Raw genomic sequence first — 54,520 nt, 5'->3', positions numbered from 1 at the left:
GTCCGGGGACCCGAGCAGATCGAGAAGATGCTCGCGCAGTGGGCCCCGGTCGCCGCCAGGGATCGAGTCCCGCTCGGGCATCGTCGACGACGTCACGCCGGCCTGTTGGGTGTTCGCCCTGCTCGAATCACCTGAGCGGCTCCGGCCTCGTCCGCACGGGCGCGAGTACACGGACCAGGAGGACCGCGGTGATCGATCCGGCCGCCATGATCGACGCCAGCACGACGATCTGGAAGCGACCGGCCTCGAGCGGCGAGACGCCTCCGAAGATCGCTCCGACGAACGCGCCCGGCAGGGTCACGAGCCCGGTCGTCTTCGTCTGGTCGGTCGATGGGATCAGCGCGGCGCGGATCGCCGCCCGTGCGAGATCGCGCGTCGCTTCCCGCGGCGTCGCTCCGATCGCCAGCCATCCCTCGACCTCGTCCCACCGACGATGTGCCGCCTCCGAGAACCAGCGGCCGGCGAGCGTTGCGATCGACATCGAGTTGCCGATCACGATGCCACCGATCGCGAGCGCGTATCGGGCGGTCGGTGCCAGCGCACCGCTGCCGAGCACGACGATCAGGGTCACGAGGATGCCCGCCGCCATCGTGAGCGCCACGGCGACGTAGCGGCGCCCGCTCCATCCCAATCGCCGGGCGGCCGTCACCGAGGCGACCGTGAACATCACGAGCAGCGCGATCGCGACCCACACCGCGCTGTGGATGACGCCGCCCAGGATCAGGCTGATGACGACCAGCTGGAGCGCTCCGCGCAGGACCGCGACCGCGGGCGCGAACGGGAACGGCGCTCGCGCGGCCCCGAGGATCGACGCCGTCACGGCACAGAGAACCACGACGCCGAGCACCGTGGGCAGAAGCTCCGGGATCACGCTCACATCCTGCTCTGCCCGGCCGCTACGACCCCCTCATCGACGTGCAGGCCTCGCCATCTCGAATCGGCAGGGAGGCGTTATGCAGTCGCTCGCCGCAGCAGCGCGGTGCGGACGGAGAGCCAGATCGCGAGCCCGAGGACCACCGCCGCCACGACCACGTGCACGGGGGTGAGCCAGTCCATGCCGAGGGTGCTGATCGCGTGGCCGAGCAGCCACTGCACGACGGTCGCGGCGAAGTAGACCGCAGCGCCGAGCGCCAGGCCGCGGATCGTGCGGAGGCGGTTGAACGCGACGATCGCGGCGATCAGGGCGAACACCATCACCGGGTAGGCGCCGAAGCCGTGGACGGTCGTCCATGCCTCACGGGTCGCCTTCGGGATGCCGTCGGTGATGAACTCGCCGGAGGTGAAGTACTGGAACACCACGAACAGGGCGCTCAGCCCGATGAGGATCGCGAAGGCGCGGTGCGCTCCGGCAGGGACGGCGGTCGTCGTGGTGGGCGAGCGAGGGGCTGTGGCGGTCACTGATTCCTCCAGGTGGTCGCTCGAAGGATCACAGCGCGCCGCTCAGAACCGTCGAAGAATCCGGCCGATGCGACCGCGACGTCGCAGTGCGCGGGCAGCGACCACCCGGCGATCACCCCGCAGCGATTGCCGCAGCGGTCGACTGGTTCCACGAGGTGGACCGCCGCCTCAGGCCCTACCGTGCGGACAGAGAGGGGGTGATTGCTGGCAATCGGTGGGTGTCGGGCGCAACACTGCGAGCAATGGCGACGGCCTGTTGCTCGGTGAGGTGCTGAGTCGGAGTCCCGAAGGTGGTGAGCCGGTAAATGAGTGATCCTCGATGCCATTCGATGAGCGTGTTGACGTTGTACATGTCGGAGTGCCGCCACACGGTTGCCGCTGCTCCACGGACAGCGGTCGTCGGGCCCTTGGTCCAGTAGGGGTGGTCGAGTGCGTCGAAGATGCCGTCGAAACCGATTTCGAGCGTGAAGTGCTCGGTGCCCGATCCCGTCGCCGGCCTCGACGCGTAGGTGCGGGTGACACCTGGGAACCTGTCGTCCCAGGTCGCGCCGAGATCGACGTATCCGGCAGGGACGTAGCCCGCCTTGGGTACGTCGGCGTCGGTGAGTACCGAGTGCTTCGTCCGGTTCGACATGTCGACGATGGCTCGTGCTCCCACTGGCGCTTTGAGATGCACCGTATGTGCGGTCGTCGCGTGTCCTACCCCGATGCAGTCGCCTGCCTCGAACTCCTTCGGCGCTGCGTAGCCGAGTACCAGGATCTCGATGCTCGTCGCCGTTTCGTGCACCTGCACCCGTTGAGCATCCGTCCCGCCACAGACGAATTCCCGACCGTGAACTGCGTCGCCGTCGCCTGCGATGGTGAGCTCGCGGGAGTCCTCGGTCGCCCGAACGGCATTGCGCCACGGCACGACACCGGCGTACCGAAGAGCGGCACCGCCCGCGGTGATCGTCGGCGCAGGCGTCGAGACGGGACCTGGTAGGGCCTTCGAGCCCCCGGTTGACGATCGACGTTGAGCCACCTGCAGCACCGCGACAGCCGCGATCAGGACCGTGATTGCGACGAATGCCGTCGCCACTCGGCGCACGACGACGTCGCGGTGTGGTCGCAGACCGCGTTGTGCGACCCCGTGGCGAACGCCGGATCGCCGCGGCAGCTCCTCGAACGCCTGCTCGAGCGCTTTCGCGCGCACCGGATCGAACTCATCCTCGCTCACTCGTCCGCTCCTTCCGTTCGAAGCGCGGCGGCCGGCAGTACCGGAACTGCGCCGTCCAGCACGGCACGCATTCGCTGCCTACTCCGGTACAGCCGCGTCCGAGCGTTCCCCGGACTGAGTCCCAGGACCAACGCCGCAGCCGATACCGACATACCTTCGATCCCGGCAAGCGATACCAACGCCGCATCCACCGGCTTCAGTTGCCGGAAGGCTGCGCCGAGTTCCGATAGCGCTCGTCGCTCCTGCATCGTGTCCGCAGGATCGTTCGCGGAACGCGAGTGCGGCAGGGAGTCGAGCACGCTGCGGTACCGACGCACGCTGCGATTCGCGTTGCGAGACAAATTCTGCGCCGCGACCAGCAACCAGGGCAGGACGGAACCGTCGACGAGCACAATGTGCTCCCGCTTGCGCCACAACTCGAAGAAGCCCGCCGCAGCAACGTCCTCCGCATCCGTCGGACTCACCACCAACCTCCGCGCCGCGCGCAGGACACGCTCCCGGTGTAAGGCGAAGAGCGATGCGAACGCACGACCGTCGCCATCAAGCGCGCGTTCCCACGCGCCCGCCTCCTCGGACGTCACCACATCCATACCCAAGAATGTCCGCCCGAACCGAAACGTCACACCGACCGCGCATCGCAGCCTGACGGCGTCGTCGCCCAACTCGCCTCGCGTCGTTACTCGACGCAGCGTCTGGCTACCGTGCGAGGCATCAACCCATGTCTCGGGTTCCTGCTCACGACACGCGACCGAAACGCTCGGACGCTGCGGGGATGGACTCCTGCGTCAGCAACAACCGACTTCAACGAAGACGGCAAGAAGGGCTCGGCGCCACCCGACACATCCGTTCGTGACTCACGCTTCCCGGCGCCGACAGGTGGCGGTCCCGAACGGTTGTGGCAGCGGGTCGGTCAGGGCTCCGTCAGGGCCCTGCGGAGTCGTGGGCCGCGTCGTCGTGGTCCGACGTACTCACGGAGGAGGTGGCTCGGGCGGCGTCCAGGTCGTCCAGATCCCAGGCCGGGTCGACGTGGGTATGCAGGTGCGGTACCTCGAAGCCGGGTGGGGCGCGAGGACGCGCTGGCTATGGCACTGCCGAGCGGGCTCCGGTCACGGCACCCGCAGGATGAGCGCGTCGCCCTGGCCGCCGCCGCCGCAGAGGGCCGCGGCACCGTAGCCGCCGCCGCGACGACGCAGTTCGAGGGCGAGCGACAGCACGAGGCGGGCGCCGCTCATGCCGACCGGATGTCCGATCGCGATCGCGCCGCCGTTCGGGTTGACCCGGGCGAGGTCGAGTCCGAGCTGCCGGGCGGAGGCGATCGGCACGCCCGCGAAGGCCTCGTTGATCTCGACCACGCTCAGGTCGCCGAGCTCGACGCCGTCGGCGCGACGGAGCGCGTCCGTGATCGCCCCGGCCGGCTGATGGAGGAGCGACGGGTCAGGACCGGCGGTCGTGCCGTACGAGACGATCTCCGCGATCCAGTCGAGACCCAAGGATTCGGCCTCGCTCTTCGCCATGATCACCATCGCCGCAGCACCGTCGGACAGCTGGGACGCGGAGCCCGCGGTGATCGTGCCGCCGAATGCCGGCTTCAGGTGGCCGAGCACCTCGACCGTGGTACCGGGACGCACGCCCTCGTCGGTGTCGACGACGACGTCACCGCCACGGGCGCGCACGGTCACCGGCACGATCTCCTCCGCCGACCGGCCCTCGGCGATCGCCGCGGCGGCCTTCGCGTGCGAATGGGCGGCGAAGACGTCCTGGTCCTCCCGCGTGATGCCGAGCGGACGCTGGTGCCGTTCGGTCGCCGCGCCCATCACCTCGTTCTCCAGCGAGCAGATCAGCGCATCCTGATCCAACGAGTCGAGCATCGCCGTGGCCCCGTACTTGAACCCTCGACGAGCGCCGGGAAGGAGGAACGGAGCGTTCGTCATCGACTCGATACCGCCGGCGAGCGCGATGCGCCACTGACCGGCGCGGATCGCCAGGTCCGCCTGGCCGATCGCGGTCAACCCGGAGAGGCACAGCTTGTTGATCGTGGTCGCGGGCACCGTCAGCGGCACACCCCCGGCCGCTGCCGCCTGCCGCGCCGGGTTCGCACCGACGCCCGCCTGCACGACGTTGCCGAGGACGACGGCATCGAGCTGCTCGGCCGAGACACCCGCTCGCTCGAGCGCGGCACGGATCGCGACTGCACCGAGCTCGGGCGCCCGCAGCGTGCCGAGCGCGCCGAGCAGCTTTCCGACCGGGGTGCGCGCACCGGCGACCAGCACTGATGTCTCCATGAATGGCTCCTCTTTCACGTGGCACAAATCTCGATCGACGATAGGCGCGACGGCTGTCCGTGAGCGCCGCGGCGGTGGCATGACTCGCACCGCAGTGCCGGAGTGCAGCGCAACGACGCTCTGCAACGACGCATTGCAACCGACAGAGAGCGGTAGGAAGCAGCCTTGGGGCGGCATACGGTGCTGCAATGGTGATCGTCTCCGAACTGTTCGATCCGTCGCGCTGGTCGGAGGTGCCGGGGTTCGAGTCGATGGCGGACATCACCTACCACCGGTCGACCGATGGGCGCGTCGCACGCATCGCATTCGACCGGCCGGAGGTGCGGAACGCGTTCCGCCCGCAGACCGTGGACGAGCTGTACCGCTCCATCGACCACGCCCGGCTGGACACGCGGATCGGTGTCGTGCTGCTGACCGGCAACGGGCCGAGCCCGAAGGACGGCGGTTGGGCCTTCTGCTCCGGCGGCGACCAGCGCATTCGCGGGCGCGGCGGCTACGAGTACGCGGACGGGACCACGGGCGTCGGACGGCTGCACATCCTGGAGGTGCAGCGCCTCATCCGCACCATGCCGAAAGTCGTCATCGCGGTCGTGCCAGGGTGGGCGGCCGGCGGCGGCCACTCCCTCTACGTCACCTGCGATCTCGCACTCGCGAGCGCCGAGCACGCCCGCTTCAAGCAGACCGACGCCGACGTGGGCTCGTTCGACGGCGGCTACGGCAGCGCCTACCTGGCACGGCAGGTCGGCCAGAAGTTCGCACGGGAGATCTTCTTCCTCGGAGCCGAGTACAGCGCACAGCGCGGCTACGAGATGGGCGCCGTCAACGCCGTCGTCCCGCACGACGAACTGGAGTCGACCGCGCTGGACTGGGCGGCGCAGATCCTGGGCAAGTCGCCGACGTCGATCCGCATGCTGAAGTTCTCGATGAACGCGATCGACGACGGCCTGATGGGCCAGCAGGTGCTCGTCGGCGAGGCCACCCGACTCGCCTACGGCACCGACGAGGCCGTGGAGGGCCGCGACGCGTTCCTCGAAAAACGCCCACCGGACTGGTCGCCCTACCCCTGGCCGGTGTGATCGCTGCGGGAGGGCGCGGGCGTGTCGGATGGACCCGCCCGCGCAATGGCAGCTGCCACTCCGCACCCGTGTTCGAGGCTCGGACGGTGCGGCGCCGCGAGGTGGCAGTGCCCACGGGATGTGGCGCGCGAGTGGTCAGCTCAGGAAGCCGTAGTTCGGCAGGGCGTAGACCTTGCCGGTGTTGCCGCCCATGAAGTCCGTCGACCGGTTGCCGACGGCCGCGACGATCGTGTACCCGGATTTCGCCCAGTTCGCTCGGCACCGCGCCTTCGACACCTGCAACTTGACCTTGGTGCTGGGACGCTTGCAGAGGGCGTCGACGCGGTAGCCCGCCTTCGTCAGCGCGGCGACCGAGCCGGTGGTCGACGCCGGGCGCCCCGTGGCGAAGAGCACCGAGTAGCCCGCGCGGACCGCGGCCTGCTCGAAGGCGAGTACCGGCGGGGTAGCCGCCCCGCCGAAGTAGTAGCTCTGCAGCGCGGTGTTGTCGATGTCCAGCACGATCGCCGGCCGGCGGACGTTCCGGTGCGCCTCCAGGTACTGCGGTCCACCGCGGAGCACGTCGCTCACATCGGCTAGCCAACGACTCCGGCTCGGTCGATCGGAGCCTGACGGGGAGGGCTGCGGAGTGCGGGAGCCCGTCGGCCGCGGCGAGGCCGGCGTCGTGGCCGATGTCGTCGAGGACCCCGCGCTCGTGGTGGACGACACCGGTGCGGGGGTCGGAGCGTCGCACCCGACGAGCGCACCGACTCCTGCCACCGCCACGAGGCCTGCGGCGACGCGCAGGCGCAGCCGGAACCCCGACCGTGCTCGGGCCGTCACCGCTGCGCCACCGGCTCGTCCGCCGCTGTGGCGGTCGGTGATGGTTCGCTGCACGGGCCGAGCCTGGCGGGCGGCGTCACAGGAATCATGGAGAAACGGAGAACGCGCGGCGAGGAGCAGCACTGCGACGCTGTGCACTCAGGTGAGCAGAAGGACGCCGGCGACCAGCGACGCGGCCGCGAGCACCAACGCGATCACGGTGAGGACGGCGTGCACCCGCAGGAAGGCCGTCGCGCGTCCGGCCGCATCGCGGGCGCGGGGATCGCGCAGGATCCGGCGCAGGAAGGTCGGCCAGGCGACGGCGTTGAAGACGGCGTTCAGCAGCAGGACGACGCCGCCGAACAGGATCATGCTGCGAGCGTAGTTCGCCGTCTCCGCCCCGGATCGCTCCGGGACCGCCGAGGATCGACCCGGTTCGACCGGGTTCGACCGGCGATCGGAGGGGGCACGAGGGGCCGTCGGACCCCCTGTCTAGACTTCGAGGCATGTCTGCGGCCACCGATCGTCTCGTCTGGATCGACTGCGAGATGACCGGTCTCGACCTCAGTACCGACGAACTGGTCGAGGTCGCGGTCGTCGTCACCGACTACGACCTGAAGCCGGTGGACCCCGGGTTCGACATCGTCATCCGCCCCTCCGACTCCGCGCTGCTGCAGATGAACCAGGTCGTGCGCGAGATGCACACCGCCTCCGGTCTGCTCGAGGCGCTGCCCGGCGGCGTCACGCTGGGCGACGCGGAGGCGCAGCTGCTGGAGTACCTGCAGCGGTTCACCACCGCGGGTCAGGCGCCCATCGCCGGCAACACGATCGGGACGGACCGCAGCTTCCTGGCCCGGTTCATGCCGCGGCTCGACGCGCACCTGCACTACCGCAGCGTCGACGTCTCCAGCGTGAAAGAGCTCGCCAAGCGCTGGTATCCGCGGGTCTACTACAACGCCCCGGCCAAGCACGGCGGCCACCGCGCACTGGCCGACATCTTGGAATCCATCCGCGAGCTGGACTACTACCGCCGCACCGTGTTCGTCGGCCTGCCGGGTCCGTCCTCCGACCAGGCGCAGGCCGCCGCATCCTCCACGGTCGAGGCATTCGCCCTGTAGCGCCCCGTCGCCTGCGTGCGATCTTCCCGTGACCGTGACCGTGACCGTGACCGTGGCCGGTCGGAGCGGCTGCGCTACACTCGACGCCGGTCCGGCGCGAGTCGCCGGCCGCGTGGTGGGCGTAGCTCAGTTGGTAGAGCGCTGGCTTGTGGTGCCGGAAGTCGCGGGTTCAAGTCCCGTCGTCCACCCCACTCGAAGCAGGTCGTGTTCCGCCCGATGGCGACCGACGGAGGCCCGGGTGACGGACGCGAACGACGGTGAGCGGCTCGACGCCGCCACCTTCGAGCGGCTCGTCGTCGAGGAGCTGGATCGGCTGCCCGACGAGATGGTCGACGGGCTGGAGAACGTGGCGTTCGTCACAGACGACGAGGCCGAGGACGGCGAATACCTGCTGGGGCGGTACGACGGGGTCGACCTGACCCGGCGTGAGCGGTACGGGTTCGGCGAGTTACCGGATCGCATCGTGCTGTACCGGCTGCCGCTGCTCGCCGCGACCGCGGACGAGGCCGAGCTGCGCGCCGAGGTGCGGACGACGCTGATCCACGAGATCGGCCACTACTTCGGCCTGGACGACGACCGTCTGCACGAACTCGGCTGGGCCTGAGCCACTGCCTGCAGTCCGCAGGAATTCAGGCTAGATCGACGTTAATGGCCGGATCCGGTCGGATTCGCCTTCATTTCTCGATTTCGCCTGAATTCCTCGGCGGTATCGGCGGAGCACGAGGGCACCCGGCAGCCCGGGGTCAGAGGCGGTGCGACTCCGCGTCGTGGTCGGCCTGATCGCCGCGGGGGTCGCTGTCGCCCTGGTCGAAGGAGTAGAGGACCAGCGGTTGGCCGTTCACCTCGCGCTGCTCGCCGGCGATGTACTGGAACAGGGCATCGGTGCCCTCGACCAGCCCCATCTGCGTGATGCGGGCCTCCGGAGCGCCGTCGGACAAGTACCGGTGCTCGGTGGTGCCGGCCAGCGGACCGTCGGTGTACTCGGCCACGTACTGGCCGGACTCGCCCTGGTCGGCGACGGTCGGGGACGAATCGCTCATGTCGGAACGCTACCGCGGCGAGCGCTGACCGTACCCTGACCGCGTGAACCGGCGGGGGCGCGCGGGGCGTGAGCAGGCCGGATCGAGCAGGCAGGCGTGAAGAGGCGAGCGTGAAGAGGCGGGCGTGAGTAGGCGGAGCGCACTGCGGACGGTCGGCAGCACGCTGCTCGGCCTGCTCGTCGTCGCGCTCGCGGTCGTGATCGCCGCGTCGGTGCTGGCTCCGCCGCCGGATGCCACGGTCGCGGCCCTGGCCCTGCCGCTCCGGGTCGAGCAGCCCGCCCCGGCCCTGCCGAGCCGTGGTGCCGCCGCGGCGGCCACCGGGGACGAGCGTCCGATGCTCGCGGGCTCGACGACGGCCGTGCCGCTGGTCGCGGTCGCCAAGCTCGTCACCGTGCTGACGGTGCTGGGCGCCCGGCCGCTGACCCCCGGCCGCAGCGGTCCGATCATCCCGGTGACGGCGGACGACGTCGCCTACCACCGGTCGGAGGCGACGCTCGGCCAGCGCACGCAGCCGCTGCTGATCGGCGACACCTGGACGGAGTCGGACGCGATCGCCGCCACCGTCGTCGCGTCGAGCAACGACACCGCCGTGATGCTCGCCTCCTGGGCCTTCGGCTCCCCCGACGGGTACCTGACCGCGGCCCGCAGCTGGCTGCAGCGCCACGGCCTGCGCTCGGTGCGGGTGCTCGACCCCACCGGGCTGAACGACGGGGACGTCGGCAGCGCGGCAGACGTCGCGAGGATCGGGGTGCTGGCCGCAGCGGACCCCGCGCTCAGTGCGCTGACCGGCCGCGGCTCCTTCCACACCGTGCACGACCTGGCGGTCACCGACGACATCGCATTGGCCGACTCAGGCGACATGACGATGCTGACGCGCAGCTACAGCGACGCGGGCGGCGTCTGCGCCGTCGCGCTCTGGCACGGCACGGTGTCCGGCGCGCGCCGCACGGTCGCGGTGGCGCTGCTCGGCGAACCGGACTGGGCGACGCTGGCAGCAGACCTGCGCGCCTTCGCCGCCTCCGCGGATCGGCTGCACGGCACGGTGCTGCCGGCGAGGACGCCGGCACTGCGGCTGACGACGGCGTGGGGCGGATCGGCCGATGCCGTGACGACGACCGCCGTCAGCGCGTTCGCGCTGCGGCCGGGCTCGGTGACCTCGACGGTGTCGGCACCCATCACGGCGGCAGCGACGGCCGGGACGCGGAGCGGGATCGTGACGCTGAGGTCACCGTCCGGCCGCGACCGGGTTCCCCTGGTGCTGGCGTCGACCCTGACCGGGCCCGATCTGCTCTGGCGGATCACCCATCCGGCGCAACTCGTCCCCCGCTTCATGGGCGCCGTCCGCTGAGCGATATGCACTGAGGGGACCTCCATCGAGGGGACATGCACTCAGTCGATGCCCACCGAGGCCACGCCGCCCCGCAGCAGCAGATCGGCGACCGGAGGCCGGCGGGCCTGCACGCGCCGCTCGTCGTCGCGCCAGGCCGCAAGGCGTCCCTGACGGGTGTGCGGGTCGCGCCGCTCGGCGCGGCGGGCGCGGAGCCCGTCGTCCACCTGCAGCAGCAGCGCGACGGTCGCGAACGGTCGGCTGCGGGGAGTGAGCGCTCCGCAGCCCTCCACGATCAGGGGGCGACCGGGGTGCAGCAGCACCGGGCGACCCGGTGCCCGAGCCGCCCAATCCCACTCGCGCCAGGCCACGACCCGACCGGCGGCTCGGGCGGGGAGCACGCGGGTCGCGAGCAGGTCGGCGGCGGCGGCCAGTCCGCTCCACCCGGGGTAGAGCACCTCCATCGCCAGGACCTCGGCCTGCAACCGGGGCGCGAGCCAGGCGGCCAGCGTCGTCTTGCCACTGCCGGAGCCGCCGTCGATCAGCAGCGTCCACGCCGGACCGGTCAGTTGGGGCCGGAGGGCCGCCAGCAGGGCCGCCCGAGACGGCAGGACGAGCTCGGTTCGCATCGGCAGCGCGTCAGACACCGGCGACCCCGCCCGGATTCCACGTGCCGAGCGCGACCGCCGCGGCGATCGCGACGCCGAGCACGCCCGCGGTGACGACGACGAGCACCAGGTCCGGCAACCCGAGCACCGAGGGCCTCGCCCAGGTCCGACCGCCCGGGCCGCCGAACCCGCGAGCCTCCATCGCCGTCGCCAGCACTCCGCCCCGGCGCACGGACAGCACCAGCAGGGCGAAGGCCTGCCCGGCGAAGCGGCGGAGCCGGCCCCGGTCCGCGACACCGCGCGCGCGCCGGGCGAGCGCGAGTGCCCGCCAGTCCTCGCCGAGCAGCCCGAACAGCCGGAAGGCCGCGAGCGCGCCGAGCACGAAGCGGGAGGGAAGGTGCAGCACCTGCGCCAGGCCGTCCGCGAGCCGGGTCGCGTCGATGCCGGCGAGCAGGCCGACGCCGCAGACGCCGATCGCGAGGATGCGCAGGAACGTCGCCGCAGCGAGGGCGAGCGACCCCGCCGTCACGTGGACGAATCCCCACTCGGCGAGCACGGCTCCGCTCGGCGCGCCGTACAGGGCGATCGTCAGCGCGGCCAGCGGCGCGGCGAGCAGCAGCGGCACGATGCGGATCCCGAGGGCACGTGGCCGGACCCCGGCGATCGTGAGCAGGACGGCCCCGAGCAGGAGCGCGGTCCCGGCCGAGACCACGTCGACGCTGATCACGAGGATCACGGCGAAGGCGAGGGCGGCGAGCAGCCGGACGACGGGGTTGACGCGGTCGAGCGCGGCGGTCACGCGGCGACCGCGAAGTGCAGGTGCTGTGCCCCGAGCGCCGCGGCGAAGTCCTCGTCGTGGGTGACCGCCATGACGGCCCTCCCCTCGGCCAGCAGGTCGCGGACGAGGTCCACGAGCGATGCCCAGGTGAGCGCGTCCTGCCCGAACGTCGGCTCGTCGACGACGAGCACGCGCGGCGCGGTCGCGAGCGCGGTCGCCACCGACAGCCGGCGCTGCTCCCCGCCGGAGAGGGTGAAGGGGTTCGAGTCGGCGAGGGCATCCAGCCGCAGCCGCGCGAGCAGCTCGTCCACACGGCGGCGCACCTGCGCCTCGGGCAGCCGCAGCGCCCTCGGCCCGACCGCGAGCTCGGCCCCCACGGACGCGGTGAGGAACTCGTGCTCCGGCTGCTGGAACACGAAGCCGATGCGGGGCAGCAGCTCCCGGGACCGCCAGCGGAGCGGGTTCGGGCCGAGTCGATCTGCAAGAGCATGCGACGCGCGCACCTCGCCCGCGACAGGCGGCAGCAGCCCGGCCGCGGTCAGCGCGAAGGTCGACTTGCCGGAGCCGTTGGGGCCGGTCACCGCGAGCGCCGCGCCGCCCTGCACCGCGGCGACGATGCCAGAGCGGACGGCGGCACCGTCGCGGCCGACCGCGAGATCGGCCGCGGTGAGCAGGGTCTCGCCTGCTCCGATCGGCGCGGCCGGCGAGCGCGGCACCAGGCCCGGGATCCAGATGCCGGCGGCGGCGAGCGCCGTCCCACGGCCGTCGAGCACCGCGGCCGGCGACCCCTCGGCCAGCACCCCGCCGCCCGGCTCGAGCACGACGATGCGGTCCACGACGTCGCGCCAGGCTGCCACCCGGTGCTCGACGACCACGAGCGTCATCCCGGTCGCGCGGACTGCGGCGAGCACGGCTTCGCGCACCTCCATCACTCCGGCGGGATCGAGGTTGGCGGTCGGCTCGTCGAGCAGCATCGCGCCGGGCTGCATCGCGAGCACTCCGGCCAGGGCCAGGCGTTGCTGCTGCCCGCCGGAGAGCGCGCCGGTCGACCGGTCGAGCGGCACCCGCAGCCCGACGGCGTCGAGCGCGCCCGCGACGCGGCCGGGGATCTGGTCAGCCGGGACGCGCAGGTTCTCGCAGCCGAAGGCGACATCGTCGCCGACCCGTTCGAGCACGATGTTGGCGTCGGGCGCCTGCTGCACCAGCCCGACCCGGCCGCGGGCCGATCGGGCGTCCAGGCCGTCGACCAGGAGCATCCCTGCGTCCTCGCCCTCGTCGTCGCCGAGCACGCCGGCGAACGCGCGGAGGAGTGTCGACTTGCCGGCCCCGGAGGCGCCGAGCAGCAGCACCCGCTCCCCCGGTTCGACGCCCAAGTCGAGGTCACGCAGGGCCCAGGCCGAGCGGCCCGCGTGCTGCCAGCCCCAGCCGCGCGCCGTCAGCGCGGCGGCGGTCATCGCGCGGTGCGCGCCCGTCCCACGGGGAACCGCGCAAGCGCGCCGGTCGCCGCGAGCGCCCGCACCACGAGCCACGCGAGCAGCCCCGCGAGCACCGCACCCGAGATCGCCTGCGAGACGAGGTAGACGCCCTCGAACGCCGGGCTCGACCCCGCGTACGAGCCGGCGAGGCCCGGGATGAGCCCGAGGTCGTAGACGGAGGCGCCGACGCCGGCCAGCGCGCCCGCGAGCAGGGCGGTCCACCAGGTCCAGACCCGGTACGCGAAGACCGCGAAGAGCAGCTCCGCCCCGAGTCCCTGCACGAGTCCGGAGATGATGACCGTGGGTCCCCACTGATTGCCCACCAGCGCCGAGATGACGGCCGCGACGAGCTCGCCGAACAGCGCCGCTCCGGGCTTGCGGATCACGAGTGCGACCAGCGGGCCGGCGATGAACCATGGGCCGTTGACCAGGCCCTGCACCCCGGGCAGCAGCGGGGTCAGCGCGTTGCTCGGCCCGGCGTAGGCGACGTTCCACACGAGGAAGACGAACGAGCAGGCGACGGCGAGCACCGCCGCCACGACGATGTCCACCACCCGCCAGCGCCGGGTTCGTGGCCGGCGCCCGCCGGACGGTGCGGGCCCCGCGGAAGCAGGCCCGCGGGATGTGGATGCGGTCATGGAACGTGCCCTCTCTGCCCATTGCAGATCTGCCCATTGCAGATCCCTGATCCGGAAGGGCACGGGAGCGAGAAGGCGACGTCCCTTGCGCCGGCATGATCCGGATCAGGTTCGCTCGGTCGAAGCTTGGAGCAGCTTCCTCTCAGCCCGGCTCACCGGACTCCCGTGTCAGCCGCGAGCCTACGCTGGCTCGCGTGGAACTGTGCATCTTCACCGAGCCCCAGCAGGGCGCCTCCTACGACACCCAGCTGCGTCACGCGCAGGCGACCGAGCGGCTGGAGTTCACCGGCTGGTTCCGCAGCGACCACTACCTCGCGATGCACGGCGCGGACGGCCTGCCCGGTCCGACGGATGCGTGGACGACGCTGGCGGGGCTGGCGCGGGAGACGAGCAGGGTCCGGCTCGGCACGCTGGTCTCCAGCGTCACCTACCGCGTGCCCGGCCTGCTGGCGATCCAGGTGGCGCAGGTCGACGCGATGAGCGGCGGGCGAGCGGAGCTGGGACTCGGCACCGGCTGGTACGGGGCCGAACATGCCGCGTACGGCATACCGTTTCCGGCCAAGCGGTTCGGGCTGCTCGAGGAGGCGCTGCAGGTGGTGACCGGCCTCTGGGGCACGCCGGTCGGCGAGCGCTTCTCGTTCGCGGGCGAGTTCTTCACGCTGACCGACTCCCCCGCGCTGCCGAAGTCGGTGCAGGAACGCATTCCGGTGATCGTCGGCGGGATGGGACCGCGCCGCACGCCGGCGATCGCCGCCGCCTACGCGACCGAGTACAACGCGAACTTCGGCTCCGAGGACGAGTTGGCCGCCGCGATCGACCGGGTGCGGGCCGCCGCCGCCGCGATCGGACGCGATCCTGGGACGATCAAGTTCTCCACGGCGCAGCACACGATCCTGGGGCGCACCGAGGCGCAGTACCGACAGCGCGCGGACCATGACGGCGTCGAGCCCGATGCGCACCGGGCGGGGGCGTTGGGCGGCTCCGTCGACGAGGCGCGGGAGCGCATCGCGAAGTATGCCGAACTCGGCATCGACCGGGTCTACCTGCAGGTGTTCGACATGGCCGACCTGGACCACCTGGAGCTGCTGGCCGAGCTGCTCGACTGAGCGACATGGCTCGGATCAGGACCGGAGACCCGGGCGGTCACGCCGCCGTCACCTGCACGGTGTGCAGACCGGTCGCGCCGTTCGGCACCACTCCGACCACGCGCGAGGTCTGCAGCAGGCCCGTCGCATCCGTCGCCCGCACGCGCAGGGTGTGGCTGCCGGGTGCGGCGATCCAGCGGAACGACCACTGGCGCCAGGTGTCGAGCGAGAGCGCCTCGGCCAGCACGGCGTCCCGCCACGGGTCGCCGTCCACCTGCACCTGCACGCGACGGATGCCGATGTGGGGTGCCCACGCGACCCCGGCGGCCACCACCGGACCGGCGGGCACTGTGCGGCCGGACGCCGGCACGTCGATGCGGCTGGAGAGCTTGACGGGCGCCTTCGCCGTGTAGCCGCGGTCGGTCCAGTACGCGGTCGCCCGGTCGAACCGCGTCACCTGCAGCCGGGTCAGCCACTTGGTCGCCGAGACGTACCCGTACAAACCCGGCACCACCATCCGCGCCGGGAAGCCGTGCACCTGCGGCAGGACGTGGCCGTTCATGCCGACCGCCAGCACCGCGATCCGCGCGTCGGTCAGCACCGACAGCGGCGTGCTGGCGGTGAAGCCGTCCGCCCCCGAGGAGAGCACCATGTCCGCACCTGCGCGGGGCGCCGCCCGCGCGAGCAGGTCGCGCAGCGGCACGCCGAGCCAGGCGGCGGTGCCGACCAGGTCGCCGCCCACCTCGTTGGAGACGCAGAGCAGCGTGGTGCGGTGCTCGACCATCGGCAGGGCGAGCAGCTCGCGGTACCGCACCCGGATCGGGCGGGCCACCATCCCGGTGATCTCCAGCGCCCACGAGTCGGGATCGATCGCCGGTGGCGCCAGGGCGATGTCGACCCGGTAGAAGTCGGCGTTCGGAGTGACGAGCGGTGCGAGACCGGGCACGGACAGCGTGGCGGCCGCCGGCACGGGTGGCAGCGGCCGCACCGGCCGCGGCAGCCGGATGCGGGCGACGGCGGCGGCCGCCCTGCGGGTCGAGGCCGTGACCGCATCCGCACCCAGGGCCGCGAGGCCGCCCGCCAGCGCGATCGTGCCCGCGACGATCACGAAGCCGCGCCGCGACCGCGCACCGGACGGCGCCCGCCCGGCGATCCGCGCACCTCGGGTGAGCACACCGAGCAGCAGCCAGCCGAGCGCCAGCACCGTCAGTGACGGCGCGACATCGACCGCGCTGTTGCCGGTGCGGGTTGCGGCAGCGCCGGCCGCCACGACGCCGAAGACGACGACCACCCACCGACCCGCCGGCGGCCGACGGACTTCCAGCACTCCCGCCGCCGCAGCGGCCACGAGCAGCAGCACCCCCAGCAGGGTCAGCAGCACGGCCTTGTCACCGCTGCCGAACGACTCGATGACCGCGTTCTTCAGCCACCCGGGCGTCAGATCGATGACGAGGGAGCCGACCGCGAGCAGCGGGCTGGCACTCGGGTGCAGCACGGCCGCGGTGAGTTCGCCGGCACCGAGGGCGGCGGCGGCCGCGGCGACTCCGGCTGCAACCGGTCGCGCATCCCGCCGACTCGGCCGACTCTGTCGCTGCACCGACCGAGCGTACGCGCGCCCGGTGCGGAGGGACTCCGCGCGGCTACTTCTTGAGCGCGCGGATGACGCGGGACAACGCCTCGCCGGCGACCCAGACGAACGGGATACCGACCGCGAGCAGGGCGACACTGTTGGGCTGGAACCGCACGCCCAGGCTGTCGCCGATGTAGGCGCCGATCGGCAGGGTGTAGCCGCCACCGCCGCCGCCCTCGTCGCCGTTGTCGCTGCTGCCGCCGCCGAAGCCGTAGGCGAGCAGCGCGACGGGCACGACGGTGGTGCCCTCCACATCGAGCGGTTCGCCGTAGACGGCGTGCACGCCGAACGACTTGATGGACTCGGCCAGTTGCTGCGGAAGCGAGGTCATGGCAGGAACCTAGCCCCGCCACCCGACCGCCGCCCCTCTGCCCTCATCCGCGACATCTGCGCATGCGTGCCCGTGGTCGTATGTCGCGGATCCGGGCAGACGCACGTGGTGTGGGGTGCACCTGCCGTCCCCGGCGGGCGCTCGGCATCGTCCCAGTACGGTGAGCGGTCGGCTGTTCACGAGGAGCCGACACAAGGAGCCCACATGCAGACCTGGCCCGGTACCCCGTATCCGCTCGGGGCGACCTTCGACGGCAGCGGCACCAACTTCGCCCTCTTCTCCGAGGTCGCCGACAAGGTGGAGCTCTGCCTGTTCGACGACGACGGGACCGAGACACGCATCGACCTCATCGACGTCGACGCGTACGTCTGGCACTGCTACCTGCCGCAGATCCAGCCCGGCCAGCAGTACGGCTACCGCGTGCACGGCCCCTACGACCCCACATCGGGCGTGCGCTGCAACCCGAACAAGCTGCTGATGGACCCCTACGCCAAAGCGACGGCCGGCGACTTCGACTGGGACCAGTCCCTGTTCTCCTACACGTTCGGCGACCCCGACTCCACGAACGATCAGGACTCCGCGGGTCACGTGCAGCTCTCGGTGGTCGTCAACCCGTTCTTCGACTGGTCCGGCGACCGCATCCCCCGCACGCCGTACCGCGAGACCGTCATCTACGAGGCGCACGTGAAGGGCCTCACCGAGCTGCACCCCGGTATCCCCGAGGTGGAGCGCGGCACCTACGCCGCGATCGGCCACCCGGTCGTGATCGACCACCTGCAGAAGCTGGGCGTCACCGCGATCGAATTGATGCCCGTGCACCAGTTCGTGCAGGACTCGACCCTGCTCGACAAGGGGCTGCGCAACTACTGGGGCTACAACACGATCGGCTTCTTCGCGCCCCACAACGAGTACGCCGCGACCGGCCAACGCGGCCAGCAGGTGCAGGAGTTCAAGTCGATGGTGCGCTCGCTGCACACCGCCGGCATCGAGGTGATCCTGGACGTGGTCTACAACCACACCGCCGAGGGCAACCACATGGGGCCGACCCTGTCGTTCCGGGGCATCGACAACGCGGCCTACTACCGCCTGGTCGAGGACGACCAGCGCTACTACATGGACTACACCGGCACCGGCAACTCGCTGAACGTGCGGCATCCGCACGCGCTGCAGCTGATCATGGACTCGCTGCGCTACTGGGTGACCGAGATGCACGTAGACGGCTTCCGCTTCGACCTGGCCGCGACGCTCGCCCGCGAGTTCTACGAGGTCGACCGGCTGTCCACCTTCTTCGAGCTGGTGCAGCAGGACCCGATCGTCAGCCAGGTGAAGCTGATCGCCGAGCCCTGGGACGTGGGTCCTGGCGGCTACCAGGTGGGCAACTTCCCTCCGCAGTGGACGGAGTGGAACGGCAAGTACCGCGACACGGTGCGCGACTTCTGGCGCGGGGAGCCCTCCACGCTCGGCGAGTTCGCTTCGCGGCTGACCGGCTCCGCCGACCTGTACGAGAACGACGGCCGGCGCCCGGTCGCCTCCATCAACTTCGTCACGGCGCACGACGGCTTCACGATCCGCGACCTGGTGTCGTACAACGAGAAGCACAACGATGCGAACGGGGAGGGCGGCAACGACGGCGAGTCGACCAACCGCTCCTGGAACTCCGGAGTCGAGGGCGACACGGACGATCCGCAGGTACTGACCCTGCGGGCCAAGCAGCAGCGCAATTTCATCGCCACCCTGCTGCTGAGCCAGGGTGTGCCGATGATCCTGCACGGCGACGAACTGGGCCGCACCCAGGGCGGCAACAACAACTCCTACGCCCAGGACAGCGAGATCAGCTGGGTGCACTGGGATCAGGCGGACGAGCCGCTGATCGAGTTCACCGCCGCGGTGGCGCGCCTGCGCAAGGAGCATCCCACCTTCCGCCGAGGCCGCTTCTTCGACGGCCGACCGACCGACCGCGACGAGGGGGCGCCGAAGGCGGACATCATCTGGCTGCGTCCCGACGGCACCGAGATGCGTCCGGACGACTGGGGCAGCGCGTTCGGCCGTGCGGTGGGCGTGTTCCTGAACGGCGAGGGCATCAAGGAGCGAGACAGCCGTGGCGAAGAGGTCACGGATGTCGACTTCCTGCTCTACTTCAGTGCCGCCGACGACGTGGTGCGCTTCAAACTGCCCCCCAAGTCGTTCGGCGTCGCGTGGGACGTGGTGGTCGACACCGCCGGCAAGGCGGCAGACCGCAAGCCGGTGCGGGCCGGCAATCTGCTGGCGGTCGAGGGCCGGTCGCTGGTCGTACTGCGCCAGCACCACGAGACCGAGGCGGAGCCGGATCACTCCGTCGCCGCATCGCTGGCGGTGCTGGCCGGCACCCAGGCGACCACCGGCCAGTCGGCACCCACGACCCGATGAAGACTCCGATGTCGACCTACCGCATCCAGGTGCGCGAGGCGTTCGACCTGCATTCAGTGGCCCGACTGGCGGACTACCTGGCCGACCTCGGGGCCGACTGGGCGTACCTGTCGCCGCTACTCGAGGCGGAGGCGGGATCCGACCACGGGTACGACGTGATCCGGCACGACCGCATCGATCCCGCCCGCGGCGGCGATGCAGGGCTGGTCGAGGCGTCCGCCGCCCTGCGCGCGGCCGGGCTCGGCGTGCTGATCGACGTGGTGCCCAACCACGTGGGCGTCGCCACACCGTCCACGAATCCCTGGTGGTGGGACGTGCTGCAGTTCGGCCGCGAGTCGCACCACGCTGCGGCGTTCGACATCGACTGGGACTTCGGCGGCGGCAAGCTGCGCATCCCCGTGCTGGGCGACGGCGACGAGGACCTCGCAGCGCTGACCGTCGAGCAAGTCCCCGGTCCGGATGGGGCCGTGGTCCCACAGCTCGCCTACTACGACAACCGGTACCCGATCGCTCCCGGCACCGCACCGGCGGGCGCGACGCCGCAGCAGGTGCACGCCGCGCAGCACTACGAGCTGGTGTCGTGGCGTCGCGCGGACGCGGAGCTGAACTACCGGCGATTCTTCGCAGTGAACACCCTCGCCGCCATTCGCGTCGAGCTGCCCGAGGTGTTCGACGCGAGCCATGCGACGATCCGCTCCTGGATCGAGCAGGGCCTGGCCGACGGCCTGCGCATCGACCATCCCGACGGGCTGCTCGACCCCGGCGCGTACCTCGATCGGCTGGCGGAGGCGACTGGCGGCGCCTACGTCCTCGTGGAGAAGATCCTGGAGGGCGACGAGCTGCCGCCGGACGGCTGGGCCACGGCCGGCACGACGGGGTACGACGCGCTCGGCGAGTTCGACCGCGTGCTGATCGACCCCGCCGGCGAAGGCCCGCTGGCCGCGCTGGCCGACCGGCTGCACGGCGGGCACGTCGACTGGCACGCGCTGATCCACGACACGAAGCGCGCGGTCGCCGACGGCATCCTGCACTCCGAGGTGCTGCGCATCGTGCGGACCGGCGCCTGGGAGACCGCGACCGACCCCGGTCTGCTGGCCGACGGGGTTGCCGAGCTGCTGGCCTGCTTCCCGGTGTACCGCAGCTACCTGCCGCAGGGCGCCGACCGGCTCGCCGAAGCGGCGGCCCTCGCGCGACAGCACCGACCCGACCTCATCGCCGTGCTCGACGAACTGGTCCCCCTGCTCGGCGATGCCGCGGATCCGGCGGCGCAGCGGTTCCAGCAGACCTCGGGGATGATCATGGCGAAGGGCGTGGAGGACAACGCCTTCTACCGCTACAGCCCGCTGACCAGCCTGACCGAGGTCGGCGCGGATCCGGCCGAGTTCGCGATCGACCTGACGCGGTTCCACGAGCGCCAGGCGCGCCGCCAGGACCGCTGGCCGCTGTCGATGACCACGCTGTCGACCCACGACACCAAGCGGGGCGAGGACGTGCGCGCCCGCATCGACGCCCTGGCGGAGGTGCCGGAGGAGTGGGCCGAGACGGTCGACGCGCTGGAGGACATCGTCCCGATCGGCGACGGCACCTTCTCGAATCTGCTCTGGCAGGCAGCGGTCGGCGCCTGGCCGATCGAGCGGGAGCGCCTGCACGCGTACGCCGAGAAGGCCTCGCGCGAGGCTGGTGTCTCGACCACGTGGACGGCGCCGGACACCGCCTTCGAGGACCGCCTGCACGCCGCAGTCGACGCCGCGTACGACGACGAGCGGGTCGCGGCCATCGTGCAGCGCGTGGCGACCAGCCTCGCCGCCGCCGGCTGGTCCAACGGACTCGCGGCGAAGCTGCTGCAGCTTGCCGGGCCGGGCGTGCCCGACGTCTACCAGGGCAGCGAGCTGTGGGAGACCTCGCTCGTCGACCCCGACAACCGCCGGAGTGTCGACTTCGCCGTGCGGCGCGCGCTGCTGGCGCAGGTGAACGCCGGCGCCCTGCCGCCGATCGATGCGACCGGAGCCGCCAAGCTGCTCGTCACCGCGCGGACGCTGCGCCTGCGCCGCGATCGACCCGAACTGTTCACCGGCTACACACCGCTCTTCGCCCGCGGTCCGGCCGCCGACCACGCCGTCGCGTTCGACCGCGGCGGCGCGATCGCCGTGGCGACGCGACTGCCGATCTCGCTCGCCGAGCACGGCGGCTGGGCCGACACCGTGATCGAGATCGGCAGCTCGCCCGTCGTGGACGTGCTGACCGGAACGCCGTATCAGGGTGGCACGATCCCGCTGACGCGGCTGCTGGAGCGCTATCCGGTGGCCCTGCTGGTGGAAGAAGGGGGAAAACCATGACGCACGCCGTGACCCGGCATCCGTTCGCAGTGTGGGCGCCCAAGCCGGCCCGGGTGCGGGTGGTGAGCGGGGAGACGACCACCGAGCTGGTCCGTGCGGAGGACGGCTGGTGGTCGCCGGCGCCCGGCGAGCTGCCCGACGTGGCACCGGATGCGCGCTACGGCTACCTGCTGGACGACGCGGACACGCCCATCCCAGATCCCCGCTCGCGCCGCCAGCCCGACGGCGTGCACACGTCGTCGCAGCGGTTCGAACCGGCCGATTACGACTGGCAGGACGCGGCCTGGACCGGCCGGCCGCTGGCGGGCGGACTGATCTACGAACTGCACATCGGCACCTTCACCCCCGACGGCACCCTCGACTCCGCCGTCGAACGCCTCGACCACCTGGTCGGGCTCGGTGTCACCCACGTGGAGGTGCTGCCGGTCAACGCGTTCAACGGAACGCACAACTGGGGCTACGACGGCGTGCTCTGGTACGCGGTGCAGGAGACGTACGGGGGTCCGATCGCCTACCAGCGCTTCGTCGACGCCTGCCATGCCCGCGGGCTGGCCGTGATCCAGGACGTCGTCTACAACCACCTGGGTGCCTCGGGCAACTACCTGCCGCAGTTCGGGCCCTACCTGTCGGAGCAGGGCGGCAACACCTGGGGCGATTCGGTCAACTTGGACGGGCCGCAGTCGGACGAGGTGCGCCGCTACATCCTGGACAACGCCCTGATGTGGCTGGGCGACCTGCACGTCGACGGCCTGCGCCTGGACGCCGTGCACGCCCTGACCGACACCCGGGCGGTGCACCTGCTGGAGCAGTTGGCGATCGAGGTGGCCGCCCTGTCGGCGCACGTCCGCCGGCCGCTGACCCTGATCGCGGAGTCGGATCTGAACGACCCGGCGCTGATCACCTCGCGAGAGGCCCATGGCTACGGGCTGGACGCGCAGTGGAGCGACGACTTCCACCACGCGCTGCACGTGGCGCTGACGGGCGAGACGACCGGGTACTACAGCGACTTCGCAGGCCTCGACGTGCTGGCCAAGGTATTGACCCACGGGTTCTTCCACGACGGCACGCGCTCCAGTTTCCGTGAGCGGCACCACGGGCGCGCGATCGACCGGCTGAGCATGCCGACCTCGCGGCTCGTGACGTTCGCACAGGACCATGACCAGATCGGCAACCGGGCGACCGGGGACCGGCTCTCGGCGACCCTCTCCCCCGACCGGCTCGCCGTCGGCGCCGTGCTGACACTGCTGACACCGTTCACGCCGATGCTCTTCATGGGCGAGGAATGGGGCGCGAGCACCCCATGGCAGTTCTTCACCTCGCATCCCGAGCCGGAGCTGGGCGAGGCGACCGCGAAGGGCCGCATCGCGGAATTCGCCTCGATGGGCTGGGATCCCTCCGTCGTCCCCGACCCGCAGGACCCCCGGACGTTCCTGCGCTCCAAGCTCGACTGGGCGGAGACCGAACAGGGTGACCACGCGCGCCTGCTCGGGGTCTATCGGCGGCTGGGTGCACTGCGCCGGCAGCTGCCGGCGATCACCGATCCGAGCTTCCTCGCAACCGAGGTGCAGTTCGACGCGGTCGCGGGGTGGCTGGTGCTGCGACGCGGCCCCGTCACGGTAGCGGTGAACCTGGGCGACAACCCCGCGACCCTGCCGGTCGTCGGCACTCTGCTGCTGGCGACGAACGACACCGTGCACGCCGACGACGAGTCCCTGCTGCTGCCCCCCGACACCGCCGCCGTGCTGGGCTGAGCTCGAAAGCGGGGGCGAACGCCGTCAGATCAGCGTGGCGAAGACGACCAGGTTGTCGTCGTAGTGGCCGATCGACCGGTTGAACGTGCCGCCGCAGGTGATCAGGCGCAACTGTGCATCCGGGGTCGGGCCGTAGACGGCCGCAGTGGGGAAGAGCGCATCGCTCACCAGTGCCGTCCGGGTGACCTTGAACCGCGCCGTCGTTCCGTCGGATCGGGGGACATCGATCTGCGCGCCGGGCCGGAGCAGTCGCAGCGAGTCGAAGACGGCCGGGCCGACGACCGCGTCGAAGTGGCCGGCGATCACGGCGGGGCCGATGTTGCCGGGCCGGACACCGGAGCTGAACCAGCCGGCGTCCGTGAAATTCGTCGGAGGCTGCAGCACGCCGGCGACGTCGGTCTTCAACGATTGCAGGCCTGCGTCCACACCGATGCTCGGGATCGTGATCCGCGTCGGCGTCGCGGCGGAGGCGGCTGCCGCGGACGGGTGCGGGTCCTGAAACGACGTCGTCCCGGTGCGGGCGAGCCGCACCCCGGCGATCGGCGCGGCGGCGACCGGCGAATGCAGCGACGCATGCGTGGTCCCGCGATCGGCGGCCACCCGGACCACGACCACCGCGGCGACGAGGATCACGATCACCACCCCCGTGATGCCACTCGTCACCAGCTTCCGACCGGGCCTCTCGCTGCGGGCGGGCTCTATCGCCGGTGCCTCGCGGTCGAGGTGGCGTCCGCGCGGCCGGGTGGTCGAGACGGACACCGGAGGTCAGGCCGCGACTCGGCGCCGCAGCAGCAGGAACAGCCCGAGAGCGGCGATCGCGGCCGCACCCGCGAGTCCTCCGGCCACGACGGTGGTCGACGCCTGATCCGCCCGGCCGACCGCACCTGCTCCGGTTGCGACCGAACCGATCGGGGCGACCGTGGTCGCGGAACTGTCGAGCGCCGAGCTGACCGACAGGCCGCCCTTGGCGTTGTCCAGCACGAAGACGGTGTGCACGGTGCCGGGCTGCAACTGTACCGACGCCGCGGCCGTGGTGGACGAGGCATCGAGGTCGAGCTCGGCGGTACCGGCTCCGATGGTGCGGTACGCCGTCGCATTCCCGAAGCTCACCCCGTCGGCGATGGTCGTGGAGCCGGCATCGACACCGATCGTCGAATGCTTGACGGAGGCGTTCACCACGCGGATACGGGCGGCATCGCCGGCGGACTGCGTCAAGTCGTCGCTGAAGACCTTGGTCGTCAGGTCCTTGTTCAGCCCGATCGCCGCCACGGTCTCGGCCTTCGAGCTGGAGACGGTCACCTGGCCGCTGACGACCGCGGGGCTACCCGCGGGCGCACCGGCCGCCACCATCGCGAGGGCGTAGGTGCCCTCCTGCAATTTCATGTACTGCGACACGGCGCCGTACCCGACGTTCGACAGCTTGAACAGCGGCGCCTTGGCTCCGGACAGGCTGCTGAGGGTGATGTCGACGGCCTTCGTATCGGGCGAGAGGTGCGCGACCCGCACCCACCCCGTGGACGTGGCACTCGCCGCGGCGGCGGGGGCGACAGCCAGGACCGCGGCGGCGACGACGGTCGTCAGGGCCGCGATCATTCGGCTTCTGCGTGCCACGGAGGTGTCCTCACTGCTGGTTGGGCTTGCCTGCTGTCGGGCGGCGTCAGCCGGCGCGCGGTTCAGGGCGATCGGCCGGCGTCGAAGGTTGCGAGGACGCCGTCGGGTGTGGCGTCGATTGTCGAGGTGCTGAAGCTGCCGCGCAAGCTCGACAAGTAGTTGAGTACTATCCCAGTCCGCTGGACATCGGCTGGAACGGCCCGACCGTCCAGGCCGCTGATCAGCACCTGGCGTCGCGGGCCGGCCGGGTCGCCGTCGACCGCCGGGAATGCGGCAACGGTGACGCTGTGCGTCGCCAGCAGCTGTCCGAGGACGAGCACCACGCGCTGGTCGACCCGGCCGGTCTGCAGCAGCATGCGGTCAGGCCCGCGGAGGACGATCCGGGGATTGCGGGCGAGTTCGGCCCCTGTCCTGGCCCGCGCGGCGGCCGCCGACTTCTGCGCCGCGGTCTGATTGGACGCCGTCGACGCGGGAGACGTCGACAGCGTCGACGGGTCGGCGCGCACCTGCAAGGCGGCCGATCCGGAGCCGAAGGCGACGACGGGGACGGACCGCCGCAGCACCGCCGCCGCGACACCGGCCGCGTGTGCGCGCAGCTCCGCATCGGCGACGACGTAGTCCGCGGTCGTCCAGGGTGCCGAGCTGCGCACACCGGCTACCTGTGCCGGGTCGGCGGCGTACCAGCCCACCGACGCAGGAGCACCGCGGGCGACGTCCGGCCACACCGCGAGTCCCACCAGTACGACCTGGCCGGCGGGCACGCTCCTGCCCACCCACTGTCGCACCCGCTCCGCCGGCCGGCCGGGCGCCTGCGCGAGACCGCCGACGCCGAGGCTCCACTGCACGGCGGCGACCAGGAGCAGCGCGACGATACCCATCAGCCATCCGGCACCGATCACGCTGACCGCCAGGGCGGGTCGGCCGAGTAGGACGACGGCACGGTCGACCGCGACACCCGTCAGGATCGCGAGCAGGGGCAGCAGCAGCACGGGCGGCGTGACCGCGTCGCGACCGAGGGGCACGAACGCCGCGACGACGACAAGAAGGCAGCTGACGACGACGGGGCTCAGGCGCCGCCGCGGCACGGCCACGACCAGCGCGATCGCGCCGACCAGCAGCCCGAGCGGGTCGACGGTCGCCCAGAGGCGCCACGCAGCAGTGCCGACAGCGGCTGGTGGCGCGAGGGCCGAGGCCGCGTCGGCGAGCCGGCCGAGGTCCGTCGATCCTGCTCCCGCCGGCGCCTGCTGCAGCGCGGCGCCGATCGCGACCGCCGCGGCGAGCACGACGAACGCGGCAACGACCCCGGCCGCGACCGCCCGGGCCGCGGCCGTGCGGGAGCCGGCGGGCCGGGAGCCGGCAGAGCGGGCGCCGGCAGAGCGGGCCAGGAGAAGAAGGGGCGCGATCGCACCGAGCGCGGCCCACGGCGCGGTCAGCACGGCGACGGCGGTGCAGGCACCCACCGCCACTGCGCGGCCCAACCGGAGACCGTCCGGGGATGGAGAGACCGGGGAAGAACCGGCCGGGGAGGTACCGGTCGGGAAGGAACAGCACTGGGCGATCGCGCAGGCCCCGAGCAGCCAGACGACGGCGAGGCCGATCGGCAACGGCTCGGTGTGCACGGCGACCGCCATCGGGGTGACACCGCTCGTCGCGGCGGCGGCGAACGAGGCCAGGGCGCTCGACGGCGATCGGCGGACGATCAGCCAGACGAGCGCCACGCCGATCAGGGCGAGGATCAGCTGCATCGCCCGGGTCGCTACGAGCGGTGAGACGCCCGCGACCTCCGCCAACGCGGATGTGACGACGCCGGTCTGCAGCCACGCGAGCGGCGGCGCATCCACGACGCGGTCATCGAAGAAGTGGTAGCCGGCCAGCGCGCCGGGCTGCAGTACCGCGAACGCACCGGCGGAACCGAACCGGGCGGCGCCGGTCGGCAGCCGGCTTGCCGCGATATTCCACCACTGCGCGACGGCGGTCAGCGCGAGTGCCGGCAGCAAGGAGACCAGCCAGGCGCCGCGTCGGCCCGACCAGCGCGCGAGTCGGGAGGCCGGTACAGCGCGGCTGCGCGCGTGCCGCGACAGCGCACGCCGCCGACCGCGGGCGATCGCGAGTTCGCCGGTCGTCGGCGCCGGCGTGCGCTCCTCCGGCGCGGGCGCAGCAGCCGGCGGGGGTGGGGGTGGGGGTGGGATATCGAGCGGCCCCGTGGAGTGGCGTGGACCGGCCGGTCCGGGCACGACGTCGTCGACGCCCTCATCGTCGTCCTCGCCGTCGACCCCAGCCACCCGCGCCTGCACCGGCACACCGGGTACGGGACCGGTTCGCACGGGAACCCCGCCGGTCGCGGGCACCGGCGGGTCCTGCGCCGGGGGCACGTCGACCGATCGGATCGGGCCGGTGGAGCGGGCGTTCGACGGGGCAGCCCGTCGCCGCCCGGCAACGAGTGGCCGGCGGATGAACCGGATGGAGTCCAGGGACCCGGACGAGTCGCCGGAGTCGGCACCGGTCACAGCATCCCGCGGTGGATCCGGAGCGTCGTCGGTCGTCACGGCGACCTCCTCGCTCCTCGCGTCCGCGACGGAGCAGGATCAGCGCGTCGTGCCGCTCCCGCCGCGAACCGTGGGGATTCACCCTCGCGCGGCCCCATTGTTCCGGGGTGAAGCCCGGCCCGCCACCGCCGGTCGTGGATTCAGCTCAGCCCTCTCCGTCGACCAGCCGCTCCCGGTCGGTGCTCCGCCGCTGCAGCAGGGCCGCCGGCCGGACGACGCCGCGGCCGAAGCGAGCGGTGGCGGAGTCGATCGCTCCCTCCGCCTCCCGCCAGCGTTCCTCATCGCTCCAGAGGCCCGCCTGGTCGGCCCAGGCGGGCAACAGCTGCTCCGCTCGGGTGCCCAGCAGGCGCACCGCCCGCCCGGCGAGCGGCACGGCGGCGAGCAGCGCCACCGTCTCCTCGTGGATGCGGCGGGCGGTGTCGGTGGGTTCGGCCAGGGTGTGCGCGCGGGTGATGGTGCTGAAGTCGCCATATCGCAGCTTCAGCGAGACAGTGCGCGCTCGCAGGCCCGCGGCGCGCAACCGCACCGCCACCCGCTCGGCCTGCTCCAGCAGCTCGCGCCGCAGGGCGACCGGATCGCGCACGTCGGTCGCGAAGGTGTTCTCGTGTCCGATGCTCTTCTCGGCGCGGGCGGTGGTGACCCGGCGGGCGTCGCGGCCCCAGGCCAGGTCGTGCAACCTGCCGCCCGCCGCCCGACCGACCCACGCGGTGAGCACGTCCGGCGGCGTGTCGGCCAGGTCGCCGACGTTGCGCAGCCCGCGACGCGCCAGCTGCTCCGCGGTGGCGGCACCGACCCCCCACAGCGCACCGACCGGCAACGGATGCAGAAACTGCAGCACGGTCTCGGGCGGTACCACCAGCAGGCCGTCGGGCTTCGCGGTGGTGGAGGCCAGCTTGGCGACGAACTTGGTGGACGCGGCGCCGACGGAGCAGGTGAGACCGGTGTCGGCCAGCACCCGCCGCCGGAGTTGCTGCGCGATGTGCGCGGGCGGACCGAACAGACGTACGGCGCCGGCCACATCGAGGAACGCCTCGTCGATGGACAGCGGCTCGACCAGCGGCGTGACGTCGCGGAACAGTTGCATCACGTGGGCCGACGCCCGGCGGTACTTCTCGTAGTGCGGCGGCAGCACCGTCGCCCCCGGGCAGAGCCGCAGGGCGCGCCCGACCGGCATCGCCGAGCGCACGCCGAAGGCACGCGCCGCGTAGTTGCACGAGGACACCACGCCGCGGGCGCCGTCGTGGCCGATGATGACCGGCACGTCCGCCAGGTGGGGATGGTCCAGCAGCTCGACGCTGGCGAAGAACGCATCCATGTCGACGTGCAGCACGGTCGCGCGGGCGCTGTCGACGCCGGGCTCGGACACCTGCCGCTCGCCCTGCCCACCCTTCGCCGCCACCCCGCCATTCTTCCGGCCGCCGCCGACAGCGACGTCCCCCCTCCTCGCCCTCCCCCTCCGTCCCGTCAGCAGGACCAGGTCTTGAAAACAGGCCGCTGGTCGACCACAGACCTGCCGAAGCGACCCGGTCCTGCTGTCGTGCTCGGGTGTCGCACCCGTTCAGATCTGTCGGTCTGGCCGCTCAGACCTGCTTGATCATCTCCAGGTCCCGGAACACGGGGTTCAGCGCGTAGGGAGTGAAGGCGCCGGTCGCGATGAAGCCCCGGTGCTCGTAGGCGGCGCGGGCACGCGCGTTCTGCTCGTGCACTTCCAGCGTCAGGGTGCCGCCCCGCGGCGCGGCCCAGGCCTCGATCGCGTCGAGCAGCCGGTCCGTCACTCCGGCGCCGCGGCCGCGGTACGCCGGATCCACATAGACCGCGACCAGCGTGGGCCCTGCGGCCGGTGTCGGCAGGTAGGCGCCCATCGTCCCGACGAAACGGCCGTCCTCGGCGACGGCGACGACCGTGATCGACTCCTCCGACGAGCCGCGGGCGGCCTGAGCCCGCCAGTGCGCCTCGCCGTGCAGCCGTGCGTCGTCGAGCGATTCCAGGTACGCCAGCGGCGTGTCCGCGAGCATCTGGAACCGCAGGTCGCGCATGCCCTGCCAGTCGTCTTCCGTGGTCCGGCGGACGATGACGGCCGGGCTGGCCGGGCTCACCGCGCCGGGACCGCGGCACCGCGTGGCCGCGACGCGGTCCCCGAGAGCACCTCGACGGCGGCGCCGAAGAGTCCGGGCACTGCGGCGGCGAGGGGGACGACCGCGCGGCGGGCCGGGGACAGGGCGAGCGTCAGCACGGCGGAGGTGAGCAGGCGCGGGGCGCGGGTCGCCGACCGCCAGGCCGCGTCGTAGCCGGCGGGATCGTCGCGGACGATCGCGGCGACGGCCTGCCGGCTGCCGGCCAGCCCGACCGCCAGGCCCTCCCCGGTGAGTGCGTCGATGTAGCCGGCGGCGTCGCCGACCAACAGGGTGCGCCCGGCGGTCCGGCTGCGCACCCGCTGCTGCAGCGGCCCGGCGCCGCGCAGGGCGCTGATCGCCGGCGCGTCCCGCAGGCGTGCGGCAAGCGCCGGGTGCTCGGCCACGGCGGAATCGAAGTCGCAGCCCCGCCCACCGAGCACCGCGACCCCGACGAGATCCGGAGCGACGGGGGTGACGTACACCTCGCTGCTCGGTCCCCAGTGCACCTCGACCAGGTCGCTCCAGGGCGCCACCGCGAAGTGTCGGCGCAGCCCGTACCGTCGCGCGCCGCGGGACGGCAACGCGAGGCCGGCGGTGCGGCGGGTGACGGAGTGCAGTCCGTCGGCCGCGATCGCGTAGCGCGCCGTCGTGTCGCCCACCCGCACGCCGCCCGCCTGCTGCACCGGCGGCACGGCGACGGCACGGCGCACCTGCACGCCCAGTTCCGCGGCTCGATCCGCGAGCGCCTGGTGCAGGACGGTGCGGCGCACGCCCCGGCCGACGGCGGTGCGGAAGCGGTGCTCGGCGCTGCGGACACCGTCCGTGTAGCGGAATCCCGCAATCGGCATGCCGGCCGGATCGACGCCGAGCCGGGCCAGGTGGGTCAGCGCGGCCGGCATCAGCCCTTCGCCGCAGGCCTTGTCGACGGGACCGGTCCGGCGCTCGAGTACGACCGCCGTCAAGCCGGCGAGGCGCGCCTCGATCGCGGTAGCGAGCCCGATCGGCCCGCCGCCGATGATGACGACGTCCACCTCGGGCGTGGGCACATCGGACATGGGCACGATCAGCCTCCGGCCGACGAGGCGGCGGCAGCAGGAGCAGCGTCGGACGGGACAGCACTGCGGAGCGCGCGCTCCTCCACCGGGATGCGGAACCCGAGCAGCAGCACCGCGTTCAGCACCGTGAACGTGATGGCGGTGATCCACCCCGTGAAGACCAGCGGCAGCGCGAGCCCCTCCAGCGCCACGACGACGTAATTGGGGTGCGGCAGGAACCGGTAGGGGCCGCGCGCGACGAGCGGCAGCCCCGGCACGACGATCACCCGGGTGTTCCACTGCCGGCCGAGCGTCCCGATGCACCAGTAGCGCAGCCCCTGGGCGGCGAGCGCCAGCACCAGCGCAGGCAGCCCGAGCGCCGGGATGAACGGCGCCCGCGTCAGCAGCGGCTCGGCGAAGCACGCCGCGATCAGCGCGCTGTGCAGCACGACCATCGGCGGGAAGTGGCCGCGGCCGTACTCCCGCCCGCCCTGCGCGAACGCCCAACGGGCATTGCGCGTACTGATCACCAGCTCCAGCAGCCGCTCCGCCGCGGTCCCGGCGAGCAGGGCGGTGTAGCAGAGGAACGCCACGGACCAGGCCGCGGACCCGGCGGCGATCATGCCGCGAGCGCCGCAGCGACGGGCCGATCCCACTCCAGCAGCACGAACTCCGCGCTGATACCGGGGCCCAGGGCGAACAGCAGCCCGTGGTCACCGGCCGCGTGCGCACCGTGCAATTCGCCCGCGAGCACGTGCAGCACGCTGGAGGAGGAGAGGTTGCCGACCGCGGCCATCGACCGGCGGCTGCGCTCCAGGGCGCGGCCGGGCAGCGCGAGCCCGCGCTCGAACGCGTCGAGCACCTTCGGGCCGCCGGGGTGCGCGATCCAGGTGCCGATGTCGTCGGCGATCAGCTCGTTGCGGTCGAGGAATCCGCGCACGTCGCCTGGAAAGTTCGCGTCGATCACGTCGACGACTCCGGCGGTCAGGATCACGCGGAAGCCGGTCTCGCTCGGGCGGAACCCGATCACGTCGCGGCTGCCGGCATACAGCCTGCTGCGGGTGTCCGCGACCCTCGGACCGGCGATGCCCATCCGATCCGCCCGTGCATCCCCCACCATGACGACGGCCGCGGCGCCGTCGCCGAACAGGCCGCTCGCAACCAGATTGTCCATCGAGTCGTCGTCGCGCTGCACGGTCAGCGAGCACAACTCCACCGACAGCAGCACCGCGACCTCGTCGGGATGGCCCTTCAGATAGTCGTGCAGCCGCGCGATGCCGGCCGCGCCGGCCACGCAGCCCAGCCCGAAGATGGGGACGCGCTTCACGTCGTCGCGCAGCCCCAGCAGCGGCACGAGCAGCGCGTCGACGGACGGCGCCGAGATGCCGGTGACGGAGGTGAAGACGATGAAGTCCACCTCGTCGGGCGCGATGCCGGCCTCACCGAGGGCCTGCAGCAGGCTGGTCGCGGCCAGCCGGGTGGCCTCGCCGACGAACCGGTCGTTGGTCTGCCCGAAGGTGACCGCTCGCCGGTACTCGTCGAGGGGCAGCACCAGGTGCCGGGAGTCGACCCCGGCGTTGGAGTGCAGCCGGCGCATCACGCGCTGCTTGCCCGGATCCCGAGTCACGAGCGGCAGCAGCATCTCGGTGATATCGGCCTGGGCATACGCGTGCTCCGGCAGGGCCGCGGCGACGGCGGCGATTCGGCTCACCCGGCCACGGTACGCGTCGCACGCCTCCGCCTGCGCGCAACCAGCCAGTCCTACAATTCGGCCTCATGCCCATCGTCGACAACGCGGTGTACGTCGAAGGCCGCCGCACCCAGGATCCGAGCGACCTGACCGAGACCTTCGAGCTCACTCGCGACCGGCACGGCTTCGCCTGGGTGGGTCTGTACCGGCCCACGGCCGACGAGCTGATGGCCGTCGCCACCGAGTTCGGGCTGCATCCCCTGGCGGTCGAGGATGCGACGGAGGGGCACCAGCGGCCCAAGATCGAGCGCTACGGCGACTCGCGGTTCGTGGTGCTCCGCCCCGCCCGCTACGTGGACGCGGATGAGCGGGTCGACTTCGGTGAGGTGCACGTCTTCCTCGGCGTCGACTTCGTGATCGTGGTGCGCAAGGCGGAGTCGCCCGACCTCAGCGAGGTTCGCCGTCGCCTGGAGAGCGAACCGGCCCTGCTGGCGGCGGGCCCGTACGCCGTGCTGTATGCGATCGCGGACCGGGTCGTGGACGACTACGTCGGCGTGGTGAACGGCCTGCAGAACGACATCGACGAGATCGAGGATCAGCTGTTCGGCGGCGATCCGCTCGTGTCCAAGCGCATCTACGAGCTCTCCCGAGAGGTGCTCGTGTTCCAGCGGGCGATCGCTCCGCTCTCCGAGCTGATCACGACCGTGCGGGAGGACGTGGGGCAGGACGAGACCAAGCTCGAGGTGCGCCGCGCCTTCCGAGACGTGCTCGACCACGTCACCCAGATCAACAGCAGGGTGGAGGCGTTCCGCACCCTGCTGCAGAACGCGCTCACGGTGCATGCCACGCTCGTGGCGCAGGCCCAGAGCGAGTTCACGCAGAACCTGACCGAGGCCAGCTACCGCCAGGGCGAGCAGGTCAAGCGAGTCTCCTCGTGGGCGGCCATCGGCTTCGCGCCCTCGCTGGTCGCCGGGGTCTACGGCATGAACTTCAACAACATGCCCGAGCTGCACTGGAAACTGGGGTACCCCTTCGCGCTCACCCTGATGGTCGGCGTCGGAGTGCTGCTCTACGTGCTGTTCAAACGCCGCGACTGGCTCTGAATCGACCGGCTGGCTCCGAGCGCGCGTGGTCAGGCGGCGCGGTCCAGGTCGCCGCGCAGGCGCGCCACCCGCCGGCGGCCGGTCTGCTCCGCAGCGGCCGGGCCGAGCACCGCCGCGGTCGATCGCAGCAGGGCGCGGGTCGCCGCGACGCCCGCCGGTCCCGCCCCGCGCAGCCCGAGCAGGTCGCGGGCCCGCGGCGGCAGCGTCGCGACGGCGCCGTTGAACAGGATCGGGTAGGTGGCCTTCAGGGTGCGCGGCAGGGGCGGGCGGCGGATGAAGCGCACCGCGTCGGCCACGCGATCGTCCGCCCGCAGGATGCCGCTGGCCCAGATCTGGTCCAGCTGGCCGTCCAGCTCGGCGACGGAGCGGGGCGGATTCGGCACACCCATCAGCTCGCCGGCGACGGCCCAGTCGCGCACGTACGCATCCGCACCTCCCGGCACCGGTTGGGCGGCGTACCGCTCGTAGGTGCGCAGGAACGAGTCGGCGAACGCCAGGTGCACCCAGGTGAGCAGGTCGGGATCGTTGGCCGAGTAGGGCACCGGCCTTCCGTCCGCGGCCGGGTAGGTGCCCTGCACCCGCTCGTGCAGCTTGGAGACCCACGCCGAGGCGCCGCGCGCCTGCTCGGTGCCGCCATAGCTGACCGTGGTGATCCAGCGGATGGTGCCCGTCAGCCGGCCGAACGGATCCTCGCGGTAGCGCGACCAGTCGTGCACACCCGCCATGGCCCCCGGATGCAGCGCCTGCATGAGCAGGGCCCTGGGACCGGCCACCAGAGTGGCGATGTCGCAGTGCACCGCCCAGACGGCGGAATCGACCGGAAAATAGCCCTCGTCGGCGCCGGATTCCAGCTGCTGCACCCACTCCGGTGTCCCGGAGGGCTGACCCGACAGCACGTCGAGCAGGCGGGCGCGGAGCAGATCGACGACAGCCATATCGGCCATTGTGCGCCCCGGCGTGTGCGCGCCCGCTCCGGCGACGCGGGCGAGGGCCGTCCTTCAGCACCTCCCCACGGTGCTCACAGCGCAGGGACACGGACGGCCAGGCGCGTATCCCTACTCTGAACCGCTGTTCGACGACGAAAGGGACGACTGATGACGCGGTTCGGCTACACGCTGATGACGGAGCAGAGCGGTCCGAAGGACCTGGTGCGGTACGCGGTACGGGCGGAGCAGGCCGGGTTCGATTTCGAGGTCTCGAGCGACCACTACTCACCGTGGCTGACAGAGCAGGGCCACGCCCCGTATGCCTGGTCGGTGCTCGGTGCCGTGGCGCACGCGACCAGTCGCGTCGAGATCGCGACCTATGTGACCTGCCCGACCATCCGCTACCACCCGGCCGTCGTCGCGCAGAAGGCCGCGACGATGCAGCTGCTGGCCGACGGCCGGTTCATCCTGGGGCTGGGCGCGGGTGAGAACCTGAACGAGCACGTGGTCGGCGAGGGTTGGCCCCCGGTCGACCAGCGGCAGGACATGCTGCAGGAGGCGGTGCAGATCATCCGAGCGCTGCACACCGGCGAGGTGGTCACCTGGCAGGGCGACTACTTCCGCGTGGACTCGGCCCACGTGTGGGACGTACCCGAGGGCGGGGTACCGCTCGCCATCGCGGTGTCGGGCGACAAGTCGATCGAGCGGTTCGCGCCGCTCGGCGACCATCTGATCGCGACCGATCCCGAGGCGGCACTGATCGAGGGCTGGGCAGACGCGCGGCCCGCCGATGCTCCGCCGTCGCGGTCGATCGGGCAGGTGCCGATCTGCTGGGCGCCCGACAAGCAGCAGGCGATCGACCTGGCGCACGAGCAGTTCCGCTGGTTCGGCGGCGGCTGGGGCGTGAACGCCGACCTGCCCACGCCGCACGGCTTCGCCGCCGCGAGTCAGTTCGTGCGCAAGGACGATGTGGCCGCCAGCATCGCGTGCGGGCCCGACCTGGACGAACTCGTCCAGGGAGTGCTGCCGCACATCCAGGCCGGCTTCACCGACGTCGCCATCGTGCAGGTGGGCGACGTACTGCAGCAGCAGTTCCTGGACGAGGTGGCCGAGCCGCTGCTCGCCAAGCTGCGGGCGGCCGCCGCCTGATCCTGCGGCCGGCCGCTCCCGCCTCCCGGTAGTCCCCGCCCGACGCTGCGCGGCTACTGGCCGCGGCCGGTCTTCTCCTGCAGGCGCTCGATGTGCTCCGACGCCTCGGCCTTCGTCAGGTCGGCCGAGATCTCCTCGCCCGCCTGACGGGCCAGCGTGTCCAGATAGCTCTTCTGTGCACCGGTCGCCGGCTCGTCGCCGGTGACCCAGGTGCTGGGGTCCTTCTCGGTGGTGTTCTTCTCGGGTCCGCCCAGGGTCTCGGGCTCTGCATCGCTCATGTCATCAGCGTACGACGCCCCGCCGACAGTCCGCCGAACACGTGTTCGGAACACGCTCACAGTTCCCGCCCCCGTGCCGACCCCATTCCGGCCTCGTCCCCACCCCGTCTCCTCAGCAGGACCAGGTCCCGACAGCAGGCCCGTGGTCGACCAGCAGCCTGCCGTCGGGCCCCTGTCCTGCCATCGTGCTCGGGTCGGACGGCAGGAGAGGGCTGGCAGGAGGGGGCGGCAGGATGGGGCGGTGCCCACTCGCCTGGCGGTACTCGCCGACACCCATCTGCCCACGCGGGCCAAGGCACTGCCGGATGAGGTGTGGCGGGCCGTCGACGCCGCGGACGGCGTGGTGCACGCCGGCGACTGGGTGGACGAGGCGACGCTCGATGCCCTGCTCGCGCGCACCCCGCTGCTGCTCGGCTGCGCCGGCAACAACGACGGCGACGCCCTGCACACCCGGCTGCCCGAGGTCGCGGCGCTGACGCTGGAGGGAGTGCGGCTGGCGGTCGTGCACGAGACCGGCGCCGCCACCGGCCGCGAGCGGCGCATGGAGGACCGCTTTCCCGACCTGGACGTGCTGGTCTTCGGGCACAGCCACATCCCGTGGGACTCGACGACGGCGAACGGCCTGCGGCTGCTGAACCCCGGCTCCCCCACCGACCGCCGCCGCCAGCCGTTTCGCACGTACGGCGTCCTGGTGCTCGACGCCGGACGCGTCGACTGGACCCTGCACCGCCTGTGACGGTCGGCGCGGGGGGCCCACTCAAGCGGTGACGAAGTCGATCAGCTGCTCCACCCGGCCGAGCAGCGCCGGCTCCAGGTGGCCGAAGTGGTCCACGCGGCCGAGGATGCGCTGCCAGGCGCGGGCGATGTCGGCCTGATCCTCGTGGGGCCAGCCGAGCGCAGCGCAGATGCCGTGCTTCCACTCGATCCCCCGCGGGATCACCGGCCATGCCCGAAGGCCCAGGCGTTCGGGCTTCACGGCCTGCCAGATGTCGATGTACGGGTGGCCCACCACCAGCACCGACGAACCCCACGGCTTCGTCGCGGCGGCCGCGATACGGCTCTCCTTGGAGCCGGCCACCAGGTGGTCGACCAGCACGCCGGCCCGCGCCTCGGCAGAAGGCTGAGTCGCCTGCAGCACCTGCTCCAGGTGGTCGACGCCCTCCAGGTACTCCACGGCGACGCCCTCGATCCGCAGGTCGTGACCCCACACCTTCTCCACCAGGTCCGCGTCGTGGCGGCCCTCCACGTAGATGCGGCTGGCCCGGGCGGTGCGGGCGCGAGTTCCGGTGACGGCGAAGGATCCGGAGGCGCTCCGCAGCGGCCCGGACGGTTGCGGCGCCTTCGGCACGCGCAGGGCCACGGCCGCGCCGTCGATCAGGAACCCCGGACCGATCGGGAACACGCGGACCTTGCCGCGCCGGTCCTCCAGCCGCACCATTCGGCCCTCCACGCCGAGCACGGCACCGACGAAGCCGCTGGCCACCTCTTCGACGACGAGCCCCGTCACCGCCTCGACGACTGTCGGGGCGGGCGGGCGGCGCTTCCAGCCGGGGTCGCGCAGCACGTCGCTGCCGTACCGATCGAAGCCGTGCTGATTCGTACCGTGTTGGTTCGGGGGCATCGCACGCACGCTACGGCTCGCTTCCCGGCCGCGCCGCGCATGGCTAGCGTGTCGGCAGGACGAGAGCGGAGGGAGCGCACGGCATGGCGAAGCTGCTGATCACCGGCGCGGCCGGCCGCATCGGCACGGCGATCGCGCCCCTGCTGCGCGAGCAGGGCCAGACGCTGCGGCTGCTCGACCTGCTCCGCCCGAAGGCCGCGACCGACGACGACACCGTGGTGATCGCCTCCGCCACCGACCTGACGTCGATGACGCATGCCGCGACCGGCATGGACCTGGTACTGCACCTGGCCGGCTACCCGGGCGAGCGCACCTGGCGGGACATGATCGATGTGAACGTGGAGTCGACGCGCGTCGCACTGGAGTCGGCCCGCGCCACGGGCGTGCCCGTCACGGTGCTCGCCAGCTCGGTGCACGCCGCCGGCTTCACCCCCTCCGACGCGGCCGGCGCCCGCGTACCCGCTCCTCGACCGGACACCTACTACGGCGTCAGCAAGGTGGTGGGCGAGGCGCTCGGCAGCCTCTACGCCGACCGGTTCGGCATGACCGTCGTCTCCGCGCGGATCATGAACTTCGACGACCGGCCGCGCTCCGTGCGCTCCCTGCGCATCTGGGTATCGCCGGCCGACCTGACCCGGCTGGTGCTCGCGGCCCTGACCGCACCGGCGGGTCACCACATCGTGTGGGGCGTCTCGGCGAACTCGCGCGGCGTGGTCGATCTGGCGGCGGGCAGGGCGATCGGCTTCGAGCCGCGGGACGATGCGGAGGCGTTCGCCGACGTGGTGGCACGGGAGGCCGGCTTCCCGGACGCCACCCACCTGCCACCGGCCGGGGACGTGCCCATCGGCGGCGACTTCGCCGACCGCTCCCGCCCCCTCGGCGAGGACTGGGGCTGACCGGCCTACTCCTCGCCGATGTCCTCGTTCCAGAGGGCGGGATGGTCGCGGATGAAGTCGCCCATCATCGCGATCAGGTCGGGGTCGTTCACCACGGTCACGCTGGCGCCGTGCTCGGCGATCCAGTCCTGGCCGCCCAGAAAGTTCGTATCCTCGCCGATGATGACCCGGCCGATGCCGAACTGCCGCACCAGGCCGGAGCAGTACCAGCACGGCGACAGCGTGGTGACCATGGTCGTGTTGCGGTAGGAACGCTGCCGGCCCGCGTTGCGGAAGGCGTCGGTCTCGCCGTGCACCGACGCGTCGTCGTGCTGCACCCGACGGTTGTGGCCACTGCCGAGCAACCGGTCGTCGGCGTCGAACAGGGCCGCGCCGATGGGGATACCGCCCTCCGCTGCACCCGCGTGCGCCTCCGCTGTGGCGACCGCGAGCTTCTCGGCGTCGGTGACGTAGCGAGCGCCGGTCACACCGGCGACGCGGCGTCGACGTGGGTCGGCTGCTCGTATCCCTCAGCCGGCATAGGAGTACCGACCTTGGGCTTGAAGACGGGGAAGAGCGCCAGGTACACCACGATCGCGAGCACGAAGCCGACGAGCGGTGTCAGGTCGCCGATGCCGTAGTCGGCCACGAATCCGTCGGCGAACTTCTCGGTCGGGGCGGCGATGATGCCCGTGTAGAGGGTCTGATTGGAGAACAGCCAGACGGAGATCACGATTCCGACGACGAGAGCGATGAACCCCGGCCAGTTCGTGTATCGCGCGCTGTCGCCGAGATAGGAGGCGATGCGAGTGCCGCGCCGCTTGTAGCGGTCGATCAGCACCACGCCCAGCCACGGAGCGATCCAGTACGAGATGACGAGCAGGAAGTTCTCGTAGGTGCCCTTCGGGTCGCCACTTGCGGCGAGGGCGATGAAGAAGCCGATCACGCCGAAGCCGACCGCCACGATCGCGCGGCGCAGCCGGAAGGGGATCTTGATGCCGACCGCCAAGAAGCTCATCGCGCCGGAGTAGATGTTCAGCGCGTTCGCGGCGATCGCGCCGAAGAAGATCGCCAGCAGGGTGAGCTTGCCGATCACGACGGGCATCACCGTGTCCGAGGTGAACAGCTCCGTCGGGTTGCCCTTGCCGAAGTCGAGCACCGTCGCCGCGGCGGCACCGGCGGCCATCAGCACGGTGCAGGACACGAAGTCGCCGATGCCCGCAGCGAGGCCGGTCTTCAGGCGGGAGGCGCCAACCGGCAGGTACCGCGTGTAGTCCGTGGCGTACGGGTTCCAGCCCGCGGCGTAGCCGAACGCCGCAGCCACGGTGACCACGAATCCGCCGAAGCCCAGCGAGAATCCGCCGGGCGATCCGTTCGCCCCGTGCGACAGGGAGCCCGACACGATCGCGAAGATCGTCGCGAGCAGGAAGATGATGCCGAGGATGATCGTCGCGTAGCGCTCGAAGAGCTGCACCAGGTCGTGGCCGACGAACGCGACGGCGACCTCGAGCACGACGATGATCAGCAGGCTCAACCAGATCGGGATCGTCGTCAGGCTGCTGAGCGCGAACGCGCCGCTGACCGAGTTGGTCGCGAACCAGCCGAGGCCGGCCATCAGGGTGTTCAGCGTCGCGGGCAGGATGTTGCCGCGCGTGCCGAACGCGGTGCGGCCGAGCACCATCTGGGCGACGCCGTCGCGCGGTCCCCAGCTGGAGAGCACGCCCTGCGAGATTCCGCCGAGCGCATTCCCCAGTGCCAGCGCGCCGACCGCCTGCCAGAAGCCGAGTCCGAAGAAGGCGACCGCGATGATGCCCACGAACACCGTCGCGAACTCCAGGTTCGGAGCGGTCCAGGTGGCCAGCAACTGCCACGGGGAGCCGTGCCGGCGGTCGAGCGGGATCGCCTCGATCCCGCCTGGTTCGACGAACGACTTCTTCTCTGGCGGCGCGGCGACGGCGGTCATGTGGGCAGCCTAGGAGTCGGCTGACCGTTCCCAGCAGTCCTTCCCGGCAGGCTTAACGGAGGTGTAACACGCCGATCAGCCGTGCGCGGCGATCGAAACCGGCTGCCAGGCCTCCCATGTCTCGATCCGCTTGGCGTAGTCGGCCTTCGCGATCCCGAGCGGACCGGTGCCGAAGAAGATGCGAAGCGGCGGCTCGTCGGCGTCGACGACCGCGAGGATCGCCTGCCGGGTGGCGACCGGATCTCCCGGTGTACCGCCGCGCTGCTGTCGTGCCGCCTGTGCCTTCTCGCGGACGTCCTTGTATGCGTCCAGCTCAGGAGCGTGCTTGGCGGACGAGCCGGCCCAGTCGGTGGAGTACCCACCCGGTTCCACGAGCGTGACGTGGATGCCGAAGTCGGCGACCTCCTGCGCGAGCGACTGCGAGATGCCCTCCAGCGCCCACTTGGACGCGTGGTAGGCGCCGACCATCTGGAACGCGCTGATACCGCCGATGGAGGAGACCTGGATGATGTGCCCACTGTGCTGGGCGCGCATGATCGGCAGCACGGCCTGCGTCACCCATACCGCCCCGAACAGGTTCGTCTCCAGCTGGTCGCGCAACTGCTGCTCGCCGACCTCCTCCACCATGCCGAACTGGCCGTAGCCGGCGTTGTTCACCGCCACGTCGATGCGCTGAAAGCGCTGCATCGCCTGCTCGACGGCGCCGGTGACCGCTGCCTTGTCGGTGACGTCGAGGGCGATGGGCAGGATGCGGTCTCCGTACTGCTGCACCAGGTCGTCCAGGCTGTCGGTGGAGCGGGCGGTGGCGACGACGGAGTCGCCCCGGTCGAGTGCCGCGATGGCCCACTCACGGCCGAAGCCGCGGGACGTACCGGTGATGAACCAGATCTTCTGCTGAGGCATGTCCCGAGTCTGCCGAGCGCGGCCTGCGCGCTTCCCGAGCGCAGGCCGAGTGGTCGAGGGCGACACGACTGCGTCGGTCAGAAGGGTCAGAAGGGGCAGTCGAGTTCGTCGTCGTCGGTCCAGCGGGCCTCGGCGGGCGGCGGGTCTGCATCCGTCGAGGGTGGATGCAGGTACTGGTCGGGGACGGGTGTGGGTTCGAGGGGTTCGATCGTGGTGATGATGCGGGTGCCGTAGAAGCTGGTCCAGGCCAGGTCCCGGCCCTCCCGCAACTCGATGCCCCACAGGCCGGAGGTTTTGATCATGTGATCTCGACGGGACAACAGCACAAGATTGTCGAGCGCGGTCTGTCCGCGGGCGAAGCCCTGATGGAACGGGGTGACGTGGTCGGCGTCGGTCTGTCCGGGTGGGCGTCGACAGTTCGGTCCGCGTCCGCCGCCGTCGAGCAGGCCGAGCAGGGTGCGCATGTCGGCGGTCGGTTTGTACTTCTTCCGCCCGATGGTCATCACCGCCCCGGTGACGGGGTCGGTGAGGACCCGGATCCAGGACTTCGCGTTGCCCGCCAGCCGTTTTGCGGTGTCCATGTCGATGGGTCCGTAGCCCTGCAGCGTCGCTGGGCACTCCGAGACACCGAGGGCGGTCATCGCGGGGATGAGGACGGCGATCTTCGCCTGCACCCCACGACGGGCCGGGACGGTGACGCCGTTCTTCTCGGTGGCGTCGTGGCGGGCGCCTTCGACCCACAGGTCGGTGAGGATGTCGGACCGCAACTGCTGAACGCTCCGTGTCTCGCCCTCGGTCCCATGGGCGGCGATGGCTGCTGTGGAGAGGGCGTGGTCGATGGCGATGGCTTCGGGGGCGGGCATCAGGTTCGACAGCCACGCCATCCCATCCGCCGCCGGCTCCAACGTCACCTGCCGCCCCCGCAACGCCCTCACATGCCGGTCCACCGCAGTGACGGCTTGGAGACGCTCCCGGATCTGATGCAACCGGTCCCGCAGCTTCGGCATCGCCACTCGGACGACGGCGTCGGCGGCTTTCTCGTCGAACGCGGGTAGGAACTGCGGGTCGAGGCCATCGATGGCGGCGTGCACCATCTGCATCCCCCGCCACGGCACCCCACCGGCCACGAACCGGGCCCACGTCAATGGCAGGTCGGTCTCCAGGTCCTCCGCGGTGTGCACCAGTTCGGAGGCGGTCTGCTCCGCGATCTGTAGGGACGTCGCCAACTGCAGCATCACCGCCTTGTGGACCATCCCGTTGACCATCGCATCCGGCGTCCCAGTCACCGAGGCGAGCGCAACCCGCCACGTGCCGAGCGCTGCCAGGACCCGCTCGGCCTCCGCCTCACGCAGCGCCGCCTGCCGCAACTGCACCCGCTCCATCGCGATGTTGATGGGATGCACCTCCGGTAGCACCTCATCCGCACCCGGCAGGTCGGCGAGCTCGTTCGGGTCGATCAGGCCGACGTCGAACGGATCCAACTCCGTCACCGTCGCGACCCAGTCCTCCGGATCCAGGCGCAACGCCGCAAGCTGCTCGTCACTCCACGACGCATACTCACCCGCAGTCGGATACCGGGGTGCATCGCCCACCTCGACGCGGCGCCGGACGGAGAGCTCCAACAGCTTCCACTCATCCGTCTCCGGATCCACCTCCAGACGCCGCGCCACCCGCTCGCCGGGAGCGGTGCGAAGCACCGAGCGCGACGCGGGGGCGACGGGTATACCGCTAGCGGGCACGTAGCCGCTCCAGCCCGCCCGCTCACCCAGCTCCCGCACCACTCGAACATACTATCGAAGCTCGCCCATATTCGCCAGTAGACTGACGCATTTTCATCGAACTCAGCCAGCGGTTGGCGGCCATCTTTCAGCGGTCGTCGGGGCCGAGATGGGCGGGGTGCGGATGCCGTATTCGTAGCGCAGCAGGGATCTGGCGAGCAGGCAGCCGCCCGTTCCGTGCACGCCGCGAACGAGGACGGCTGCGGCGGAGCAGAGCCGATCAGGTCGCCGTGCAGGTATTGGGAGACGAGGGTCCGTCAGCTGATTATGAGCTCGTCTCTAGCGGGCAGGCTTGTCGGCGGCACGTCCGTCCACCACGCGAACTCCAGCGTGTCTGCCCGCCCACCCTTCACCGAGAGAATGAGTTCGCCAACCTCTTCTCTTTCACTCAGAACGATAACTCGCCCCTTGATTGGGCCGTCAGCCTGCTTGAGTAGGAGCCGTGGACTAGCTGAAAACGCCAGCTTCAGCATCGTGATGGGCCCAGACGCACGCTCGATCAGATTGAGTTGTGATAGCAACACTATCTGTTCCCCGGGCTCTTGTCCCGATGCAATGGCGCCGAGAAGGGCTTGTATATGGCTGAGTGTCGATACGTCGTCAGTCGTCATCGGGTCAAGGTCGTCCCCATCCTCCACAACCCCCTTAAACGTTCCCACGAGCGCTACTTGCCGCCCTGCAAGTGGAACAATTCTCGAACACGCCGGTGCCTAGTTTCCCTTGCGTGATTCCGACAAGGCCGCCTTGATCATACTGATCGCGTTGCGGACATCCTCGACTTCCTCCGGAAGCAGATCGACATTACCAGAATCAATGAAGGCAGGATTAGTGACCTCGATTTCCCCCCGATAGCTCTGTGGTTGCCGGCAGAGGTCAGGGCTCGCGCCCTGAGAGATCAGCTCGGCGATCCACGGTTTCAACGACGAAGACAATTGGTACAGACCACGTCCCGTATCGTTGAATTGTCTACCAAGTGCAGGATCTGCTCTTTCGCTTCGTCTATTCGAGAGGTGCTCATCTAAAGTTCTACGACTCTCGCGAGGTAACGGTGATGACCCTGCCATCAATACCTGCAAGGAACGCTCCTTCACACGTCCCCGGTCCGGGTGGTACTCGCCGACACCACGGGGGATGTCCCGAATGCTCGACTATCTCGACCACGGATCAGGGCGTTGGTCGTCGGCCGGCCGAGCGCACGGGTACCAGAGCCGGGGTCAGTGGTCGTCGGGGCCCAGGTGCGGCGGGGTGCGGATGCCGTACTCGTGGCGCAGCAGGGAGCGGGCGGCCAGGTAGCCGCCCATCCCGTGCACGCCGGGGCCCGGGACGGCCGCGGCGGAGCAGAGGTACAGCCCATCCGCCAGCCGCCACGGGTCGGGGGACGCGGTCGGCCGGGCCAGCAGCTGTACGACGCCCGCGCTGCCGGTGCCGATGTCGCCGCCGCCGTAGTTGGGGTTCCAGCGGGCCAGGTCGGCCGCGGTCGAGGCGGTGCTCGCCAGTATCAGGTCGCGGAAGCCGGGGGCGAACCGCTCGATCGCCGCGATGATCCGCGCCGTCGGGTCGACCATCGAGCCGGAGGGCACATGCGTGTACGCCCACAGCACATGCTTGCCGGCGGGCGCACGGCTGGGGTCGAGCACGGTCGGCTGCGCGACCAGCACGTACGGGTCGGCCGGATGCTCGCCGCGGTCCACGGCCGCCTCCCCCGCTGCGATCACCGCCCTGGTCCCGCCGAGGTGCAGCGTGCCCGCCTCACGGGCCGCGATGTTCGTCCACGGGACGGGGCCGTCGAGCGCGAGATCCACCTTGGCCGCGCCGCTGCCGAACGTGAACCGCGCGAGACGGGCCCGCAGGCGATCCGGCAGCAGCCCGCCCGCGATGTCGAGCAGGGCCGGTACGCCGGTGTCGAACACCACGGCCCGGGCAGCCGGCAGGTCGGCCGGACCCCGCACCTCCACGCCGGTGTCGATCGTGCCGCCGTGCGCGAGCAGGTCGGCCGCGAGCACGTCGGCGATGGCCTGCGTGCCGCCCACCGGGATGGGCCAGCCGCCGGCATGCGCGGCGACGGCGAGCGCCAGCCCCGCCGCGGCCGGACCGAGGCCGGGCAGCCGGCGGATGGCGTGCGCCTGGACGCCGGTCAGGAGGGCCGGTGCGGCATCACCCCGCCAGCGCAGGTTCCAGAGCGGCGTGCCCTGCTCCAGCACCCGCGCACCGAACCAGGCGGTGGCGACCGGCAGCGGCGGCACCCGCAGGATCGGCCCCGTGGAGAGCCGGCCCACCTCGCCCGCACGCTGCACGAGCGGGGCGAGCAGGCGTCGCCAGGCGGCGCCGTCCGGGCCCAGCTCATCCGCGGTGCGCTCCAGGCTGCGCCACGCCAGGGCGGCGCGACCGTCCGCCAGCGGATGCGCGTAGGAGAGCCGCGGAGTGATGAACGGGGTCCGCTCGATGAGCCGGAACCGCCGGAAGAACGGCGACGCGACCGCCATCGGATGCACTGCAGAACCCCGGTCATGCCGGAAGCCGGGCAGCGTGAGCTCGGCCGTACTCGCTCCGCCTCCGACGGCGCCGCGCTCCAGCACCTGCACCACCAGGCCCGCGCGGGCCATGGTGACCGCGGCCGCAAGTCCATTCGGGCCGGCGCCGACCACGACCACGTCCGGCGCGCTCACGGGGTAGGAGCCCGCGTCGCGGCCTGCGGTATCACCCTGACGATCCTGGTCGCTGCGCGCGGTGTCGCGGTACCCCATCCCGCACGCGCAGCGGAATCCCGGCGTGCGGCGAGCGAGCAGAGGTACCGAGCCTGCACACGGTCGGACACACCGAGCAGGATCGAACGGGGCAGAATCGAGGCATGGCAGTGCAGATCGATCACGACGCCGACCACACCCGCTACGTCATCGTGCTGGACGACGAACCCATCGGCGAGGCGGTGTACCACGATTCAGGGGAGGGCCGCATCTTCACCCACACCGAGATCACGCCGGAGTTGACCAGCCGCGGATACGGGACGCAGCTGGTGCGCGCTGCCCTCGACGACACCCGTTCCGCAGGCCTGAAGCCGATCGGCCAGTGCTCGATGGTGCGCACCTTCCTGGCCGAGCACCCCGACTATTCGGGTACCCCGCGCCGGTGACGCGCCCGACGACGACCCCGCGTGCACGCACTGCATGCGGTTACTGACATGCAGCCGCTGACCGAAGCGCAGATCCGGTCGTCGTTCGTCAACGCGACCAAGTCGGAGGCGGAGCGGGTGCCGATGCCGGGCCTGCACGAGATGGTCTGGGAGGAGCGGGAGTACCTCGGCTGGCACGACGCCCGCGCCCCGCGCCGCGCGTACCTGACGGTCTGGCAGGACGACCGGCCGGTCTCGCTGGTGCTGCGCGCGGCCGAGCGCAGCAGCCGCCGCGGCATCTCGGCGATGTGCTCGCTGTGCCAGATGCCGCAACCCGGCGCCCAGGTCACCCTGTTCACGGCTCCCCGCCCCGGCGACGCGGGCCGCAACGGCGACACCGTGGGCATGTACATCTGCGCCGACCTCGGCTGCTCGGCGATCATCCGCATCGCACCGCCGCCCGCCCCGATGCAGATCCCGCCGGAGGAGATCGTGCAGCGGCGCATCGAGGGCCTGCGCTCCCGGGTGCACGCCTTCACGGAGGGCGTGCTGCACGCCTGACCGCGCCGACGGCGCGGGGGTCGGACGGTTCGCGACTCACTTCTCGACGCACGGCATGCGCGTCGGCGTCGAGAACTGAACCTCGAGGTGCGGTTCGGGCCGCTCAGACGGCCGGGTCGGGCATCGGCGCAGTCACCTCCAGGAACCCCTCCACCAGCAGCTCGCGCACCTGGGGCAGCACGGCGCGCCGGACGCCGGCCGGGTCGGCCTGCAGCAGGGCCGCGACCGCGTCGATGATCGCGCCCAGGGTCAGCTCGCCGTCGCAGGCGCCGACGACCGCGGCCAGGGCGGTGTCGACGCGACGGCGGCGGGCGAAGCCGGTGCCCTGGTGCAGCTCGATCACGGTGGGGTCCGCGTCACCCGGCCAGTAGTGGCGATGCTCGGTCACCGACGGAGCGACTTGCAGGCGAGCGGCCGCCAGCGCGCCGTCGTCGCGGCCGGCCTGCCAGTCATGTGCCGCAAGTCCCGACGCGATCGCGGCGCCGATCCCTCCGGCCAGCGGCTCGGTGAGCGCCTCGAACCGCCGCAGCGTCGGGGCCCCGCTCGCGGGTAGCCGCAGGGTCAGGTAGCCGGTGCCGATGGCGGTCACTCCGCGGGCGTCGAAGTCCGTCAGCCAGGCGCGCAGGAGCGCCTGCGACCGCGGACTGCCGGCGCGGGCGCCGCCGTCGCGCACCCACGTCTCGGCGTATTCGGCTGGGTCGAGCAGGTCGCGCTGCACGATCCACGCGTCCAGCCCATGGGCCCAGCCGAGCACCCGGTCGCGCGCGGCAGGCTCGTCACCGGTCACCTCCCAATTGCCGAGCAGCTGGGCGATACCGCCGGGCACCAGGTGCGTCGCCGCGCCGCGCACCACCTGCTCGGTCAGTCCGTCGCCGACCGCGCCGCCGTCGCGGTAGGTGTAGTCGGGCACCTCGGCCCGGCCGCGCGGGGTGATGACGAACGGCGGGTTGGAGACGATGCGATCGAACCGCTCCCCCGCGACCGGCTCGTACAGCGAACCGAGTCGCAGGTCGAGGTCCACCCTGTTGAGGTCGGCGTTCAGCCGCGCGAAGCCGATCGCCCGGGGCGCGATGTCGGTGGCGACGACGGAGGCGCCGGCCTCCGCGGCGTGCAGGGCCTGGATACCGCTGCCGGTCCCCAGGTCGAGCACGCGACCGGCGCCGGGCGGCACCAGGATGCCGATCAGGGTGGAGGAGGCGGCCCCGGCACCGAGCACGTGTCCGGCGGGCAGTTCGCCGCCGAGGGCCGCCTCGCCCAGGTCCGAGGCGATCCACCAACTGCTGACGCCCGTCAAGTCCGCCACGGCGTAGGGGCGCAGGTCGATCCTCGCCACGACGGTGGCCCCGGCACCCTCAGTACCCTCGGCGGAGCGGCGCAGCACGCCGAGCTCGACAGCGCCGTCGACTCCGAGGGTCGGCAGGGCCGTGGCCGCGTCGTCGGCCGGCACGGGGACGCCCAGCACGAAGAGACGGCCGAGCACGCCCACCGCCGACACGGGCGCGAGGCGCAGCGCGACGAGGGCGGGGACCCGGTCGTCGCGCCCGAGCGCCGCGGCGGCCACCGGCCCCCATGCCGCGGCCAACCCCTCGACCGTGAAGCCGGCCGCATCCAGATCCGCCCGCAGGGCATCGACCAGCGGGCCCGGTGGCGGCGCGGCGGCCGGATCAGTGGGCATCGGTACCGCCGTCGACGTCGGAGTCGGCTGCCCCCGGGGCAACGCGATACGGAGCGGTGAGGTTCAGGTGCATCACGTGCAGACCGACGAAGCCGTGCTGCGGGTGGCGGAAGGCGCCGGGCACCGTGCCGATCACCATGAAGCCGAGGGAGCGCCACAGTGCGACGGCCGCGATGTTCGTCTCGACGACCGCGTTGAACTGGATGGCGCGATACCCGGCCTCGCGTGCCCAGCCGATCACATGCTCGCCGAGCGCCCGGCCGATCCCCCCGCCGGCCGCCGCGGGGTCGACCATGAAGCTCGCCGTGGCGACGTGGTCGCCGCGCCCTGGACGGTTCGGCCCCATCTTCGCCGAGCCGACGATGCGGCCCTCGCGCTCCGCGACGACGGTGCGCCCCGGCGCTCGCTCCATCCACAGCTCCCTCGCCTGGTCCGTGGGGAGTCCGATCGGGTAGGCGTAGCTCTGCCCGGCCTGGACGATCATGGCGAAGAACGGGAAGATCTGCGGCCAGTCGAGATCGGTGGCCGTTCGGATGCGCACGACAGCGACCGTAGCGACACCGGCATTCAGGAGACCGGCGCGATCGACGCCGGCGCGGTCGACACCGACGCGGTCGACGCACGCAGGTAGTGCGCGGGACGGCCCCGTACGGTCACGGGATGAGTACTGGCCAGCACGCAGAAGCAGGGCACGAAGACCGTCCCGACGTTCCACCGACCGGGCACGAGGACATCGTCAGCGCGCCGGGCAGCGAGCGGGAGACCGAGGTGCTGCAGAACGACCAGGACGGCTCGCCGGCCCTGCGGGATCCCGACATCGACCGCAGCGCAGTGAAGGTGCTACCCGGGACCGGCGACTACACCGACGACGGCGACGTGGAGGTCGACCCGGCCGACCTGCACATCCCCACCCATCCCGATCGCGACTCCGTCGCTCCCGTCGCCCAGCCGGCGACCGACTCCGGCTCCGACTGAGCAGAGAACTCCGAGGGCCGACGCGACCGGCGCTCCTTGGATATGCGCTGACGGGATGCACGATCGCGACCGGTGGTGCGCCGTGCATCCCGCGAGCATCGCGCTGCGCATGCAGAAGTGCAGCCGCGGGTCGGACCGGGAGCGGCGGTGAAGAGCGGGATGCGCCCATGTCCGTGACGCGATGCTAGTGCTCCGAGGCCCGCCCGGCCGGGGCGACGCGCGCCGTGCCATTCAGGACTGCGCCGCATCGTTCGGTGCTGCGCGCCGCATCGTTCAGGACTGCGCGCCTCCGTCGTCGAGCACCGCAAGCACGTTGCCGGCGGGGTCGCGGAACCAAGCGATGTCGGGCCCGTATCCGCCCGCTCGTCCGCGAGAGATGCCCCGCTCGTCGGTGTGCAGCAGGTGCTGGTCGTAGATCCTCGTGTCGACGCCCTTCTCATGCAGCGCCTGCACCGCCGCGTCGATGTCGTCGACGGGAAAGTTCAGCACGGTGAACGTCGCCGGCTGGTGGTTGGGCTTCGGATAGATCCACAGGTCCGAGCCGCCGGGCAGGGCGACGCGCAAGCCGCCCATCTGCTCCTTCACCGGGAAGCCCAGGATGTCGCCGTAGAAGCGCCGGGCCTCGGGGATGTTGTCGACGGAGATGCCGCTGAAGGCGTGACTGCTCTCGAACACGGGTCGCTCCCTCGGGCCTCGCGGCCGTCCGACCGTCGACGTCGGCCATCGGAGGCGATGCTACCGAGCCGGCGTTGCGGGCTGAAGGGCGCGCGGCGCGTCGGCCAGCCCTGCCTCTTGCTCCTCAACCCACTCGGTCAGTGCAGCAGGACTGCCTCCAGCACGGCGACCACCGTGCCGATCACCGCGAGGACGACGCCCACCCCGATCGTCCCGACCGGCGCGCGCTCGCCGGTGAGCCGGGACGAGACGACACCCACGAACGCGAGTCGCAGCACGACGACCCCGGCAGCGATGAGCTGGGCCGGCCGGACGTCGAGCACCTGGATCGCCGCGAGTACGAGCACGGCCGCCGGGATCAGACCGGCGATCGCGATCGGAGCCGCGTCGCGCAACTCCTCACGCAGGTGCAGGCCCGCCGCTTCGCCGGTCCGGCCGATCCGCTCGCCGATCGTGTGCGCGACGATGTGCGCGACGTAGGTCGTCAAGGTCGTTGCGGCGACCGCGATGACGGCGTCCCACCCGCGCGGGTCGGGCTTGATCGTCAGGATCGCCGCCAGCACCAGGATGTCGCCGTAGACGTAGGCGGACAGACGCCCTCGAGCCCGCTCGATCGGCACCCGCTCGCGCCCCACCAGCGGATGATCCACGTGCCCGGTCATGTCGATCAGTCAACACCAGCGTGAGCGTTCGGCCCCCGCGGAGGCGCAGCCTCTAGCGTCGGGATCGTGCATCCCCTGATCGCCTCGCCGACCCCGCTCACCGACCTGCGTGCCGCGACCGCGAGCACCTCCAACGGCATCGGCCTGGTCGTCATCGTCGTGCTCGTCGCGGTGATCCTGATCGGCGCCGTCGTCTTCTTCATCCGCCGCCGCCAGTAGCCGCGCCACGAGGAATTCAGGAGAAATCGAGGAATGCAGGCGGATCGGCGCGTGTCGCGCCTGCGTTACTCGGGATTGCCTGAATTCCTCATGGACGACTGCCGTCCGCGGACACCGCGGGGTCGAGTAACGCGACTCGAGTACCGACTCGAACAGCGCGGTGGGTCGGCGATGATCGAGCGGTGGACCTGGTGCGGCATCCCGTTCGCGCCGTCAGCGAGCATCCCGAGGACCCGGCCGACCGGGATCGCTGGCCGGCCACACTCGCACCGGTGCGGCAGGTGCTCGACGAGGGGCTGGCCCTGTCGCCCGCGACCGTGTTCGTCGGTGACAACGGGGTCGGCAAGTCGACGCTGATCGAGGCGATCGCGATGGCATTCGGACTCGGCGCCGAGGGCGGGTCCCCGTCGACGCGCCGTGCGACCCGGCCGACGGAGTCGGACCTGTGGCGACATCTGCGGCTGGCGCGAAGCGCGGGCTCCGCCCGCTACGGGTACTTCCTGCGCGCGGAGACGATGCACGGCCTGTACACGTTCCTCGAGCAGAATCCGCGGACCTCCGGGCCCGCGGAGCCGCGGTTCCACGAGGAGTCGCACGGCGAGTCGTTCCTCAGCCTGGTGCAGGACCGGTTCCGGAACGAGGGCCTCTGGGTGCTGGACGAGCCGGAGTCGGCCCTCTCCTTCACCGGCTGCATGGCGCTGCTCGGCCACCTTCGTGAACTCCTCGCGGGCGGCCGTTCGCAGGTGATCATGTCGACGCATTCGCCGCTGCTCGCGGCGCTGCCCGGCGCCACGATCTATGAGGTCGGCGAGTGGGGAATCCGCGAGTCGGAGTGGGACGACCTGGATCTGGTGCACGCGTGGCGCAGCTTTCTCGACCTGCCGGAGCGGTTCCTGCGCCACCTGTGAACCGACGCGCCTGCGCCGCCCGCCGAGAAATTCAGGAGAAATCGAGGGATGAAGGCGCACACACGCGTGTCGCGCCAGCATTCCTCGGGATTTCCTGAATTCCTCGGCGGCGAGGTGGGATCAGAAGCCGGGTCAGGAGGCGGCGGCGCGCTCCAGCACCAGCTCGCGCACGCGGGCCGCGTCGGCCTGACCGCGCATCGCCTTCATCACGGCGCCGATCACGGCGCCCGCGGCCTGCACCCGGCCGTCCCGGATCTTCTGCAGCACGTCGGGCTGCGACTGCAGCGCGGTGTCGATGGCGGCGATCAGGGCGATGTCGTCGGAGACGACGGCCAGCCCGCGGGCCTGCACCACGTGCTCCGGCCCGCCTTCTCCGGCGATGACCCCCTCGAGCACCTGCCGGGCGAGGCGGTCGGTCAGCTCACCGTTCTCGACCAGGGCGATCAGCTCGGAGACGTGGATCGGCGACACCAGGGTGCCGGGGTCCACGTCGCGCTCGTTCGCGATGCGCAGGATCTCGCCCAGCCACCACTTGCGCGCCTGCGCGGGCGAGGCGCCCTTCGTGATCGTGTCCTCGATCTCGACCAGCACGTTCGCGTTCAGGATGTCGCGGAACTCGCCGTCGGTGAACCCGTAGTCCGTCTGCAGGCGCCGCCGGAACTGCGTCGGCGACTCCGGCAGCGCCTGGCGCAGCTCGGCGATCAGCGCCGCAGACGGCTCGACGGGCAGCAGGTCGGGTTCCGGGAAGTAGCGGTAGTCGTCGGCGTCGGACTTGGGCCGGCCCGCGCTGGTCGTCCCGGTGTCCTCGTGCCAATGCCGCGTCTCCTGCACGATGCTGCCGCCGGCGGCCAGGACCGCGGCCTGCCGCCGGATCTCGTACCGGACCGCGCGCTCCACCGAGCGCAGGCTGTTCACGTTCTTCGTCTCCGTGCGCGTGCCGAGTGCCTGCTGGCCGCGCGGCCGGATGGACACGTTCGCGTCGCACCGCAGGTTGCCCCGCTCCATGCGCGCCTCGCTGATGCCCAGCGAGCGGACGATGTCCCGGATCGTCGCCACGTACGCCTTCGCGAGCGCCGGCGCTGCATGCTCCGCGCCGTATATGGGCTTGGTGACGATCTCGACCAGCGGCACACCCGCGCGGTTGTAGTCGACCAGGGAGTGGTCGGCGCCCTGGATGCGGCCCGCCGCGCCGCCGACGTGCGTCAGCTTGCCGGCGTCCTCCTCCATGTGTGCGCGCTCGATGGGCACCGTCCAGACGGTGCCGTCCTCCAGCTCCACCTCGACCGCGCCCTCGAATGCGATCGGCTCGTCGTACTGGCTGATCTGGTAGTTCTTGCCCAGGTCGGGATAGAAGTAGTTCTTGCGCGCAAAGCGGCTGGACGGCGCGATCGAGCAGCCGAGGGCCAGGCCGAGCGAGATGGAGTAGCGGATCGCGGTCTCGTTGACGACCGGCAGGCTGCCCGGCAGCCCCATGTCGACCGGCGCAACCATGGTGTTCGGGGCGCTCGCGTCGAACGCGCCGCTGCCCTTCGCCGCCGGGTTGGGCGCGGCGGAGAACATCTTGGTGGCCGTGGACAGCTCCACGTGCACCTCGAAGCCGAGCACGGGCTCGAATCGCTCCAGCGCGTCGCCGTAATCCATGAGCAGGTCGGGCGGATGGAGCGCCATCAGCGGGTGCCTCCGTCGGGGCGGCCGGCGGCGGCCGGTAGCAGGTCGGGCGCGCGGTCGAGCAGGGGGCCGCCCCACTGCTGCACGAGCAGCGCCTCCACGGTCGCGCCCACGCGGTACAGCCGGTCATCGGCGCGGGCGGGCGCCATCAGCTGCAAGCCGACCGGCAGGCCGTCCTCCGGAGCGAGGCCCATCGGCAGGCTCATGCCGGGCACGCCGGCCAGGTTCGCGGGGATGGTCGTGATGTCGTTCAGGTACATGGCGAGCGGATCGTCCACCTTCGCACCGATCGGGAACGCGGTCGTCGGCGCGGCGGGCGAGACGAGCACGTCCACCCGCTCGAACGCGGCGGCGAAGTCGCGCTGGATGAGCGTGCGCACCTTCTGCGCGCTGCCGTAGTAGGCGTCGTAGTAGCCGGCGGACAGGGCGTAGGTGCCGAGGATGATGCGGCGCTTGACCTCGGGCCCGAAGCCGGCCTCGCGGCTGGCGGCCATCACCTGCTCCACCGTGCCGCCGGTCTCCACCCGCAGCCCGAAGCGCACGGAGTCGTACTTGGCCAGGTTGCTGGAGGCCTCCGCGGGCAGGATCAGGTAATACGCGGCGATGGCGTACTCGAAGTGCGGCGCCGACACCTCCACGATCTCGGCGCCGGCGTCGGCCAGCAGCGTCAGCGTCTCCGCGAACCGCTGCCGAACCCCCGCTTGGAACCCGGCGCCGTTCAGCTGGGTCACCACGCCGACCCGCACCCCGGACAGGGACCCGGACGCGGCACCCTCGCGGGCGGCCGCTGCGAACGACGGCCACAGGTCGGTCAGGCTGGTGGAGTCGCGGGGATCGTGACCGGCGATCACGTCGTGGATGAGGGCCGCGTCCAGCACGGTGCGCGCGACCGGGCCGACCTGGTCGAGGGAGGACGCGAGGGCGATCGCACCGAACCGCGAGACGCCGCCATAGGTCGGTTTGACGCCGACCGTGCCGGTGACGGCGGCAGGCTGCCGGATGGAGCCGCCCGTGTCGCTGCCGAGCGCGACCGGCGCTTCGAACGCCGCGACCGCCGCCGCCGACCCGCCTCCGGAACCGCCCGGGATGCGGTCCAGGTCCCATGGGTTGTGGGTGGGCCCCCACGCCGAGTACTCGGTGGAGGAGCCCATCGCGAACTCGTCCATGTTCGTCTTGCCGAGCGG

The 54,520-nt window shown here is 71.6% G+C and carries 54 protein-coding genes, 1 tRNA gene and 1 riboswitch; of the genes, 18 read left to right on the top strand and 37 right to left on the bottom strand.

Annotated elements, in window-relative coordinates:
- Positions 1-127: 127 nt before the first annotated feature.
- From ACFE7H_RS12385 to ACFE7H_RS12365, 5 genes are all read right to left on the bottom strand, one after another.
- The gene (locus tag ACFE7H_RS12385; RefSeq protein WP_375401549.1) at positions 128-877 is read right to left on the bottom strand and encodes an ABC transporter permease; all 750 of its coding nucleotides are present in this window, start codon (positions 875-877) and stop codon (positions 128-130) included.
- 74 nt (positions 878-951) lie between these two features.
- Positions 952-1,398, bottom strand: a complete 447-nt coding sequence (locus ACFE7H_RS12380) for a hypothetical protein (protein ID WP_375401548.1) — start codon at positions 1,396-1,398, stop codon at positions 952-954.
- 175 nt (positions 1,399-1,573) lie between these two features.
- Positions 1,574-2,614: a hypothetical protein gene (locus ACFE7H_RS12375; protein WP_375401547.1), complete on the bottom strand. Its 1,041-nt coding sequence runs from the start codon at positions 2,612-2,614 to the stop codon at positions 1,574-1,576.
- Complete coding sequence (locus tag ACFE7H_RS12370) at positions 2,611-3,204, bottom strand: RNA polymerase sigma factor (RefSeq protein WP_375401546.1); 594 nt, start codon at positions 3,202-3,204, stop codon at positions 2,611-2,613. The genes ACFE7H_RS12375 and ACFE7H_RS12370 overlap by 4 nt, the downstream gene beginning before the upstream one ends.
- Before the next feature lie 516 nt (positions 3,205-3,720).
- Positions 3,721-4,896 carry an acetyl-CoA C-acyltransferase gene (locus ACFE7H_RS12365; RefSeq protein WP_375401545.1) on the bottom strand — a complete coding sequence of 392 codons (1,176 nt, stop codon included), beginning with the start codon at positions 4,894-4,896 and terminating at the stop codon, positions 3,721-3,723.
- A 188-nt stretch (positions 4,897-5,084) separates the two neighbouring features.
- On the opposite strand from ACFE7H_RS12365, the gene ACFE7H_RS12360 reads away from it, so the two are divergent.
- Positions 5,085-5,972 carry a 1,4-dihydroxy-2-naphthoyl-CoA synthase gene (locus ACFE7H_RS12360; RefSeq protein ID WP_375401544.1) on the top strand — a complete coding sequence of 296 codons (888 nt, stop codon included), beginning with the start codon at positions 5,085-5,087 and terminating at the stop codon, positions 5,970-5,972.
- A 135-nt stretch (positions 5,973-6,107) separates the two neighbouring features.
- Here ACFE7H_RS12360 and ACFE7H_RS12355 read toward each other — a convergent pair whose 3' ends face one another.
- Positions 6,108-6,539 (bottom strand): HAD family acid phosphatase, encoded by a 432-nt coding sequence (locus ACFE7H_RS12355; RefSeq protein ID WP_375401543.1) that lies wholly within the window; start codon positions 6,537-6,539, stop codon positions 6,108-6,110.
- Positions 6,540-6,929: 390 nt separating this feature from the next.
- A complete protein-coding gene (locus ACFE7H_RS12350) occupies positions 6,930-7,142 on the bottom strand; it encodes an SCO4848 family membrane protein (protein WP_375401542.1) in 213 nt (70 codons plus the stop codon).
- A gap of 134 nt (positions 7,143-7,276) precedes the next feature.
- On the opposite strand from ACFE7H_RS12350, the gene orn reads away from it, so the two are divergent.
- From orn to ACFE7H_RS12335, 3 genes are all read left to right on the top strand, one after another.
- On the top strand, positions 7,277-7,888 hold the full coding sequence (gene orn, locus ACFE7H_RS12345; RefSeq protein WP_375401541.1) for an oligoribonuclease: 612 nt from the start codon (positions 7,277-7,279) through the stop codon (positions 7,886-7,888).
- Between the two features lie 115 nt (positions 7,889-8,003).
- A tRNA-His gene (locus ACFE7H_RS12340) sits at positions 8,004-8,079 on the top strand.
- A gap of 47 nt (positions 8,080-8,126) precedes the next feature.
- Positions 8,127-8,492 (top strand): metallopeptidase family protein, encoded by a 366-nt coding sequence (locus ACFE7H_RS12335; RefSeq protein ID WP_375401540.1) that lies wholly within the window; start codon positions 8,127-8,129, stop codon positions 8,490-8,492.
- Between the two features lie 139 nt (positions 8,493-8,631).
- On the opposite strand, the gene ACFE7H_RS12330 is transcribed toward ACFE7H_RS12335, so the two are convergent.
- Entirely contained in the window at positions 8,632-8,928 is a 297-nt protein-coding gene (locus tag ACFE7H_RS12330) for a hypothetical protein (protein WP_375401539.1), read from the bottom strand.
- A gap of 124 nt (positions 8,929-9,052) precedes the next feature.
- Here ACFE7H_RS12330 and ACFE7H_RS12325 point away from each other — a divergent pair, with 124 nt between their 5' ends.
- A complete protein-coding gene (locus ACFE7H_RS12325) occupies positions 9,053-10,276 on the top strand; it encodes a hypothetical protein (protein WP_375401538.1) in 1,224 nt (407 codons plus the stop codon).
- Between the two features lie 41 nt (positions 10,277-10,317).
- Here the strand turns inward: ACFE7H_RS12325 and ACFE7H_RS12320 are convergent, their stop codons facing one another.
- The 4 genes from ACFE7H_RS12320 to ACFE7H_RS12305 are packed head-to-tail and all read right to left on the bottom strand — an operon-like array spanning position 10,318 to position 13,670.
- Positions 10,318-10,884, bottom strand: coding sequence for a hypothetical protein (locus ACFE7H_RS12320; protein WP_375401537.1), 567 nt, complete (start codon positions 10,882-10,884; stop codon positions 10,318-10,320).
- 10 nt (positions 10,885-10,894) lie between these two features.
- Entirely contained in the window at positions 10,895-11,662 is a 768-nt protein-coding gene (locus ACFE7H_RS12315) for an energy-coupling factor transporter transmembrane component T family protein (RefSeq protein ID WP_375401536.1), read from the bottom strand.
- Positions 11,659-13,095, bottom strand: coding sequence for an ABC transporter ATP-binding protein (locus ACFE7H_RS12310; protein WP_375401535.1), 1,437 nt, complete (start codon positions 13,093-13,095; stop codon positions 11,659-11,661). The genes ACFE7H_RS12315 and ACFE7H_RS12310 overlap by 4 nt, the downstream gene beginning before the upstream one ends.
- A complete protein-coding gene (locus tag ACFE7H_RS12305; protein ID WP_375401534.1) occupies positions 13,092-13,670 on the bottom strand; it encodes an ECF transporter S component in 579 nt (192 codons plus the stop codon). The genes ACFE7H_RS12310 and ACFE7H_RS12305 overlap by 4 nt, the downstream gene beginning before the upstream one ends.
- 147 nt (positions 13,671-13,817) lie before the next feature.
- Positions 13,818-13,931, bottom strand: a riboswitch (TPP riboswitch).
- A gap of 17 nt (positions 13,932-13,948) precedes the next feature.
- Here ACFE7H_RS12305 and ACFE7H_RS12300 point away from each other — a divergent pair.
- Positions 13,949-14,860 carry an LLM class F420-dependent oxidoreductase gene (locus ACFE7H_RS12300; protein ID WP_375401533.1) on the top strand — a complete coding sequence of 304 codons (912 nt, stop codon included), beginning with the start codon at positions 13,949-13,951 and terminating at the stop codon, positions 14,858-14,860.
- A gap of 37 nt (positions 14,861-14,897) precedes the next feature.
- On the opposite strand, the gene ACFE7H_RS12295 is transcribed toward ACFE7H_RS12300, so the two are convergent.
- Both ACFE7H_RS12295 and ACFE7H_RS12290 read right to left on the bottom strand, forming a co-directional pair.
- Positions 14,898-16,436, bottom strand: coding sequence for a molybdopterin-dependent oxidoreductase (locus tag ACFE7H_RS12295; protein ID WP_375401532.1), 1,539 nt, complete (start codon positions 16,434-16,436; stop codon positions 14,898-14,900).
- A 43-nt stretch (positions 16,437-16,479) separates the two neighbouring features.
- Complete coding sequence (locus tag ACFE7H_RS12290; RefSeq protein WP_375401531.1) at positions 16,480-16,800, bottom strand: hypothetical protein; 321 nt, start codon at positions 16,798-16,800, stop codon at positions 16,480-16,482.
- A gap of 204 nt (positions 16,801-17,004) precedes the next feature.
- On the opposite strand from ACFE7H_RS12290, the gene glgX reads away from it, so the two are divergent.
- The 3 genes from glgX to treZ are packed head-to-tail and all read left to right on the top strand — an operon-like array spanning position 17,005 to position 23,293.
- On the top strand, positions 17,005-19,206 hold the full coding sequence (gene glgX / locus ACFE7H_RS12285) for a glycogen debranching protein GlgX (RefSeq protein ID WP_375401530.1): 2,202 nt from the start codon (positions 17,005-17,007) through the stop codon (positions 19,204-19,206).
- A complete protein-coding gene (gene treY / locus ACFE7H_RS12280) occupies positions 19,203-21,542 on the top strand; it encodes a malto-oligosyltrehalose synthase (protein ID WP_375401529.1) in 2,340 nt (779 codons plus the stop codon). The genes glgX and treY overlap by 4 nt, the downstream gene beginning before the upstream one ends.
- The gene (treZ, locus tag ACFE7H_RS12275) at positions 21,539-23,293 is read left to right on the top strand and encodes a malto-oligosyltrehalose trehalohydrolase (RefSeq protein WP_375401528.1); all 1,755 of its coding nucleotides are present in this window, start codon (positions 21,539-21,541) and stop codon (positions 23,291-23,293) included. The genes treY and treZ overlap by 4 nt, the downstream gene beginning before the upstream one ends.
- 24 nt (positions 23,294-23,317) lie before the next feature.
- On the opposite strand, the gene ACFE7H_RS12270 is transcribed toward treZ, so the two are convergent.
- The 8 genes from ACFE7H_RS12270 to ACFE7H_RS12235 all read right to left on the bottom strand — a co-directional run bounded on the left by ACFE7H_RS12270 (position 23,318) and on the right by ACFE7H_RS12235 (position 32,309).
- Positions 23,318-23,956, bottom strand: a complete 639-nt coding sequence (locus ACFE7H_RS12270) for a class F sortase (protein ID WP_375401527.1) — start codon at positions 23,954-23,956, stop codon at positions 23,318-23,320.
- 102 nt (positions 23,957-24,058) lie between these two features.
- Complete coding sequence (locus ACFE7H_RS12265) at positions 24,059-24,886, bottom strand: DUF4397 domain-containing protein (RefSeq protein ID WP_375401526.1); 828 nt, start codon at positions 24,884-24,886, stop codon at positions 24,059-24,061.
- An 80-nt stretch (positions 24,887-24,966) separates the two neighbouring features.
- Entirely contained in the window at positions 24,967-27,450 is a 2,484-nt protein-coding gene (locus tag ACFE7H_RS12260) for a hypothetical protein (protein WP_375401525.1), read from the bottom strand.
- Positions 27,451-27,595: 145 nt separating this feature from the next.
- A complete protein-coding gene (locus ACFE7H_RS12255) occupies positions 27,596-28,849 on the bottom strand; it encodes a DNA polymerase IV (RefSeq protein WP_375401524.1) in 1,254 nt (417 codons plus the stop codon).
- A gap of 181 nt (positions 28,850-29,030) precedes the next feature.
- Entirely contained in the window at positions 29,031-29,546 is a 516-nt protein-coding gene (locus ACFE7H_RS12250; protein ID WP_375401523.1) for a GNAT family N-acetyltransferase, read from the bottom strand.
- The gene (locus ACFE7H_RS12245) at positions 29,543-30,619 is read right to left on the bottom strand and encodes an NAD(P)/FAD-dependent oxidoreductase (RefSeq protein ID WP_375401522.1); all 1,077 of its coding nucleotides are present in this window, start codon (positions 30,617-30,619) and stop codon (positions 29,543-29,545) included. Before ACFE7H_RS12245 ends, ACFE7H_RS12250 begins: the two co-directional genes overlap by 4 nt.
- A gap of 8 nt (positions 30,620-30,627) precedes the next feature.
- Positions 30,628-31,221, bottom strand: a complete 594-nt coding sequence (locus tag ACFE7H_RS12240; protein ID WP_375401521.1) for an isoprenylcysteine carboxyl methyltransferase family protein — start codon at positions 31,219-31,221, stop codon at positions 30,628-30,630.
- Positions 31,218-32,309 carry a type III polyketide synthase gene (locus tag ACFE7H_RS12235; protein ID WP_375401520.1) on the bottom strand — a complete coding sequence of 364 codons (1,092 nt, stop codon included), beginning with the start codon at positions 32,307-32,309 and terminating at the stop codon, positions 31,218-31,220. The genes ACFE7H_RS12240 and ACFE7H_RS12235 overlap by 4 nt, the downstream gene beginning before the upstream one ends.
- 65 nt (positions 32,310-32,374) lie before the next feature.
- Between ACFE7H_RS12235 and ACFE7H_RS12230 the strand changes: the two genes are divergently transcribed.
- On the top strand, positions 32,375-33,391 hold the full coding sequence (locus tag ACFE7H_RS12230; RefSeq protein WP_375401519.1) for a magnesium and cobalt transport protein CorA: 1,017 nt from the start codon (positions 32,375-32,377) through the stop codon (positions 33,389-33,391).
- A gap of 29 nt (positions 33,392-33,420) precedes the next feature.
- On the opposite strand, the gene ACFE7H_RS12225 is transcribed toward ACFE7H_RS12230, so the two are convergent.
- Positions 33,421-34,326, bottom strand: coding sequence for an oxygenase MpaB family protein (locus ACFE7H_RS12225; protein WP_375401518.1), 906 nt, complete (start codon positions 34,324-34,326; stop codon positions 33,421-33,423).
- 159 nt (positions 34,327-34,485) lie between these two features.
- Between ACFE7H_RS12225 and ACFE7H_RS12220 the strand changes: the two genes are divergently transcribed.
- Positions 34,486-35,466, top strand: coding sequence for a TIGR03557 family F420-dependent LLM class oxidoreductase (locus tag ACFE7H_RS12220; RefSeq protein WP_375401517.1), 981 nt, complete (start codon positions 34,486-34,488; stop codon positions 35,464-35,466).
- 53 nt (positions 35,467-35,519) lie between these two features.
- Here ACFE7H_RS12220 and ACFE7H_RS12215 read toward each other — a convergent pair whose 3' ends face one another.
- Positions 35,520-35,744 carry a DUF3072 domain-containing protein gene (locus ACFE7H_RS12215; protein ID WP_375401516.1) on the bottom strand — a complete coding sequence of 75 codons (225 nt, stop codon included), beginning with the start codon at positions 35,742-35,744 and terminating at the stop codon, positions 35,520-35,522.
- Between the two features lie 241 nt (positions 35,745-35,985).
- Here ACFE7H_RS12215 and ACFE7H_RS12210 point away from each other — a divergent pair, with 241 nt between their 5' ends.
- Positions 35,986-36,480 carry a metallophosphoesterase family protein gene (locus ACFE7H_RS12210; protein WP_375401515.1) on the top strand — a complete coding sequence of 165 codons (495 nt, stop codon included), beginning with the start codon at positions 35,986-35,988 and terminating at the stop codon, positions 36,478-36,480.
- A 21-nt stretch (positions 36,481-36,501) separates the two neighbouring features.
- On the opposite strand, the gene ACFE7H_RS12205 is transcribed toward ACFE7H_RS12210, so the two are convergent.
- Positions 36,502-37,365 carry a DUF3097 domain-containing protein gene (locus ACFE7H_RS12205; protein ID WP_375401514.1) on the bottom strand — a complete coding sequence of 288 codons (864 nt, stop codon included), beginning with the start codon at positions 37,363-37,365 and terminating at the stop codon, positions 36,502-36,504.
- 83 nt (positions 37,366-37,448) lie between these two features.
- Here ACFE7H_RS12205 and ACFE7H_RS12200 point away from each other — a divergent pair, with 83 nt between their 5' ends.
- Positions 37,449-38,261, top strand: a complete 813-nt coding sequence (locus ACFE7H_RS12200; RefSeq protein WP_375401513.1) for an NAD-dependent epimerase/dehydratase family protein — start codon at positions 37,449-37,451, stop codon at positions 38,259-38,261.
- Positions 38,262-38,266: 5 nt separating this feature from the next.
- Here the strand turns inward: ACFE7H_RS12200 and ACFE7H_RS12195 are convergent, their stop codons facing one another.
- From ACFE7H_RS12195 to ACFE7H_RS12170, 6 genes are all read right to left on the bottom strand, one after another.
- A complete protein-coding gene (locus ACFE7H_RS12195; protein ID WP_375401512.1) occupies positions 38,267-38,728 on the bottom strand; it encodes a nucleoside deaminase in 462 nt (153 codons plus the stop codon).
- A complete protein-coding gene (locus ACFE7H_RS12190; RefSeq protein ID WP_375401511.1) occupies positions 38,725-40,203 on the bottom strand; it encodes a purine-cytosine permease family protein in 1,479 nt (492 codons plus the stop codon). Before ACFE7H_RS12190 ends, ACFE7H_RS12195 begins: the two co-directional genes overlap by 4 nt.
- Positions 40,204-40,278: 75 nt before the next feature.
- Positions 40,279-41,106, bottom strand: coding sequence for an SDR family oxidoreductase (locus ACFE7H_RS12185; protein WP_375401510.1), 828 nt, complete (start codon positions 41,104-41,106; stop codon positions 40,279-40,281).
- 86 nt (positions 41,107-41,192) lie between these two features.
- Positions 41,193-42,887, bottom strand: a complete 1,695-nt coding sequence (locus ACFE7H_RS12180; protein WP_375401509.1) for a DUF222 domain-containing protein — start codon at positions 42,885-42,887, stop codon at positions 41,193-41,195.
- Between the two features lie 254 nt (positions 42,888-43,141).
- On the bottom strand, positions 43,142-43,543 hold the full coding sequence (locus ACFE7H_RS12175) for a hypothetical protein (protein ID WP_375401508.1): 402 nt from the start codon (positions 43,541-43,543) through the stop codon (positions 43,142-43,144).
- A gap of 555 nt (positions 43,544-44,098) precedes the next feature.
- Positions 44,099-45,550, bottom strand: a complete 1,452-nt coding sequence (locus ACFE7H_RS12170) for a phytoene desaturase family protein (protein WP_375401507.1) — start codon at positions 45,548-45,550, stop codon at positions 44,099-44,101.
- 182 nt (positions 45,551-45,732) lie between these two features.
- Here ACFE7H_RS12170 and ACFE7H_RS12165 point away from each other — a divergent pair, with 182 nt between their 5' ends.
- On the top strand, positions 45,733-46,014 hold the full coding sequence (locus ACFE7H_RS12165; RefSeq protein WP_375401506.1) for a GNAT family N-acetyltransferase: 282 nt from the start codon (positions 45,733-45,735) through the stop codon (positions 46,012-46,014).
- 48 nt (positions 46,015-46,062) lie between these two features.
- Positions 46,063-46,554 (top strand): FBP domain-containing protein, encoded by a 492-nt coding sequence (locus tag ACFE7H_RS12160; RefSeq protein WP_375401505.1) that lies wholly within the window; start codon positions 46,063-46,065, stop codon positions 46,552-46,554.
- A gap of 103 nt (positions 46,555-46,657) precedes the next feature.
- Here ACFE7H_RS12160 and ACFE7H_RS12155 read toward each other — a convergent pair whose 3' ends face one another.
- On the bottom strand, positions 46,658-48,229 hold the full coding sequence (locus ACFE7H_RS12155) for a methyltransferase (protein WP_375401504.1): 1,572 nt from the start codon (positions 48,227-48,229) through the stop codon (positions 46,658-46,660).
- A complete protein-coding gene (locus tag ACFE7H_RS12150; RefSeq protein WP_375401503.1) occupies positions 48,219-48,770 on the bottom strand; it encodes a GNAT family N-acetyltransferase in 552 nt (183 codons plus the stop codon). Before ACFE7H_RS12150 ends, ACFE7H_RS12155 begins: the two co-directional genes overlap by 11 nt.
- A gap of 119 nt (positions 48,771-48,889) precedes the next feature.
- Between ACFE7H_RS12150 and ACFE7H_RS12145 the strand changes: the two genes are divergently transcribed.
- The gene (locus ACFE7H_RS12145) at positions 48,890-49,204 is read left to right on the top strand and encodes a hypothetical protein (RefSeq protein WP_375401502.1); all 315 of its coding nucleotides are present in this window, start codon (positions 48,890-48,892) and stop codon (positions 49,202-49,204) included.
- Between the two features lie 273 nt (positions 49,205-49,477).
- Here the strand turns inward: ACFE7H_RS12145 and ACFE7H_RS12140 are convergent, their stop codons facing one another.
- Together ACFE7H_RS12140 and ACFE7H_RS12135 are read right to left on the bottom strand one after the other, a co-directional pair.
- Positions 49,478-49,879: a VOC family protein gene (locus ACFE7H_RS12140; RefSeq protein ID WP_375401501.1), complete on the bottom strand. Its 402-nt coding sequence runs from the start codon at positions 49,877-49,879 to the stop codon at positions 49,478-49,480.
- A 137-nt stretch (positions 49,880-50,016) separates the two neighbouring features.
- Positions 50,017-50,541: a hypothetical protein gene (locus ACFE7H_RS12135; protein ID WP_375401500.1), complete on the bottom strand. Its 525-nt coding sequence runs from the start codon at positions 50,539-50,541 to the stop codon at positions 50,017-50,019.
- A gap of 66 nt (positions 50,542-50,607) precedes the next feature.
- Between ACFE7H_RS12135 and ACFE7H_RS12130 the strand changes: the two genes are divergently transcribed.
- Together ACFE7H_RS12130 and ACFE7H_RS12125 are read left to right on the top strand one after the other, a co-directional pair.
- Positions 50,608-50,760, top strand: coding sequence for a hypothetical protein (locus ACFE7H_RS12130; protein ID WP_375401499.1), 153 nt, complete (start codon positions 50,608-50,610; stop codon positions 50,758-50,760).
- A 182-nt stretch (positions 50,761-50,942) separates the two neighbouring features.
- On the top strand, positions 50,943-51,668 hold the full coding sequence (locus ACFE7H_RS12125; RefSeq protein ID WP_375401498.1) for an AAA family ATPase: 726 nt from the start codon (positions 50,943-50,945) through the stop codon (positions 51,666-51,668).
- 132 nt (positions 51,669-51,800) lie between these two features.
- Here ACFE7H_RS12125 and gatB read toward each other — a convergent pair whose 3' ends face one another.
- Together gatB and gatA are read right to left on the bottom strand one after the other, a co-directional pair.
- Entirely contained in the window at positions 51,801-53,336 is a 1,536-nt protein-coding gene (gene gatB, locus ACFE7H_RS12120; protein WP_375401497.1) for an Asp-tRNA(Asn)/Glu-tRNA(Gln) amidotransferase subunit GatB, read from the bottom strand.
- Positions 53,336-54,520, bottom strand: a 1,185-nt coding sequence (gene gatA, locus ACFE7H_RS12115) for an Asp-tRNA(Asn)/Glu-tRNA(Gln) amidotransferase subunit GatA (RefSeq protein WP_375401496.1), incomplete at its 5' end; no start/stop codon positions are given. The genes gatB and gatA, both read right to left, overlap by 1 nt.

This window comes from uncultured Amnibacterium sp. (assembly GCF_964250715.1).
Classification (GTDB): Bacteria; Actinomycetota; Actinomycetes; order Actinomycetales; family Microbacteriaceae; genus Amnibacterium.
The sequence above is the reverse complement of the archived record's forward strand: the minus strand, read 5'-3'. Positions and strand labels throughout refer to the sequence as shown.

What these genes read in the sequence shown, in the direction of transcription:
- ACFE7H_RS12370 (WP_375401546.1), bottom strand. Translation starts at nt 3,204, where the DNA reads ATGGATGTGGTGACGTCCGAGGAGGCGGGCGCGTGGGAACGCGCGCTT.
- ACFE7H_RS12365 (WP_375401545.1), bottom strand. Translation starts at nt 4,896, where the DNA reads ATGGAGACATCAGTGCTGGTCGCCGGTGCGCGCACCCCGGTCGGAAAG.
- ACFE7H_RS12360 (WP_375401544.1), top strand. Translation starts at nt 5,085, where the DNA reads ATGGTGATCGTCTCCGAACTGTTCGATCCGTCGCGCTGGTCGGAGGTG.
- ACFE7H_RS12350 (WP_375401542.1), bottom strand. Translation starts at nt 7,142, where the DNA reads ATGATCCTGTTCGGCGGCGTCGTCCTGCTGCTGAACGCCGTCTTCAAC.
- orn (WP_375401541.1), top strand. Translation starts at nt 7,277, where the DNA reads ATGTCTGCGGCCACCGATCGTCTCGTCTGGATCGACTGCGAGATGACC.
- ACFE7H_RS12330 (WP_375401539.1), bottom strand. Translation starts at nt 8,928, where the DNA reads ATGAGCGATTCGTCCCCGACCGTCGCCGACCAGGGCGAGTCCGGCCAG.
- ACFE7H_RS12320 (WP_375401537.1), bottom strand. Translation starts at nt 10,884, where the DNA reads ATGCGAACCGAGCTCGTCCTGCCGTCTCGGGCGGCCCTGCTGGCGGCC.
- ACFE7H_RS12310 (WP_375401535.1), bottom strand. Translation starts at nt 13,095, where the DNA reads ATGACCGCCGCCGCGCTGACGGCGCGCGGCTGGGGCTGGCAGCACGCG.
- ACFE7H_RS12290 (WP_375401531.1), bottom strand. Translation starts at nt 16,800, where the DNA reads ATGACCTCGCTTCCGCAGCAACTGGCCGAGTCCATCAAGTCGTTCGGC.
- glgX (WP_375401530.1), top strand. Translation starts at nt 17,005, where the DNA reads ATGCAGACCTGGCCCGGTACCCCGTATCCGCTCGGGGCGACCTTCGAC.
- treY (WP_375401529.1), top strand. Translation starts at nt 19,203, where the DNA reads ATGAAGACTCCGATGTCGACCTACCGCATCCAGGTGCGCGAGGCGTTC.
- treZ (WP_375401528.1), top strand. Translation starts at nt 21,539, where the DNA reads ATGACGCACGCCGTGACCCGGCATCCGTTCGCAGTGTGGGCGCCCAAG.
- ACFE7H_RS12265 (WP_375401526.1), bottom strand. Translation starts at nt 24,886, where the DNA reads ATGATCGCGGCCCTGACGACCGTCGTCGCCGCCGCGGTCCTGGCTGTC.
- ACFE7H_RS12245 (WP_375401522.1), bottom strand. Translation starts at nt 30,619, where the DNA reads ATGTCCGATGTGCCCACGCCCGAGGTGGACGTCGTCATCATCGGCGGC.
- ACFE7H_RS12240 (WP_375401521.1), bottom strand. Translation starts at nt 31,221, where the DNA reads ATGATCGCCGCCGGGTCCGCGGCCTGGTCCGTGGCGTTCCTCTGCTAC.
- ACFE7H_RS12230 (WP_375401519.1), top strand. Translation starts at nt 32,375, where the DNA reads ATGCCCATCGTCGACAACGCGGTGTACGTCGAAGGCCGCCGCACCCAG.
- ACFE7H_RS12225 (WP_375401518.1), bottom strand. Translation starts at nt 34,326, where the DNA reads ATGGCTGTCGTCGATCTGCTCCGCGCCCGCCTGCTCGACGTGCTGTCG.
- ACFE7H_RS12220 (WP_375401517.1), top strand. Translation starts at nt 34,486, where the DNA reads ATGACGCGGTTCGGCTACACGCTGATGACGGAGCAGAGCGGTCCGAAG.
- ACFE7H_RS12215 (WP_375401516.1), bottom strand. Translation starts at nt 35,744, where the DNA reads ATGAGCGATGCAGAGCCCGAGACCCTGGGCGGACCCGAGAAGAACACC.
- ACFE7H_RS12205 (WP_375401514.1), bottom strand. Translation starts at nt 37,365, where the DNA reads ATGCCCCCGAACCAACACGGTACGAATCAGCACGGCTTCGATCGGTAC.
- ACFE7H_RS12200 (WP_375401513.1), top strand. Translation starts at nt 37,449, where the DNA reads ATGGCGAAGCTGCTGATCACCGGCGCGGCCGGCCGCATCGGCACGGCG.
- ACFE7H_RS12190 (WP_375401511.1), bottom strand. Translation starts at nt 40,203, where the DNA reads ATGACCGCCGTCGCCGCGCCGCCAGAGAAGAAGTCGTTCGTCGAACCA.
- ACFE7H_RS12185 (WP_375401510.1), bottom strand. Translation starts at nt 41,106, where the DNA reads ATGCCTCAGCAGAAGATCTGGTTCATCACCGGTACGTCCCGCGGCTTC.
- ACFE7H_RS12165 (WP_375401506.1), top strand. Translation starts at nt 45,733, where the DNA reads ATGGCAGTGCAGATCGATCACGACGCCGACCACACCCGCTACGTCATC.
- ACFE7H_RS12160 (WP_375401505.1), top strand. Translation starts at nt 46,063, where the DNA reads ATGCAGCCGCTGACCGAAGCGCAGATCCGGTCGTCGTTCGTCAACGCG.
- ACFE7H_RS12155 (WP_375401504.1), bottom strand. Translation starts at nt 48,229, where the DNA reads ATGCCCACTGATCCGGCCGCCGCGCCGCCACCGGGCCCGCTGGTCGAT.
- ACFE7H_RS12145 (WP_375401502.1), top strand. Translation starts at nt 48,890, where the DNA reads ATGAGTACTGGCCAGCACGCAGAAGCAGGGCACGAAGACCGTCCCGAC.
- ACFE7H_RS12135 (WP_375401500.1), bottom strand. Translation starts at nt 50,541, where the DNA reads ATGACCGGGCACGTGGATCATCCGCTGGTGGGGCGCGAGCGGGTGCCG.
- gatB (WP_375401497.1), bottom strand. Translation starts at nt 53,336, where the DNA reads ATGGCGCTCCATCCGCCCGACCTGCTCATGGATTACGGCGACGCGCTG.